The following is a 56459-nucleotide window of genomic DNA, read 5'->3' on the forward strand; positions in this document are numbered from 1 at the left end:
TCGAGCGCGTCGGCATCCACGACAACTTCTTCGAGATCGGCGGCGATTCCATCCTTCTTCTGCGGGCGTGGACGCGAATGAAGGAAATCCTTGGCGGCAGCATGCCGTTGTCGGCCTTTCTTTCGCGTCCAACGATCAGCGGGCACCAGGAAAGCACGGACATGCCCGCCAACATTCGACGCCTGAACGATGCCCCAAGCAGCGCACCCGCCTTGTTTTGTCTCCATCCCGGCTTCGGATTGTCGAATGAGTATCGAGCGCTCGCTGCGCAAGCCGGCCGGGACTTTGCAGTGTTCGGAGTAGAATCGCCGATCCATAGCGATCCCGCGTGGACGGCGTCGTCAATGCAGGCTTTGGCAGCTCACTATCTGGCGACGATCCGCAAGGTTCAGCCACAGGGGCCCTATCGACTCATTGGCTGGTCGTTTGGCGGCTGGGTCGCGTTGGAGATTGCCAAGCTCATCAAGGCTTCGGCAGATGGCCAGCTTGCTTTGGTCGGCTTGGTTGACACGGAGCCGTGCACGGATTTTCGTCCATTCGCCAAAACCGCGGCAGAATGGCGCGACGCGGTCGCAAATGAGCTCGCCCGACTGGATCTAGCCAACGACTTGGCCCTCTCCGAGAGATTGTTGTCGATTGCCACGCTTCATCAGTCGTTGCTGCTCGATTACTCGCTGAAGCCCGTTTCGTTGGGGCTGAAAACGCATGTCTGGTGGGCGGAAGCGACGACTTCATTTCATCGACGCCGCGGTCAGGCCAATTATCTCGACTGGACTGCGTTTTTGCCGTCCGGAACCGCCTCGTCGATTGTTCACGACAGTTCGCATGGCGACATAATCAAGAATCCGACGCTGCTGCGCGATCTTCATGCCTTGGTTACCAAATCTCTGTGAAGCCCGCTGCCACGATGCATCGAGAGGGTAATGGGTTCGCGTACCCGCGGCAACTATCGAGCATGACGACGCACGGAGATGCTGCCATGTTGAAAGAGTTCTCCGTCTCCAGACAGGCGGCAGTTCATTCAGGGGCTAATTGATGCGCCAGACTTCCGATGCGAATGATCCCACGTCGAGCCAATTCCGTCTTCTACCAGGGGATGAGGCGCCGAGCTTGAGAATTTCCCGCTTGTTCCGGCGTGGCGAGGCTCCGGTGGTCTCACTTTCCAGTCCGTCCGAGGGTGAAATGATCCCCCTCATCATCTTCGACCGTCTCAGTCTCGTCATTTTGTGGAATGGCGCGTGTGACGATTGCGTTCCAATCATCGAGGAGCTTTCCGAGCTGGGAGCAGAGCACGGCGTGCCATGCTACGGCGTAGCGGTGATGGTAGGCAATATCGACGCGATCGCGATGGCGGCGACCTCAAGCAGGTCAAAAGCACTGCTTGCGGCCGAAGAACGATCCGTAATCCCGTCATCGAAACGCTCGCGGGGATGGGTCACCCAGCATTGGTTCGAAGCCAGCGGGCTGGAGCAGGTTCCCGCAGGGTTCATTGTTGAGCGGACTGGCGTCATCGCTTGGATGGGGTACCCGGATGAGATGAAAGCGGCTCTGTTGCGCATATTGAAGGGCGAGCAGAACACAAAGGCGGAACGAGAGAAATGGAAAGCGAAGATCACTGACTTTCAAATCGAAAATCGGCGACTGACCAGCGATCTCGCAGACGTGCTCGGCGCAGGAAATATCGAGGCAGCCCAGCGGCTAATCGAAGTTGTCGAGAGACGGTTGCCGAAGATTGCGTCCGACAGGGATTTCAACGCCCTGAAATTTGACGCGTTGGCTTCCGATTCCAGCTCGCATGATGCTGCACTTGTCCACTATGCCAATTGCGCTCACCAGTTCCAGAATGATCGCGGCATGCAACTGCGTCTTGCGATGCGCGTGCTATCGTCGCTGTCTTCGGACAAGGCGGCTGTCGCGATTGCGATCGAGTGCCTGCATGCTTTAGAAGATGGCGGATATGCGGTGCATGGCGGCAGCCAGGAGGACGTCATTGCACGAATGCTGTGCTGCTTGACCCTGACGGAAGCCTTGGTGCGGGCTGGTCTCGTCAAGAAAGCCAAACAGCAGATTGAGCGTGCAGTGTTGCTGTCTCGTGACCCGTGGCTTCCGCAACAGATAGGATATTGGGCAGAGTCAGAAATTGAGAGGCTGAGGAATTCTCTTTAAATCGCTATTGTCGTCCGGTCGAAGGTTCTAGTCGCGTAAGGCGAGCCGGCAAGCCAATCATCCAGTCACCCTCCTGGACCTCCTTGCCGAAACCCTTCCGGAACGTTGCGATCTTGCTCGCCGCTGCGATTGCAGATCGATCCCAAGCGCTTTGGATGCAGAATCAGACTGTACCCGATGTGCAACATGGGCCCCGTGGGACGTCATAGAAAACGTGAGTATGAAACTCCACTATTGTCAATTTCGCCCTTAGCCGCTATCAGGTCAACCATCCGGGTGAGACTTAACGAGGCAAGGATGACAAGTTACGATGACGAGCTTCTCTCTGCCTTTCTCAGCACTCAGCCGCGCGTCAGACGCTATCTGAGGAGAGTGACGGGTTCCTATCAGGATGCCGAAGACATCACCCAGGAGGCATGGATCAAGCTCGCACGAAACGGCGCGAGTGCTTTGGCCGCTCCCGTTCCTTACCTGATGCGGATTGCTCGGACCTTGGCCCTTGACCACCACCGCGGCCAGAAGCGCCGATTGACCAAAGGCGAGGTTGAGGAGCTTCTGTCTGTAGCGGACGAGCAGCCTAACCCTGAACGACAGATCGACGGGCAGGACCAGCTTCGCTGGCTTACCCGCATCATGGCAGAGCTTCCCGAGCGGCAGCGCAAGATATTGGTTGCGACCCGTCTTCATCAGCGACCACACGCCGACGTGGCGGCCGAATTCGCAGTCTCCGTGCGGATGATCGAGCTGGAAATTCGCAAGGCGCTGGACTATTGCAGCGCACGTCTTGATGAAATAAACCGAATATAACGTTTCGGCTTTTTCATTTTCAATCGTTGATAGCTATAGAGGCAAGACGCGTAAGCGTCCCGCCAACGCGACGGCTATTACGGAGGACCGGTATTGGACGACGATTTCGAAGCTCTCAAACGAGAAGCAACGGCGTGGATCGTCCGTATCACCTCAGGGACTGCGACAAGGGAAGATGCCGATGCTCTGGTGAAATGGCGATCCCAAAGCGAAGCGCATGAGCGCGCGTTTCAGGACGCCGCTCGACTCTGGAAAAACCTCGCCCCCGCGTTGGGCAACAGGGGAAAATCACCCGGAGCGCTTCTGACGCGACGGGCATTCCTGGCGACCGGAAGTCTTGCTGCCGGAGCGGCTGGCATCAGCTTCGGGCTGTCCGAACTTGGCTTCCTGCCGACGCTCGATGCGTTGCTCTCGGACTATGCCACGGCCGTCGGAGAGCAGCGGACAGTGCAATTGCCGGATGGGTCCACGGCAATGCTGGATGGCGGGACGGCCCTTTCGCTCGACTTCACGCCGCAGGCTCGAAACCTTCACCTGACGACCGGGGCAGCGGTATTCGACGTGGTGACGGACGACCGCAAGCCCTTTGTCGTGACGGCAGGTGACGGCAACTCGACCGCCGCAAGCGGCTCCTTTTCGGTGACGCATGGCGTTGACAGCGTTTGGGCGGACTGTTTGAACGGCAATATCCGCGTGCAGTGTCTTGGGACAACGGATCTCGTCGAAGGGGAAAGCATTAGCTACTCATCGCGGGGACTTGGCGAAAAGATCACTTCGGACATCGAGACGGCCGCCGCATGGCGCAAGGGACTGCTGATCTTTAAGAACCGTCCGCTCGGTGATGTCGTATCGGACCTTAATCGTCACCGCAGGGGGAAGGTCATGATCGCACGACGCGACCTTCGATCGAGGCGCGTATCCGGCGTCTTCCACCTTTCGCGGCCGGAAGAAATTCTGGCTCATCTGGAAGACACTCTTCAAGTGCGGCCAATTAATCTGGTCGGCGGCGTGGTTCTGCTCCAATAGCAGGTGCGAAAAATTTCCGCTGATCGTTTCGGGTCGGCGATTTCCCATCGTTCTTATCAATAGGGCCGCGTTTTCGGTACTGCGGCCAGCTTTGACTGGGGACATGGGAATGGGGCTATTTCGTTTCAGAAAGCATTTTAGATTAAACAGGACATATCGCTGGCAGGTTGCAAGGTTATCGGCCTCGATCGCATGTGCAGCCGTTTGCTGCGGCCCCGCCATTGCGCTTGCTCAGCAATCGATCACCTACTCTATTCCGGCCGGCTCCTTGGACAGCGCGTTGGGGCGGTTCGGCGCAACAAGCGGGGTACAGGTCCTCTACGACAGTTCGGTGACGCAGGGACTGCGCACATCCGGGGTTAGCGGCGATCTCACCCCACAGGCTGCACTTGGCAAGATCCTCGCCGGGACGGGCCTTAGCTACCGCTTCACGGGGCCGAACAGCGCTACTATCGGTTCGCCGGCCCAGGCCTCCGGGGCCGCTTCTTCGGACGCTACGGCACTCGCACCGATCGTCGTTCAAGGCAACGCGCAGAGCGGCTTCGGCCCGCAGAAAGGCTTCATCGCAGCAGACTCGGTCTCGGGAACGAAAAGCGAAACGCCGATCGTCGAGACCCCGTATTCCGTTTCCGTCGTCAACCGTAAGCAGCTCGATGCCCAGAATCCGCAATCGTTGCCTGAGGCCTTGCGCTATGCGCCTGGCGTGGCGACCGGCTTCTTCGGCAATGACTCCCGCACTTTGGACTCTCAGATCTACATTCGCGGATTTGGCGACGATCCGAGCCAGCTCTTCTGGAACGGACTGAGCCTGCCTGGAGACAGCTATGTCAACTCGCCATTGATCGACCCCTATACGCTTGAACAGATCGAGGTTCTCCGGGGACCTGCCTCGGTTCTCTACGGACAGGCGGCGCCGGGGGGCATCGTCAACTTTCGATCCAAGCGGCCGACGGAAGAGCCGCTGCGTGAAGTCGTAGTCGGAACCGGGAACTTTGGCCGAGCCTATACCGGTTTCGATTTCGGCGGCCCGGTCACCGGAGACGGCGATCTTCTCTATCGTCTGACCGGGGTTGCCTATCACACCGGAACGCAGGTCGACTTCACCGCCAACGAGCGCATCGCCATCGCCCCGTCCGTGACATGGCAGCCGGATGCCGACACGGAACTGACGATTCTCGGCAGTTACCAACGCGATCCCGATGGGCTGGGCTTCAGCTCGCTTCCGCTCGTGGGGACCCTTCTGCCGAGCGTCAGTGGAAAGATTCCACGCGACCTTTACTTTGGCGAGCCGGACTACGACACGCTCGATCGCGAAACGGCGGCGATCGGTTATGAGTTTATGCATCGTTTCGACGATGTCTGGACTGTTCGCCAGAACTTCCGTTTCCTGCATGCTGGGGGTCACTACCGCGAAATCCAGCCGGACGACTGGACGGATGCAACGAACACCGAGATGAGCCGATGGAATTGGGGAACCGACGGTATCCTCAACCAGGTTGCCGTAGACAACCAGGCCCAGGCGGAGTTCGACACCGGGCCATTGAGCCATACGGTGCTCCTCGGATTGGACTACAAACACCAGTGGACAAACGTCGAGCATTACTGGAGCAGGGCCGGTGTCCCGCCGCTGAATATCTTTGACCCGGTCTATGGTTCGCCCATCTCGGATCCGCCGATGATTTCCCACACCAAGGGCGAGCTCGAACAGACCGGCATTTACGCACAGGATCAAATCGAGCTGGGGAACTGGCGGTTCCTGGCCGGCATCCGGCAGGATTGGGCCGAGACCACCTCGAAAAACCTCCGGGTTGCCGGCAGTCCGGAAACGTCGCAAGACAGCGATGATTTTACGTGGCGTGCCGGTGCGGTATACCTCTTCGATAACGGGTTGGCGCCTTATGTCAGCTACACGACGTCGTTCCTGCCGCAGTCAGGAACCGACTACGCGGGCGATATGTTCGACCCGACAACGGCTGAACAGTATGAGGTTGGCGTCAAGTACCAGCCGCAGGGCCTCGACAGCTTCGTGCAGGCCTCGCTTTTTGATCTCACCCAGCAGAATGTTCTGACGTCAGATCCCGATCCGACGCATGTCGGCTTCAGCGTCCAGAGCGGTGAAGTGCGCGTGCGCGGCGTGGAATTGAGCGCCTATCTCGCGCTCAACGACAATATCGACCTGGTTGCCTCATATGCCTACAATCACCTGGAAACCACGAAAGCCAATCCGGACGCGACGGGCTTCGACCCCGAAGGGCGTGTGCCGTGGTATTACCCCAAACAGACGGCGTCGGCATGGCTCAACTACACATTTGATAGCGGTGTCCTGGAAGGGCTGAGGCTCGGCGGGGGTATCCGTTATGTCGGTTCGGCCTATAACGGCCCGCATGAACTCTACAAGGTGCCGGACTATACCCTCTTCGACGCCGCGGTCTCCTACGATTTCGGCGCCAAAAACCCGCAACTTGAGGGCCTGGAGCTGGCCGTCAACGTTTCGAACGTGTTCGACAAAGACTATCTCGCGCGTTGCAGCGAGATCAATTGCTCCTACGGCATTCGTCGAACGATCCTCGCCAACCTCAAATACAGATGGTGAGCGGAAATGACATGAAGGAGGAGAACGGGCGACACACCCTTGGTATAACCCGGCGGCAGTTCATTGCCGCCGCCGGCGGTTCTTTGCTTGCGACGTCTCCTCTTCCGGTGCGAAGCGATGACACGGGGATGGCCGCTTCGGGTTACCCCCGTGTCGCCGTGCTCGCGCGATGGATTGCCGAAACCCTCGTCGCGCTCGGGATCCCGCCAGTCGCCTTACCGGAACTGACGACTACAGATAGCATATGGCGAGATCTGCCCCTCTTGGGGGACACGGTGGATCTCGGCCTCACTGGCGAGCCGAACCTCGAACTCCTCGACCAGCTCCACTTGGACTACATCTTCGTTGAGGGCCGTTTCCAGAGCGCGCGTTGGGAGCCATTGTTCCGGCAGATTGCGCCGGTTGTCGTCAGCACGATCTACACGGCGGCGCGCAAGCCGCTTTCTGCGGCTCGCGCCGAGACATTGCGTTTCGGCGAATTGCTTTCAGCGACCGTCGAAGCCCGCCAGCTTATTGCGGCAACCGACGAGTTTTTGGATGCCAATGACAAGCGCCTGTCGACCGTGCGGCGCCCCGTGTTCGTGATGAGAGCCCTGGATGACCGCAATGTGATGCTCTATTGCGGCGGCAGCCTTTTCGATGAGGTTCTGACAAAGTTCGGGCTCCGCAATGCCTGCCATGTCTCGACTGACTGGGGCTTCCTCACGGCAGGAATCGAAACCCTGGCGTCGGAGCCCGATGCCTGGATCATTCACTTCGACCCGGCCGAGCGCGGCACGGTCGAACGGCCCGTCGCCGGAAATCCACTTTGGCTACATCTTCCTGCCGTCAGGGCGCAGCGGACAACGTCCATTCCCGAACTTTACAGCTGGGGTGCCCTGCCGACGGCTCGCCGGTTTGCGGAGCTGCTGCTTGAGCGATTGCCCGAAGGATTGAAGGGATGAGCGATTTGGCAGCACTCGGTGGACTTCCTCGTCCGATACATATCCGGCCCATCGGACTTGTCGCGGCGCTGCTGGCAATTTCGGTTGCGATCTCGACGTGCCGGCTTTACGCGATGCTTCCACCACAAGCTTGGTGGTCCGCGGCAATGGGCGCCGATGGGTCCGATGTTACTGCCTGGGTCGTGCACTATAGTTATCTGCCGAGGGTGGCGGTTTCGATCCTCGCCGGGGCGATGCTGGCGCTCGCCGCAACGATATTCCAGCAGGTGCTGCGCAATCCGCTGGCCGAACCCGCCACGCTTGGTGTCTCCGCCGGTGCCTCGCTTGCGGTCACCGCCTCCTCACTGTGGCTGCCCGATCTTCTTGGCTTCGGCCGGGAAAGCGTCGCCATCGTAGGGGCCTCGGCAACGACGCTCGTTGTGTTCGGTCTCGCCTGGAGAAGGGGATTGGCACCGTTATCGCTTATCCTCGCCGGCTTGATCGTTGGGCTCTATTTCAGCGCCGTCAGCGCGGTCATCGCTCTTTTTCACCATCAGGCCCTGCAAAGTGTTTTCCTTTGGGGCGCTGGATCACTTCGTCAGAATGACTGGAGTTCCGCCAGGTATCTATTGCCCCGTTTTGCGGCCGGCCTGGTGTTTGCCTTCGTGATCGCGCGCCCGCTGACGATCCTCGGGCTTGACGACGAGACCGGCAAAAGCCTCGGTGTCTCCCAGCGCGGCATGCGCCTTGCCGCCCTCGCCATCGCAGTATCGCTATCGGCGTTTGTGACGAGCGCCGTGGGCATTGTCGGCTTCATCGGGCTGGCAGCTCCGGCGATCGCACGGCTGTCGGGGGCACGCACCGTGCGCCAGCAACTTGTATGGGCACCGCTCGTCGGCGGTTCATTGCTCTGGCTCACCGACCAGTGCGTGCAAATGCTTCCTTTCAGCCAGGAGGTGCCCACCGGGGTCGGGACGGCCGTTCTCGGCGCACCGATCCTGATATGGATGCTGCCGAGATTGAAGGGAACGATCGTGCCGCCGAATTCAGGCACGGTCGATATTGTTCCGCGAACAGCCATGCCGTGGACTTTCATTCTCTTCGGTATTGCTCTGCTCTGTATCATGCTCCTGTCGGTCCTCTTTTTCGGGCGAGGACCATTCGGCTGGACATGGCTCAGTTCCGAGGAAGCTCAGCGGCTCCTGCACTGGCGTTGGCCGCGTTCCATGGCTGCCTTGTCGGCAGGGGCGATGCTTGCCGTTTCCGGAACCCTCATGCAGCGACTGACGGCCAATCCCATGGCCTCGCCCGAAGCGCTCGGCGTCTCCTCGGGCGCAGCCTGCGGCGTCATTCTTCTCGCCTTTTCCGTTTCCAATCCTGACAAGCCCGTGCAGATCCTCGCGGCGACGGCGGGCGCCTCGATCTGCCTCCTTGCCATGCTGGCGATCGGTCGCAAAAGTGCCTTTTCGCCGGACCGCCTATTGCTGACCGGCATCGCGATCGGAACGGCGTTTGGGGCGCTGGTCGCCATCCTGATGGCCTCCGGTGATCCCCGCATGGGCACGCTGTTGTCCTGGATGGCGGGATCGACCTACCTTGTCACCAAGACGGATGCGGTGCTGGCGCTTTGCCTTGCAGGCGCCTTTCTCCTTCTCATGCCGCTCTTTGCCCGCTGGTTAGAAATCCTGCCGCTTGGCGAGACGTCCAGTCGCGCCCTCGGCGTCAATCTGGCGGTAAGCCGTCTCCAGCTGCTTTTTACCGCGGCGATGCTGACCGGCGCGGCGACGTTGATCGTCGGTCCGTTGTCGTTCGTGGGCCTGATGGCCCCGCACATGGCGCGGATGATCGGTCTTCAGAGGTCGATGGCACAGCTCTACGGGTCGGCCGTTATTGGCGCTCTCATCATGCTTTGCGCCGACTGGCTCGGCCGCAACCTGCTCTTTCCCTACCAGGTACCGGCCGGATTGCTGGCAACTTTCATCGGCGGGCCGTACCTCATGGGGCTCTTCTGGAGGAGCGGACGATGAGCGAGCAAGGGAAGGCGACGATATCGAACTGCGAGGCGGCGTTTCAGTCGGCGATCCGGCACCGCGGCTTATTGTCGGAGCGTATGTCGAGGGCAAGCCTCAGGAGCGATTGGTCCAAAACCGGACCTGCCGTGGATTTTTTGCGTAACCCTACTGAGGGCGATCGACGATAGGCGACCGGAATTCCGGGTGGTCTGCGAATGACAGACCGGTTCAACGACGGAGGAAGCGTGGCATGCGTGATCAAAACAGTCTGATCTCAGAGGGCATCCGACTGTTGAAGCCCTTCTGGCTGATCGCGGTTTTCGCGACCGGAATGGGCACGCTCAGCGGATTGGCCACGGCGTGGCTGCTTGCCACGATCAATCACGCGCTCTATGCCGACGGCGATATCACCGCGGCTCTCATGTGGACGTTTGCGGGGCTTGTCGTCCTGACGCTCGCCGGGGAGATTGTTTCCGACCTTGGCAATAGCTGGATCGGCCAGCAGGTCATTGCCTCACTGAGGAAGGACCTCGTCGCGAGGGTTGTCGCTGCGCCGATCGACCAGATTGAACGCTACAAGGCGCATCGTCTGCTTTCGGCGCTTGGTCAGGACGTCGATACCGTGTCGGCATTTTCCTACGGCTTTTCCGCTCTCGCCATCGCGCTCGCCGTCACAATTGCCTGCATCGCCTATCTGCTGTTCCTCTCGCCGGTTCTGTTCGTCATCGTCGCCATCGCGATCGGCGCCGGCATTACCTTCAACCGCCTCGCGCGCAGGCGTGGTTCTGCCTATTACGACGAGGCTCGCAGCGCGCAGGATGATCTCTATCGGCACTACCGTTCGATCACCGACGGAGCCAAGGAATTGCGCATCAACAGAGAGCGTCGCATGCATGTTCACGGTATCGGATTGGCGAGCACGATCGACCGGATCAGGGACACCAAGACGAAGGCTTTCCGCATATTCATGTCTGCAAATGCCGCAGACTCGGCGCTGTTCTTCGCGGCAATCGGCTTGATCGTCGGTTGGCAAGGCTGGTTCGGGGTCGAGCGTGCGACGGTGTCGGGTTTTGTGCTGGTGCTCCTCTACGTCAAGGGTCCTCTTGACCAAGCCCTGAATGCGTATGGATCCTTTGTCAACGCACAGGTCTCGTTCAAGCGGATTGCGCAACTGTCGGCTGACTTCGCCAACCCGGAGCCGCATCTGGCCGCCGCCTCTCACGTGGCTCGGCCCTCCTCGGGCTGCGCGCAGTTTCAAGAAAGCATCGAGCTGCGAGGCGCCCTCTATCGCTTTCCCGCTGCTCAGGGCGTTGAAAGCTTCACCCTGGGTCCAATCGACCTGACGGTCGGAAAAGGCGAGATTCTCTTCATCGTCGGAGAAAACGGCTCAGGCAAGACGACACTCATTAAACTGCTCCTCGGCCTTTACCAGCCCTTATCCGGTGCGCTTTATCTCGATGGATCACAAGTTACGGCAGAAAACCGCGACGACTATCGCCAGCTCTTCTCAGCCATCTTCTTCGATTATTTCCTTTTTGACGACGTCGTGGCGCCGGAAGGGGAAGTGGCGGAGCAAGCCAGAGCCTATCTCGAGCAGCTTGAAATCGGTCGGAAGGTCAGAATCGAGAATGGCAGGTTCTCGACCACCGACCTCTCGGCCGGGCAGCGCAAGCGGCTGGCGCTGGTTCAGGTGTATCTCGAAGGGCGACCGATCATCGTCTTCGACGAATGGGCGGCCGAGCAGGATCCGACGTTCCGGCGAATATTTTATACCGAAATGCTGCCGGACCTTAAGAAGCAGGGCAAGACCCTCATCGTCATTTCACACGACGACCGCTATTTCTCCGCAGCTGACAGGATCGCACGGATCGATCAGGGCAAGATCGTCGAAGACATCGCCAAGCGAGACCACGAGCCCGCCGCGCGGGATCACTCGCGAATCTTCAAACCCTTGCCGACGGACGAGGTTAAGCGACCGGCCGAAGGATCCCATCCATGATCGAGTCATCTGGATGGCAAACGAGCGCCATTCACCGGAAGCGTGAGGCACTTTTCGTGCTTGGAGAACTGTCGCGTTCGCTCGCTGGCAGGAGACTGCTGCAGCCTCCCAGGACTTCGATTGCGGCGCGTCGGATGACCGCGCTCGCTGGTCGCAATGGCTGCGCCAACTCGATGCGCCCCAAGATTTTCGCGCCACAGCGGGCGACCGCAGGCGGCGTGCCCCTGGGCGGCAGGGTTCTTTCCGATCGGCCCGACAGACAGTTTGCGCGAAGGGCCACCCGATTGCAGCGGTCTGCTGAAAAGCAAAAGGTAGGATAAGATGCGGCTTAATCGACAAACGGAAATCGCTATAAGCATTCTCATTGCCTGCGGGAAGGCAGAGGGTCACCGCCTCCAGACGGTACATCTCGCACGCACGGCGAGCGCGACGAGGGATCATGCGGCCCAGGTGATCAGCCTGCTAGTGCGAAGTGGCCATCTCCGGTCGCTTCGCGGCAGGCAGGGCGGGATCTGTCTGGCGGCCGATCCGCGCAGCCTCCCGCTGGGCGACATACTTCGCATCACGCAACCCGACCTCTTCGATGGAAAACGCAAGATCGGCGGTCCGTCCGCAGCTGTCCTTGCGCCGGTCGTTGAGGCGGCGTTTGCTCCTTTCCTAAGAGCAATGGAACAAATCACCATCGCCGATCTCCTCGGAGGCCCCAACACCTTTCATAGCCACTGTTTCAATTGCCGCCTGAGTGATCGGCTGCTTCATCCGTTGAGCCCTCCACCTTCGCCGGTTGCGCATCAGGGCTAGACGTCCCTGCGCACCGGACGGAACCTTTTCGGGAAGAAGGATCCAGGACATGCAACACTATGCGTTATCTGCCGATGTCGATCTTCTCTCGCTTGTTCAGGCATTTGGCAACGCATGCAGAGGACTAAACGAGGTGTCGCATATCCTGATCGAACTGGACAAGATCAGGGCGAGGCTCGGCATCGTGAATGTAATGTCTGCCTGGCTGCCAAGCCGCAGAGATCGGCTGGCGCAAAATATTCGTTTGCATGGTTGGAACAGCGCTTGGCTTGAATCCTACGATTTCAACGATTTCGTCCATGTGGATCCGGTGATGAAGCACCTGCGGGCGACGGCATTTCCCTTCATTTGGAGCCAAGCGCTAAACCGAGCGGAATGGAACGAAGCAGAGGAAAGGGTCATGTCCCACGCCAAGGATTTCGGCATGAACGATGGGTACACTGTCCCGTTTTGGGGTCCGCGGATGCGCATTGCCTTCGTATCCTTTGGGACGAATGGGCGTGCTTTGGCTGGATTCGAGAAAGATGCGCTCGATTTCCTTGCTCTGCGCCTCCATAATTGGCTCAGCGAAAACATAGATGAAAGATCGCCAATTCGGTCGCTGGCGGCTGATAGTACTTTATCGCCTCAGGAAATCGAAACGTTGCATCTGTTGATGAAGGGTAACAACTACAAGCAGATTGCCTACCTGTCGGGTCTGTCGACGAGGACAGTTGAGGGTTACGTGGCGACGGCCGTACGGAAGTTAAAGGCCCATAACCGCACGGAAGCAGTTATTCGTGCGCTCGAACTTGGATACATCGACTCGATCTAGTTACGAGGACACAGCTGAATCCATGGGGCGTGACTGAATGCCCTCGAAGCAACTGAGGCGTTCGTCGCCGGTGCGATCATCAAGGCAGCCGAGTCGTCTGCAGGGAATAGGCATGGATAATCTCCATGAAGTGGAGCCGCGATTAAGTGAAACCGCTCAGTTGTAGAGATTGCCCAGGAGAGTTCGAAGCGTTGCCCTATCGACTTCATCAGCTGCCGCCGAGACCGACACCCATCGCGATGGTCGGATATCCCTTTCTGGGTAGTCGGCGGCCGTGGCTTCAACATGTATCAAATGGACGCTCACGCGAAATTCCGTCGAGCTGAAGGTCTTGCAGTATGAGAAAGATCCGATAGGCTCGCTCGACGCTGTGCCTATGGCGCCAGCCTCTTCAAAGGCCTCTCGGATTGCGGCGTCGCGCGACGTCTCTTCATCCTCGATGTGGCCTTAGGGATGTCCCATCCACCGGTGCTTAGGCTTGCCACAAGCAGCACCTCAAGTTCCCCGGTGCGCCAATTTCGTCGCCAGCAAAGTGCCCCGGCCTGCGCGACCGAGAAATGCGAAGCCGTTTCCTTGCTCGCCGTTTCCTTCACAGCGATTCTTGGCATTGCGTTCCACTTTCCCGTGGTGCGTTGTCGGACAGTGACCGCCTCGTTTATGACAGTTCTATGACAGTTGTCGAGGGACAATCGGACAAAGACATTGAGGGCGAGAAGGCGAGCTCGTTTGAATGCAGAGCTTAGCCTCTCTCGACGATGTTAAAAAAATTAATAATTGAAGTGAGTTACTTTCTGATAAATGGAGTCGAAATCCGCACTGGGACGCGTTTCGATCATTGGTTATCCTGCATGAACAAAGCACTGAAGAGCCAGCCCCTTTTGCTCGACATGATCTATGAGTCGATCAATACCGCTCCGAAAGCGTTGGCTCGAATAGCGCTTTATATCGCGCAGGATCCCGAGATTATTCTGACCCAGTCCGTTACTGACGTGGCCCGCCAGACGGAGAGCGGGCAGGCCTCTGTTGTCCGGTTTTGTCGTACACTTGGCTTCTCCGGGTTTCCTGAATTCAAGATAGCCCTCAGCGGTGAAATCGAACGGGAAAGGGCAAGCCACCGGGCCCACCACGCCGACCCTGGGGACGCTTTCCTCGCACCCGAGATCGCCAGCCTGAGTGCCGCGCTCCAGAACGCCATTGCATCCTCCGCCCGGCTCTTGGATCGGGCGCAGATCGGACGCGTAATCGAGAGGCTCCGTATCGCGAGACGCGTTGAGATTTTTGGCATGGGCGCCTCGTCTGTCTGTGCTGATCTTTTGACGATACGTCTCATCTGGTTAGGGCTCCCGGTACATTCACCAGGGTCCGCAAGCATGTCTCATGGGCTCGCCCGGACGCTTGACGCATCAAGTCTGGCGATTGGCATTTCGAACAGTGGGGTTACGGAGGAAACCAAAGATTTTCTGGAGATTGCCCGTAACGCGGGTGCGCAAACGCTAGCCATCACCACGCGTGCGGATTGCCCGATTGCGCAGACTGCGGATGAGGTGCTTCTGCTCAGTTCAACTGGCTCCTGGCCGGAAGCTGGCTCCGGAATGCACGTTCCATCGTTTATTCTACTGAGCGAGTGCCTTGCCCGCGGTTTGCGAGAGATAAACAACAAACCCTAACACTTTGTCCGCCCTTCCTAAACACCGGGCATGCAACACCGACACCATCCATGCCGAGCGCACCCAAACATTAAAGTTCGTCGCCGGACCTTGGCCCTGTAAACGAGGCCACCGAAGGGGCAAGTTCACGGCGGCAGATCGCCAATCGATCTGTGCACGGTTGTTCTTTGCGCACATGCCGTTTTTCCGGCCATAGCAGGCTAACGAAGCCCAAAGCGGCGTGAGCGCTGCCAACCGAAACAGGCATCATTGAGAAACTTTTACGCGCTGCCGTGCGCGCCTCATTGCGAGCATCGCTCAGGTTGTTCTTCATTTGCTTCAAATCGGCTTCGGTCAAATGAAGCGACACAACCCAAAAGAGAATAGCAACTTGAATACGCGTTTATGGAATAAATTTCCAGATGTCACATTTCTGAAATTAAATTCCATTATCCCGCTCTCATCGATAGATGAGAGACGAGAAAGCCATGGGCGCGACACTAGCCATTAACGATGTCACCAAAGCATTCGGTTCTACCGACGTGCTTCGAGAAATTACCCTTGATGTACGCGCCGGGTCCTTCGTCTCCCTCCTTGGACCGTCGGGCTGCGGAAAGTCCACGCTCTTGCGAATTATAGCGGGTTTCGAAGCTCAGGATCAGGGCACCGTCTCGATTGGAGGGCAGGTTGTCGACCATCTTGCTCCGCGGGCGCGCAACCTTGCGATGGTGTTCCAGAATTATGCGCTTTATCCCCACATGACGGTCGCGGAGAATATCTCCTTGCCGCTTGAGATGGGACATCTCAGCACGACGCAGCGGCTTCCGCTCGTCGGTCGCTTCATGCCAGGGAGGCGTACGCAGATGGCGGAGATTGCCGCAAAAGTCCGCGAAATGGCCGCCCTGGTCGAGATTGATCATTTGCTCGATCGACGCCCGGCGCAACTCTCCGGCGGGCAGCGACAACGGGTTGCGCTCGCGCGGGCTATGGTACGCAAGCCAGGCTTGTTCCTGATGGATGAACCATTGTCGAACCTTGACGCAAAACTCAGGGTCGCGATGCGCGCCGAACTGGTCTCGCTCAACAAGCGGCTGGACGCAACTATCCTGTATGTGACACATGATCAGACAGAAGCGATGACCATGTCGGATCGGATCGCGCTGATGATGCACGGCAGCGTGCTGCAATACGGCACGCCGGAGACGCTTTATACGTCGCCGAAGCATCTCGATGTTGCGACCTTTATCGGCCAACCTGCCATCAACTGCCTTTCTGCTGAGGCAAGGGGCAACCTGCTTGTACAGGAGGCCGACAAAGTCGCGCTCCGCGTCGCACAAAACGGTAGCCGGCTCACTTTGGCCATCCGGCCTGAGACCCTCGCTTTGCGCCCGGCGCCGTCTTCTCATGCACAGTTGAGCATTCCGGTCACACTTGACCGCGTCGAGTTGTTGGGGCCGGAGGTGCTCTTGTGGTGCTCGGCCAAACGAACCGGCCGGCCGCTCGTGGCGCAGGCCCGTGCTGCCGATCATCGTGCAATGGTCGAGGCAGGTGCGTTGACCGGCGCGCTTTGGCTGGAAGCAGCCGGTAATGGTCTGCATGTCTTTGGCGCCGATGGCGGAGCCTTGCCGATTCTGAATCGGGAGGAGAGGGATCAGAAAGCGTCTCTGACGGTGGTTTCATGAGCGCGGTCAGTCAGACAGCACCATTCCGGCACGCAGCCTGGACTGCCAGGCGCCGGTCCGAGACGATGGCACTTTGGTGCGTTGGTCCGGCGGTAGTCCTGATCACGCTCACGACGCTTGCACCTTTCGCAGCCGTAGTTCTCTTCAGTTTCACCGATTACGAACTTGGCGCCTTGCACCTTGACTGGATAGGTCTTGGGAACTTCGCGAAGGCTTTGACGGATCCCGAAGCGCTCCAGGCCGTAAGGAACACGTTCCTGTTCACCGGCATGGTGGTGCCGGCAGCCGTTGTCCTGGGACTTTTCTTTGCGCTCCTGGTCAATGCCCGAAGCCGCACACGCAGGTTCTACGAAATTCTGTTCTTTCTGCCCATTACCGCCACGATGGCTGTGATGTCGCTCGTCTGGAGCTTCATCCTTCATGAGCGGATCGGACCGGTCAAAACACTTTTCCAAGCTCTTGGCCTGCCTTCGGTCGATTTCTTCTCCGACCCCGCCATTGTCCTGGCGACGCTGGCGTTCATCGCGGTGTGGCAGCACATGTCTTTCTGTTTCACCATCTTTCTGGCGGGCCTGACCACGATCCCGAAAGAACTCTATGAAGCGGCGGCTTTGGATGGTGCCGACCGTGGTTGGGACAGATTCCGTCGCATCACCTGGCCTCAGTTGGCGCCGACAACACTGGTCGCTGTGCTGCTGACCACAGTCCGCGCCTTTCAGGTCTTTGAGTTGGTCGTCGTCCTGACCGAGGGGGGCCCTGCGGGCCGATCGGATGTAATCCTCTACAAGACCTATTTGGAGGCATTCTCCTACTTCCGCGTGGGTTACGGCAGCGCTCTTACCCTGATCTTCGTCGCGATGATTGGCACCATCTCGCTCATCCAATTCCTTGTCGCAAGAAAGGAGCGCGCAGCATGAAGCACCCAAGCTCCAAACCGGCTCTTTTTGCCCATGTGTTCCTCTGGATCGGTATTATCTATTCCGCATTTCCATTTTTCTGGATGCTCCTTACGTCGTTGCGCGCCTCGGGCGATGCATTCAACACGGCATCGATGTTCTGGCCGCAACAGTGGGATGGGATCAACAATTACGCGCAAGCGCTGTCGGAAACGCCGTTGCTGCGCTTTATGGCCAACGGTGTCGTCGTTTGTGCCGGCATATTGTTTCTGCAAGTCGCAACGGCACTTCCCTGTGCCTATGCGATTGCCAAACTGCCCTTCCGCGGCAAGACATTGCTTACGGCAACAATCGTCTTTTGCCTGGCCATTCCCTTTCAGGCAGTCGCATTGCCGCTCTTCGTCGGGCTTGCCGAGTTGCAGCTCCTCAATTCCTATTTTGCGCTGATGGTGCCGTTCTTCGTTTCAGTCTTCGCCATTCTCATGCTCGCGCAGTTCCTGCGGGAATATCCCAACGAGGTGATCGAAGCTGCTCGGCTCGAGGGCCTTTCCGAGGCGGCAATCCTTTGGAGGCTGATACTGCCCGCAAGCAAGCCCGCCATCGCTGCCTTCGCGATTTTCTCGGTGTCCTACCACTGGAACGACCTCTACTGGCCGCTCATTGTGGTGACCTCACCTGAACTGGCGCCGCCGACACTCGGGGTCGTCATGTTTCGCAGTGATGAGAGCGGCGACCGGATCGGTCCGCTGATGGCTGCGGCAACGATCGTTACGCTACCGCTCGTCATCTTCTTTCTCACCGCCCAGCGCCGTTTCGTCCAGGGCATCGCGATGTCAGGGGTCAAATAGGAGCGCTGCAACAGGCCCGCACGTCGCCATTGGCAATCGGTGCCCAGATTTTTCACATTTTGCTTAAGGAGAAATAGAGATATGCCGATAATGTCCAATGTCCCAAAAACCACAATCGCCGCAATTGCCCTGAGTTTTGCCGCCATCGGAGCGAGCCTTCCGGCTGCCGCCGAGGAAATCACGCTGGATGTGATGTATCCATGGCCAGAGTTGAAAAGCTTTCAGGAGCCCCTCGCCCAGGCATTCATGCAGGCGAACCCTGAGATAAAGATCAAGTTTCGGCTGTCGCCGCCGAACTACGAAGAGGCAAACCTGGCCATCGCACGTGGCGCCATCACGGGTGACTTGCCAGACGTATATTTCTCCGGCTACAGCGTGTTGAAGCCGATGGTCGAAACGCTGTCGAAGCGCAATCAGACCGTTGCTCTCACGCCGTTCATGAATGCGGAAGGCGCGGACTGGGTCTCGGCGAACTACGATGCTTCACTCCTCAGCCTCGGGCACGTCAACGGGACCCAGTATGCCATCCCGTTCAATGCCTCCACGCCGATCATTTATTTTAACGCGGACCTGGTGAAGCAGGCGGGGCACGATCCCGAGGCCTTTCCCAAGGACTGGGGCGGCATCATCAAACTTGCCCAGGATATCAATGCTTTGGGTAAGGATATAAACGGCATGGACTTTTCGGCCGGTTCCATCGAATCCGATTGGGACTGGCAGGCCACCGTCCTGAGCCTTGGCGGACAGATTGTCAACGCGGATGGGACGGGCGTTGGTTTTGACAACGCAGTCGGCCTCGACGCTTTGAAACTCCTGCAGCGTCTCGCCAAAGAGACGTCGATGAATGTCGCGACCACCGCCGACCCGTACCGCCAGCAATTCTTTGCAGGCAAGCTCGGCTTCTTCATCTCGTCGCCCTCGAGCGTGGCCGCTTTTACCGAGGCGGTAGGAAACCGTTTCACGATGCGAACAGCGCCGTTCCCGATCAGCACGTCAGGTGGCGGTCTTCCGACGGGTGGCAACGCGGTTGCCATTATCGCGCAGGATCCAGCGCATCAACAAGCGGCTTGGAAATACGTCAAATTTCTTACCAGTCCTGAGTCGCAGGCCTATGTCGCGAAATCCACGGGCTACATGCCCACCAACAAGCAGGCCGGCGTGACCCTGCGCGACTTCTACGCAACCAATCCCACATACGCGACAGCGTTCAAACAGGTCGAATATTCGCGTCCCTGGTACAGCTACGCGGGAGGAAACAGCAAGGAAATTTGGCGCGCCCAACGCGCGATCATCGATCAGGTCCAGCGTGGCAACACGACGCCGGAGGAGGGTCTGAAAGAGCTCGTCAAGGCAACGAACGCGCGCCTTAACTAGAAGTCTCATATCCCTTCATTCCCCGACCCTGAAAAATGGGTCGGGCCAAAAAGCGACCTTCCTATCATGCAGAAAATCATCCACCTGACAGACCCTCATATCGTTGCCCCCGGCCGCACACTTTACGGGATGGACCCGGCTCAAAGGTTGCGCGAGACCCTGGCCCACATTTCCCGGGCGCATCCCGATGCCGTGGCGATCGTGATAACTGGCGATCTGGCGGACACCGGCGATCCGGCAGCTTACAGGCTGCTGCGGGATATCCTTGCAGATGTCCGCTTGCCTGTTCACCTGACCATTGGCAACCACGATCGACGCGCCGCGTTCCGTGATGTGTTTGGCGGCGAGGGCTTCGTGCAGTCAGCGATCGATATTGACCAATGGCGAATCTTGTTGCTCGACACGAATGACGAGACGAGCGACAGCGGCTGCCTGGATGGCGGTCGGATCGAATGGCTCGATGCACAGCTTGCAGATGCGGCCGACCGACCGGTGCTGCTCGCCATGCATCACACGCCCAGCAACTTGCACGCGCCCTTTTTTGCGCCGGAGGACGATATGATCGAACCTGAGCGCTTCCTCGACATTGTCAGCAAACACAAAGCCGTGCGTCATATGCTCTTCGGCCACCGACATCTCACCGCGGCCGGCAGCTTTGCGGGAATACCGTTCACCGCCAGCCGCGGTACGGCTCACCATATCGCCCTGGACTTCGGCCAACGGGGTCGATCCGATCTTGTGGCGGCTCCTCCGTCTTATGAGGTCGTCTTCCTGGAAGATGCCAGCGTGGTCGTCCATTGCCACCACGGTCTAGAAACGCAGCCCCTCGTTCGTCCTGGTGATCCGAAATGACAGTCGTCGATCTGCAGTCGTATGCCGCCGTCGCTCGGCCTAAACTCATCATCTTCGACTTTGACGGCACGTTGGCTGAAACCGAGGCAATGGCTGCTGAAATCATATCGAACAAGCTTGCCGCGCAGGGACTGAATCTCGAGCCCGATGAAATCGCGAGAACGTTATCCGGGGTCCCCAAGGAGAAGGATCAGCCGCTGCTTGAACAACTTCTCGGCGTACGTCTGCACGAGAGCTTTATGGACGAGGTCAGGGCGGAATGGCGCGCGGGTGTCTCAGCGGGACTTGCACCGACGAACGGAGCACTGGAAACCCTCAAATGGCTCCCCATTCCATTCTGCGTAGCGTCAAACGCCTCGCGTGCGGACCTGATCCAGCGAATGCGGGCGACCAGGCTGTTCGGGCTTATTGGTTCACGTTTCTTTTCCTCCGATGATGTCGGCTTGCGCAAGCCTGATCCTGCCGTTTTCCTGCTCGCCGCAGAGGCAATGGGCGTTGAGCCACATGAGTGCCTCGTCATTGAAGACAGCGTCGCAGGCTGCGAAGCAGCGCGCAGAGCACAGATGCGTTACTGTGCCTTTGTCGGCGCGCGCCATCAATCGACGCGGATGCGTGCTGAATTGGAGGGCTATGAACCAGAAGCCCTCTTCTTCGATCTCAGGGAGCTTGGTCACTTTCTGGATCTTGCCACCGTTAGTCGTGGCTAACGATCTTTCCGGTTTTGGCAGCTGTTGTCAGGAACAGGGACCTCACCGAAAGAACTTGGGTTTGCTTCTGCGACACAGCTCTCACAGCTGTCTGATGATCATGGCTGCGGTCTGCTGATCAATGGTAGTGCCGCTTGTCATCAACAAATGTCTGATGCGAACATCAGCCTCGGAAAGACGGTTCTTGTCGCAAGATATGCCAGCTTTGTCAGCGACGTACTGGATCGTTTCGATGGGATGTTTGCCGGTGAGCACGACCGATACGCTCTGTCCAACCTCGCCTGGGTCAAACGGCAGATAGACCTGCTGGTTGAAAAGTGGATTAGGCTGCTCGAAAGCGAAGCATTTCTCGCCGATAACGCGCTGTGACGAGAGGAAGCTCATTCCCAGCGCATCGGCCAGTTTTCTGGAAATATGCCCAATGTTCTGCAGATTTCTCTGGCTCTGCCCACACAGAAATTTCGAAACAGCCAAGGCGTCGATCGTATTGATGTTACCTCCACGCTCACCTGCTCCCAAGAACGTTCCGGAAATCCAGGTGGCTCCGGCTTGAACCCCAGCCACACCGTTTGCCAGTCCCAAACCGAACATGTCGTGGCAATGCATCTCGATCTGCGCATCAGGAACGGCTTCGAGCAATTCCTTTACGCGTTGATATGTGTCGACTGGCAGGCTCTTCGATATCGACTCGGCATATCGGAACTTCTGCGCGCCTGCGCAATGCACGATGCTCAGATACTCCTTCAGGTATGTGATCTCAGCCGACGGAGAATCTTCTCCTGTCGCTACCGCGTAGAGTCCGATTTCATCACTTATTTCCAGCGCTCTGCTGACAAGTTCAAATCGATAGCTCCAGTCCACGACGGGAAGTTTGATTTTGGCGAACTGATCGGAGGCGGGTATTGAGATCACGATGCCGTCGACCCCAAGCGATTTGACCCATTCCAGGTCGGCTCGAAGAGTCGATACCTGCTTGGGCCCATAAAAGGTTGCGACCGGAACATGCGTACGAAGGCTCTTCAAGAGAGCCACGTCCTGCTCATACGAAAAAGGATCTCCGATTTCCAATTCATCGATATCCAGTTCAGAGAGCATGCCGGCAATCGCCAGGCAATCCAGCGACGATGCGTTTACCAATGCGGACCCCAGATAGTCGCGCAGCGTGCAATCACTGACTTTCATCGTTCATCTCCTCAGACGTGGATAGAAGCAGAATATGCTCATGAATCTGTTGCACCTGCGCGGACGAGGGTCCGCGCGGCAGACTGAAGCTCCGACGGGGGCGGATGCTGTCTTGAGGCGCGCGACAGCGAGCGGCCGGATGATGGTCATGACGAATGCCTGTAGTTCGAAATCGAGCCAAGCGGGGCACCCGACGGTTTCCGGCCGCTTGTTCGCTGCCAGATATAGAGACCGGAAGCGATGATGATCGCCCCGCCCGCAAGCGTGGAAATCGTCGGCCAGCTGCCGAAGACCAGGATGCCGGAAACCGTTGCGAAGAAGACCTGAATATAGACAATGGGAGCAAGGATCGATGCATCGGCAAGGCGGTGAGCAGCCGCGACAATCGTGTGAGCAGCCGCTCCGAAGAAGCCCACGAAGCAGAGTATGACCCAGGTATGGATGCTGACCGGCCATGTCCATTCAGAAAGCGCTAACGGCAGAAGCGCAACCGTACCCATACCGCTTGACCATAGTTGCATCGTGGCATTGCCATCGATACCGGACAGCATGCGCGTCACGATGTAGTAGATGGAACCGCACAAAAGGACGCTGAGGCTCAAGAGCATCGCGGGATGAAAGCTGGCGTCCCACGGCTGAACCACGACAAGGACGCCGACAAAGGCGACGCAAACGGCGCTGAACCTGTGAATGCCGACCTTTTCGCCGAGCAGCGGGATGGCAAGCAGCGTAACCAGCATCGGGCCTGCAAAGGATATTGTAGTCGTGACGCTGATCGGAAGGTATTTCAGCGCTAAAAAATTGAAGATTGTCGCGCCGAGCAGGCATGTCGAGCGCAAGAACTGCTTTAACGGACTATTCGATTTGAGTGCCGGCAAACCCTCTCTTGGCAAATAAACAAGGATCGCGAGCAGGAAATGGATGAAATAACGGACAAAGGCGATTTGGAGGGCTGGAAGTCCCGCAAGAGAGAGCCACTTGGCCGACGTGTCCGTGCCGGTGAAGAACATCTGGGCGATGACCATTATGATCAGTCCGGCGGCTAATTTTTCTTCCCTGGGCTGTACGCTTCCCATCATGAAACCTCAGTTGTGTCGACGTGCTGATCGGTGTTCAAGGGTTCGCGGCGTGCCTATCGCGGCCAGCGTTCCTCGCGCCATAAGGTCGGATACATCAGGCATCTCGCATGGTCCCCTTGATGTACTGTGCCGCACGCAGCGCCAGCGCACTGATCGTGAGCGTCGGGTTCGCAGCTGCTCCGGTCGGGAAAACAGAGCTCCCGACGATGAAAAGGTTGTGGTGGTCGTGTGTACGGCAATTCGGATCGACGACCGACGTGGCCGGATCTTTTCCCATGATCGTCGTTCCCATGATATGGCTGCCGGCAGCGTCCGGTTCGGTTGCTTTTTCTTGGAGATCGATAAAGATGTCGCCAGATCGACAGCCAAGAGCATCGAATATTCGGGCGTGCAGCCGCGCCGCTGCGGCAATGCCGTCACGTTCGTAACTGCCGATCCGGAACCGGATGACAGGTCTCGGCGAGCCGAGTTCATCGGTGAGGCTCGGCGACAGCGACACTCGGTTTTCCGCATTCGGCAGCATCTCGACGACACTCTGCAACGCGAATTGGCGCGGCCCGAGATATTCCAGCGCGGATCTAAGCGCTCTTCCGAAAAGTCCTCTCTGCTCCACCAGCTCAATGAGCGTGCCATGTAACGCTTTGCCTGATTGGCCGGATGGAGCGCCGTTTGCGATACGCCAACCGTCGTTGCGAAGTGCCGTCCGAAACGCAGCTCTGTGCTTGCGAAAGGGACCGTCACGCAGTGTCTCGATACTCGAGGTCGATTGTGGTCCCCGATAGGAAAAAATAGGATCCGGAAGGATGGCACAGGAGTGCTTTTCAGGATGATCCATGAGATTACGCCCGACCTGTCCACTTTCGTTGGCCAGACCGGCAGAGCGCTTCTGGTTGGACAAGAGCAGCAATCGGGGTGTCTCAATCCCATTTGCCGCAAGGACGAAAGTGCGAGCATATACGGTTCCGGTTGAGCCATCGGCCCTTCTGAACACTGCAGAAGTCACGCGTCCCTCGTCCGAGATGTCGAGTTGGGTGACGATGGCTTCCGGCAACAATTCGGCGCCTGAGAGAAGAGCCCGCCGCAAGTGAATCAAGGGATCATATTTCGCACCGACTGGACAAAGTGGCACACATGATGCGTATCCTTCGCAGAGCGGTCGCCCGTTATAGCCGTCAATGGAATTGCGAGCCTGCGCGGTGGCAACGACGTGGAGCGGACTTGTCTCGAAGGAAAGCGTCATTGTCCGATCGGCGACCTGGCGATCTGCATAGCTCTGGGCTATCGCAGGCATTGGGAATGGCTGGCTGCGATAGGATCCCAGGCTGGTATCGGCATCGGGTTCCCCCGCCACACCGAGCTCTTGCTCTGCCTTGCAATACCACGGCTCGAGATCAGGATAGGAAATCGGCCAGTCAACCCCGCGACCAAAGGCTGATTGCATGCGGAAGTCGTTCGGGCACATGCGCAAGGCTGTCCCAAGCCAAGCGAGGCCGCTGCCACCGACAAGACGGAGAAATTCGCCACCAAACTGGCTGGGTTCCGGATCATTATTGTGAACGTAGTATGCAGCCTTATGCCCGCGCGGCTGCGGGGCAACGAGCCCGGCATACGGTGCAAAAAGTTCGTCCTCGTCGGAGCTGGTGAACGCTTCCCGCAGCGTCTGCCTTACATGCCGTTCATCCTCAAATGCTCCGCCGGCCTCGACGATCACGACATTCAGTCCTTCTTCGGCCAGGGCGTGTGCGATGAGGGATCCAGCGAATCCCGAGCCGATGATCGCAACATCGTGGACGCCGTCAGTCATTCGCGGGATCCTTCCGGCAAGGCGGCCAAAGCGATTGCGTCTGGATGCTTGGCCCAATCGCCATATTCACCGCCTCCGCGGGTCATGGGTGGGTGAACGCCAATCGCCTTCCATACCAGGGCGTCGGTATGTTGCTGCCATCCACACCGCTTCCAACCTCCGTCGACGCGTATGGCGCCAAGGTAAAAGAGATAAATAAGCTGGGCGATCGTCTGTGATAGGTGCTCGTTCCGGAGGAGCTTTTGGCATCTCTGGAACGGTTTGGTGTCCTGCTCCTGCTCCCGCAGTTGGCGAAAGGCATCAAGCAGGTTGCTGATATCCCCGACGTTGCTTCTTTCACATTCGAGGACGGACAGGTTGCGTTCAATGACCTCTGCCGGGAGAGAATCAAAGCCGGTGAGCTCTTTGGCGAGGACGCTGAACAATGTTTGTTCCTGCGCTGAAAATCGGCGGGCCTGTACAAGCGGGGCCGCCACGAAACCCAGCGCCGTAAGCTCCTGTTCGAGCCTGACGGGATCAAGTTCAGCGGCGATGGCAGTTGGGTGGCGCAGGAGCGCAACCAAATCGCCTCTGTGTTTTGCAAGATGATCTTGCTTATACATTTCGATCTTTCGCGCGACGACGTCGGCCAGGCTGGCACGCATGCCGATCACGGGATCAGCGATAAGAGACGCTGGCCGGTGCGGCTCGAGGACCCAATTTATCCCGATCGCCCCGTCGCGACCGGTGAAGGTTATCTCCAATTCCGAATTTGATTCCTCACGAGCGCCTACGATGAACCCGTTGCGCGCAAGCACCCTGGTGTCGTCTTCGATGGCTCGGTCGAACGCACCCGGGTTGACGTGGTGGATGTCTATGTCGTTCGGCGCTCGATCGATCAGATGAGCAATCACGGTGCTGCCGGCTATCCAGCTTTCTTCAGAGCGATTGGGAGCTATCGCAGCCAAGGCAGTCTGGAGGAGACCCGAAATCATGAGCCTGCTCCGGATCGCAACGCGGGTACCGGACGTATAAGTGGACCCCAAACAGGCATCGCGAACAAGCCTGCTTCGAGGATCAGGCGATCCCAGGCCGAAACCCGACCCGCGTGCTTGAGGAGATTGCCAAGGCTATCAGGATCGCCAGCCAGATAGCCCTGCACGATAGGCAGCACTCCCTTCCTGGAGGCGAGGACCTGAGCCTGCTCGAAAGCCGCTCGAGCATGCTTCAACGCATTGTCATTGCCTTCGCGAGCTCCAGTTTCACACGCTCCGGAGCTATCAAGGATCGAAAGCAGTACGCGAAACGAAGAATGCGATACGCGACCCGAATCCAATGCGTGCCAGCCCGCTCCGTCAGTCCCGGTCGACTGACTGCGAAGGATCTGCAACTCGGCATCCATCACACTGTCACTGTCGCTGACATGCAGCAAATTGGTAACTGGGTTATCGCAATAAAAGCAGCTGCGGACGCTGCCATTCGCGGCCTGCGCAGGTTGGGTTTTGCCTTTCACATTCTGGAGCACCGCAAGAGCGTTGGGGCCGGTCCAAAGCGTGGCAAAGACAGGACGCATGTCGAACAAGTCCAGCACGAGCGGCCAGTGCCTTCCTCCGGTGGAACCGGTCAGGGTATAGAATGCTTCGATTGATGCGCGGCTATGAACCGCAAAGAACCGTTCCGCGATTTCAAGTCCTGTCTTTCGGCGAATGAAATCGTCAAGTGCTGCGGTCAGGCCGGATTTTGCGACCTCGGGGCCGTAAACCGTTAGTCCCAATGAAGACATCTACGCGGCCCCCAATGCAATTTGCTGCAACGGAGAAATCGTGTGAGGTATGGACGTGATACGCGTGCCTGTAACACGTCTTTCCTCAAGCCAATCACGCAGACGATAGGGATGGGTGCCGTTGAGGACCACGCCAGAAATCCCTCGCTGTGACATGAAGTGAGCGGCACAGGCATCGATAGAGGTGTGACCGAGGCGGGCCAATTCATCGGAGCGTATTTCCGTGATCAGAGCCGTGGGATCATCTGTCGCCGCGTTGCGATAGACGCCATCGACATCCGTCAAGATTGCGAGCTTCGGCGTATCGGTGAGCCAAGCGATCCAGGCAGCAATCGCATCCGAAGTAATATCCCAGCTCCACTCCACCGGATCCAGGGCGAACAGAATCTTTGAAGGCAGCAGTACCGGAAGCTTGCCTTCTCTCAGGCGGAGCCGGCATTCGCCCAATGTCGAGCACGCCACAAGATTGGATGATAGGGCGGGGTCAGACAACATGTAGGCGGTCTGATCCTGGGCAAGAGCACATGCGTGGTGAGCTGTGAACGGGGCAAGCGGATGTGTCGCGTCAACCGCCTCGATCGCTTTGTCCGGTATGCCGCCTCCTGGGACGATCAAGATGCGGTGACCGCTGCGCCCCAGCTCTTCCAGTTCAGCCAACGCCGCGCGACACGCTTCAAGGTTGCGCATCAGGCTTCCACCGAATTTCACCACAACGGAAATGCCGTAAGGTGTAAATCCCCTTATCGCTGATTGCATGTTTCGATCCTCGTCAAATAAAAGCTCAAGCGGCGCTTGCAACTTCTGGTATATTGGTGACCAGTTTTGGCAGGACGTCCCAGACCTTATGAAAGGCGTCGGCATAGAGCTTCATCACCTCCGCATCGTTCGGCGGAGCGATCTCGGAGACGTAAAACATCGTATCCAGGAGCTTCATCGTGTTCGGGAAATCCGCCGCACGCCATTTTTCGCGAATGCCCGGCAAATACTCAAAGACCGGCTTTGTCAGCCAAACCCAAACCGGTACGCCCTCGGCCTGCAGCAACTTCACGACAAAATCCCGCGCTGCCGGGCCGGGAGGAAAGCCGAGCCGTTCCAATTCGATGCGCAAGGGAAAGTTGAGCATCGACTGATGGTGATCATTCGGATCGAAAAGCGGCATCACGCCCGGAAGATGCTTGATCATATGCCAGAGCAGCGTCGCGTTACTTCTCCGCTTCTGGAGCTGTTGATCGAGACTCTTCATGCGAGACCTGGCTATCGCGGCAGAGAATACGTTGGGTCGGTAATTGTATCCCTGCGAGTTTGGAGAAAAGATCCGTGCCCCGTTCCTGGACGAACTGGTCAGGGACACATGATCAACATGCTGGATGAGATTTGGGTCATTCGTGACGACAAATCCCAACTCTCCCGCTCCAAGATGCTTTGCGCCGTTTCCCGATAGCGCGAGGGCATCGCTGTCGATATAGACGCCATTGACAATTTTCTTGATGGCACCAATGGACTGGCACACATCATCGATGATCACCACTCCCCTCGTTCGGGCAGCGGCCCTCAGTTTCGGTGTCAATATGTTGTTTCCGAAAAGATGCGTGATGAGGACGACCGCGACATCAGGCTCAAAGCGACTGGTCGCGGCACCCTGATCAATGCCGCCCAGGTGCAGATCGACGTCGACGAATACTGGTTCGAGGCCACTGATCGAAATTGGGCCGACGGCCCCTGGCCAGTTGAGCGCGGCAGTGACAACGCGGGTCCCTCGATCCTTGAAGTAATCGAGTTCCACATGAATTGCTGCGGTACCGCTTCCCACGGAACGAACTGACCAGTTCCCGGCCCAGTCCGAAAGGCGCCGCTCAAGGTCCGATACAATCGGGTGGTTGACGCGGTGGTATTTTCCACTCTCCACGACCGTGCCAAGTGCCTTGAGATGTTTTTTCTTTGCTGCCGGCCATGGCGTTACACGTCCCGGAGAGACAACGGGATCTCCGCCAAAGAGTGCGAGTGATGCCTCGGGCCGCCGAACAGTCCTGGCGCCAGCTTCCAAATTCAAGTTGACATGCTTGTTCATCAAGACCTCCGGCCAATGATTGAGTCTAAGCGCGAAAAAACTGTTTGTTCTTGAGTTCGGTGAAAGAAAGAAACGTCGCATTCCTCGTTGTCATGCCTCCTTCACAAAAGTCAGGTTGGATGTATTTCTTAAGAAACACAATAGGATTCGGGAATATATTCTTAATATAATCGACAGTTTGCGGATGAAATTTGATGATGTTGCTGAATTAACAAGGAATTTTCGAGATATATTAGGAGTATATTGCAAATATATCTTATTGCGACCCCTATTTTTACTAAGGGTACCTGCCTTGCGGTTCACAGGGTGACCACTGCCGGGGCATGGGAAAATTAACGAAGGGACACAAGCGACTGGTCTGCGTGTTTGCGCGCGCTACGTCGGTGTTGCATTTCGGTGGCGTCTGCTGGTTATAAGGATTCTAAAAAGGAATAGTCCTTGAAACCCCGCGAGGATGGGGGACATAAGACGCTGGACATCTCGACTGAATCGAAGGGGACACGTCAGTTCGAATTTTCCGACTGGGGGTTTTGGAATGGATCTGCCGAAAGAGTGCCGTTCGCTGGAAGCTTTGAGGGCTTTGAACGAGGACTTCAATTTCGCTTTCGCCATCCTGAAGCACGCTGTCCGGAAAGATCTGTCTTCCTTTACGTTTTCGGATCTGCGTCCGCCGGCGATCCTTCAAAGCAGGGTACCAGGAGCGCCCGTGCCGCATGGTGACGCACTGGCGACCGAAGTGACGATCTTTGAAGACCACCTTCATGACCGCACCACGCTATTGGCGCAAAATGTTAAAATGCTCAGGGAGATCTGGGCGTTCAACGTACGCACGCGTGGCTTTCGCCAATGGGAGCTGAAATCGCCGGAAACCGCGCGGCCGGCCGTCGACCGGATCGCCGACCTGGTTAGCGCCCTCAATTCGAAGGAAGAGAGCCGGGTCCTGGCTGCCCTTGATCAATGGCTCGAACGGCGCGTGCTGCTAATCGAGGCCCTCCAGCGCAGCACCTCGACTGAGGCATCGAATGAGAGCTAACTGTTGGATCTTACTCGCAGAGCCGAAACTTTTCTCAATTGCAACAGAATTGTGACTTCTCAGCGCCTTGAACGTGCAGTATGTTCGCGCCAACGTCTCTAGGTGGCGCTTTTAAGGGACTCGGAATACATCGGATATCACAGCGCAAGCTGTCTGCGAAGGCAATGTTGTGTGCCATGGGCATGCGAGTGCAGTTTGACTCCTTGGGGGTACGATGTTTGACGTTCAGTATCAGACGAATTCTGCGGATGAGCGGCCCTGGGCAGATCGGTTCAAGACAGCCCAGACCTATGGCCGCCTCAAGCATCTCCTGGTCTTTCAGAAAATTCCTCCGCGCACCAGGCTCGACATCGGAGTGCTCGCGCGTCGGCTCAACGTCAGCAAGACGCCTGTTCGCGAAGCTTTGATCATGCTGGCGGAAGAAAGAATCATTCAAGCAGTGCCGGGAAGCGGCTATTTCTCGAAGCCGCTGAATGCGACCGAAATAGCCGAAGACTACGAAGTTGCCTTCGCGATGCTCAAGCATACTATCGAAGCCAGCGTGCAGAGCTTCTCGAAGTCCGGCTTGACGATGCCGAAAACTGGGCCGCTTGTGGCACTTGGCCAGGAACTCACGCACAATGTTCGACCCTACGCCGATTTCATCGAGGCTCTTTTCGAGCGCGTTGCAGCGATGAAGGGCAATCAACTGTCGTTGCAGATGGTCCACGCCTTCAATGGCCGTACCACTTTCATCAGGCAACTGGACCTCGAGCAGCCTGGCCATTTCGAAGAGATCGCAACCGCAATGAGCGAATTCGTCGAATGCCTGGAGCGGTGGGACGCTCCTGGAGCCGTTGCCAATCTCGAGCGGCAGTACAAGCGCAAGATCGACCTTCTTCACCATCTGGTGGCGCAAGGAAATCTGCGCGCGATGAATGTCAGCGAGCACTGGTAGAATCTCCTCCAACGAAGGTCGAGCCTTCACAAGAAGCAGCGTGGTGCGATCAGGTCGATTGTTCCCCGCCTTGACGTTCATCTCCGTTGGGAAGGCGGACGTCGCAGCGATACATTCGTCCCGGTAAACGCGACAGGCCGGTAACCCGCACCCGCCCAACCTCCGCGGTCTTTCGCACATGCAAACCATCGCAGGGCTGCAGGTCGATATCGTCGATTTTCATGGCGCGCAGCTGTCCATTTGATGCCGGCCAGATGAACGAACGGAGATTGATTCTTCGGTCTCGCATCGGCGGGAGCACCCAGACGGCTTCGACGGGCAGATCCTGATCGACGAGTTCCTGTACGAGTTTCTCGAGTTCATCGGGCTGGATTCCCGTATTGTCGACCTCAAATGTGACGCTGCCCCAGCCGGGATGGACGGCTCCATGGATCACCGGGTAGGGAAACGCAATGGAAACGAGATGGAGCGCGGTGTGGGTGCGCATTGCCGCATATCGCGGCGGCCACTCGATCCTCGCGATAACCTTCTCGCCCGGCAACAGGTCGTCCGGCACCTGCCCGCACAGGTGCTGTAGTACGTCAGGCTTTGTTTTGTCCCATTCACTCCTGCTGACACCAACGCGGCGTCCGTCTTCGAGAATGATCTCGCCGCTGTCGGAAGGCGAGATTCCCACGCCGGGATAAAACACGGTGCGATCGAGAACCATGCGATTGCCGTCCCGCCATTGCACAAAGGCTTCGGTTTCGACCCGGTACGGATCGTCTAGAAAATCCAAAACTGTTGGCATGATCGCTCCGAAAACGCGCTCTCTAGGCGGGAGGTCATATGCGTAAGAACCTCAATTCAATCCACTGAGTTGCTGAAAAACCTGTCACAATCAAACGAAAGTTGCAGGCTCGCAAAAATAGAATTCCTATTAGGCGGCTAAATGTCTCTCCCTAAATTTTGCCCGCCGCGTGGGCGAAATCCAAAGGCCATCAGGCTTATTTCATTGTCTCACTGAGCAGGGCCGCCAGTCGCGTGCTCGCCAGTGCAACGCGTCTGTTGGCGACTTGCTCGGCATGGTCGACATAAGCCTGATCCAATGCGAACGGTCCCTCGCCATCCAAAATGGCGGGTCGATAGACGTCGTTCTGTGCAATCGTGAAGCTCTCGATCAGCCACAAAGCCGGATCGTCGACACTTGCGGCAGCCCGATGGGTTTCAGGAAAGACCTTGGCGGCAGCAATCGCATCCGCCGGCGTTCCGGCCGCTCCCGGTAACCGGTCCCAGAAAAGGTGAAGCGCGATCGGCTCCGCCTCGCCGGGGACAAGCACTTTCTCGTCATTGCCGGCCTTGGCGGCAATTTCCATGTGACCCATGTCCCACCAAGCGCTTGCGTGCCCGGCAAAATCCAGGAAAAGCAGGACTGCAATGCAGTGTCGCCCTACTATCCGCATGTTCAATCTCTCCGCCTTGCTCATCCACGATGAAACTACCATTAAGTGCATGTCAGGCATGCGACAATTTCGTCCCCGCGGCGGCGCGAGGGAAAATTTCGAGCTGGTCACCCGATGCGTCATCGAAGACTTTCATGAAATGAGGTGCATAAGACGGAGTGCGGCAAGCACAGAGCTATCGGAGGGCGGGTAGGCGCGTCCATCATGCCTGCCATGCGAGGTGCCGATTTGCGTGCGTGCGAGTGTCGCAATACCGCCTATGACCTATTGTCGATTTTACTACCTTAAATTCGTCACCTTAAACCTATTCCTCATTCGCTTTCAAAAGCTCTCAACCTGTCCAGGAGTTCCTTCGAAATCTCGAACTGCCGTGCGATTCCCCGGCCCATGGAGTTCTTGACCATTGTCTCCTTCAGCATTCCCCGCTTTACGAGAAGGTCGACTGACTCCTTCACGCCGCCCCGCGTCAGTTTGGTGATTTCCATTATGTTGGTGAGAGTTAACGCCTGGTGGGTCTGACTCATCGTATAAAGGACCGTCATCATGCCGATCTCTTTCAACCTTGCCTGGGGCGTTTCGTCGTTGAGCGGGTGATCAAGGATTTCCTGGAGAACGAGACCCGAGAAAGCGAGATTTTGCCAGTGCGTCTTTAGCGCTCTTGTCATGTCATTTAACTGTGTTATATAAATCAGTATGAGGATGTACATTCGGGGCCCATGCCCCTGTCTGCAATAGCAACATTTTGCCGTTTCGGAGGGTCCTGTCCATGAAAAGCCTTCTGTTTAATTCACTGCTTGGCATCTGCTGCACATTATCAGTCTATCTCATTTCCGGCAGTAAAGCGCGGGCCGACGACTGGGGGTGCCAGGTTATCCTGTGCCTTTCCAATCCAGGCGGGCCAACCGAATATGCTGAGTGCCGGCCTCCAATTCAGAAACTTTGGCGTGAGCTGGCAAAGGGGCATTCGTTCCCGACCTGCAGTGGCGTCGGTTTTCGCAGCTCGCGGCCGGGCTATGAACCCTACTACTGCGAAGCGGGGTATAGCTTGATAGGGGACTACGGTTCCCATGGACAGGAAGCGACCTGCGCGTCGATCTCTCTGGAGCGGGTGAGCAGGACACTCTGCTCGTATGGCCGAAACAATGACAACAGCAATTCCGGCTCTGTACTGTCTGCTCGTTGGCAGCGAATAGGTGGTCGCCTCCAGTGCATGGGCTATCCGACAGCCCGCCCGAACATGCGATCGCAACCGCACTATGTCGACGTCACCATCGACGGCTCCGGCACGCACAGAGTCTGGTACTGAGTGATGGCCGTCGCGTTCGTCGAACTTGCGCAAAGCTGCGCACCGATGGTGCAAGTAGAAATGCTTGCCGGCGTCGTCAGCCTTGAGAGTCGCTTTCAGCCGTTTGCGATCCGCATCAGCAATGGACCGCCCCTTCGCGCGCAGCCAGCTTCAAAGGTGGAGGCCATCGAAGTCGCCACATCTCTGATTTCTGACCGTCAGGATATCCGCATCGGTCTCGGCGGCCTCGGCGTCGAGGAGCTTCGGAAGCTGAAGCTGTCCGTCTCCGACGCCTTCGATCCTTGCCTGAACCTCCAGGCAACCGGGACCCTTCTCGACGGTTATTACCGCCTCGCCTCGCGCGAAGGCGCGGGCGCCGTCCAGGCCGAGAAAGTGATGCTTCGCTCCTATTACGGTCGCAACGACCCTTCCGTCGGCTCCATGCTCAAATATGAGGAGCAAGTGCGCCGGGAAACAAAACGCCTGTTGGCGGAGCTTGGCTCGCTCACTATTGCGGGATCGCACGATCAAACGAACGATGACGCGCAGCGGCAAGACCAAGCGGCGCGCGTATTTCCTAGTCAATTCTCCCGAACCGCCGAACCGTCCTGGGATGTTTTCAGCTCGGAGCGGCGATCCTCGGTTCTCGTTTTTCAGAATGATCGATCGGAGCCTAATGAATGATCTCCAAGGCCAGCCTTCGCCCGCTTGCAGCGTCCACTCTCATGGCGGTCGCGATCGTCGCCTGCCTGGTTGAACCGGCTTTCGCCCAGGCCGCCGGAATCGAAACCGTCCTGCAGAACATCGTCGATATGCTGACGGGCAACATCGCCCGCCTTTTGGCAGTGATTGCGGTGATCATCATCTGCATCGCCTGGATGTTCGGATACATGGACCTGCGCCGTGCCGGCTTCTGGATTATCGGCATCGGCGGAATTTTCGGCGCTACCGAACTGGTCAATACCATCGTCGGAGGTTGATCTTCATGGCAAGCCCCGGCGGTATTGAAGAAGATACGCTCTTTCTCGCCTGTACCCGCCCGGCCATGGTCGCCGGGGTGACGATGGAGGCGATGGGCATGAACATCATGCTGACCACCATCCTCTATATCGCCGCAGGTTCGATAGCCTACGCGCTGGTCGGCCTCGTCATCCATTTCGTATTCCGGGCGCTGGTCAAGCACGACCACAACATGTTCCGGATCCTGATGGCGTGGCTGGAGACCCGCGGGCGTTCGCGAAATGCCGCTTACTGGGGCGGCGCGTCTCTCTCGCCCCTGAAACTGGTGAGACGTTACGACGAAAGGGATCTCAGCCTTGCCTAGTGTTGCGACGCTTCGGTCTCGCGAACTGGGACCGGAGACATTTATTCCCTATGTTCGCCACGTAGACGATACCATCATCGCTCTCGACTCAAGGGCGATCATGGCGACCCTCGCTATCGAGGGAGTTTCCTTCGAGACCGCTGATGTCCTCGACCTCAATGGCCTGCACCGCAGTCTGAACACGCTCTATCGAAACATCGCCGACGAGCGGCTCGCGCTGTTCACGCACGTCATCCGTCGCCGCGACAACGCTTATCCGGAAGGCCAATTTGCCAATCCCTTCTCGGATCGCCTGAATGCAAGGTATCGCGAGCGTATGGTGCGGGAGGAACTGTTCCGCAACGATCTCTACGTGACATTGGTCTGGCATCCTGGTCGCGATCCCGTGGACAAGGCAGCGAATCTTCTCAATCGGCTGCGAAAAGCTCGCCGGTCTGGCACGGAGGTCAATGAGGCCGCGCTGAAGCACTTGCGCGACAAGGTCATAGATTTGACCGCCGGCCTGAAGCGCTTCGAACCGCGCGTTCTGTCCCTCTACGAGCAGGATGGTATCATTTTTTCGGAGCCGAACGAGGTACTCCATCAGATCGTTGGCGGGCGGCGCGAGCCGGTCCCGTTGACGGATGGCAGGATTTCCTCGGCGATCTATTCGGATCGCGTGATCTTTGGTCGCGAGACGGTGGAAATCCGTCATGAGGCCGAAAGCCGCTACGCTGGCATGTTCGGCTTCAAGGAATATCCGGCGACGACACGCTCCGGCATGCTCGATGGTATCCTGACCGCGCCGTTCGAGCTCATCTTGACCCAGTCCTTCGCATTCACCTCCAAGGCCGATGCCCGCGTCATCATGGGCCGCAAGCAGAACCAGATGGTCAGCGCCGGTGACAAGGCGGCTTCGCAGATCGAAGAACTCAGCGAAGCGATGGACGATCTGGAGTCGAACCGCTTCGTCCTCGGCGAGCATCATCTCTCGCTTTCCGTCTTCGCTCCGTCCGTCAACGAGCTGACCGACAATCTCGCGAAGGCACGCGCATATCTGACCAGTGGCGGTGCCGTCGTCGCCCGCGAGGATCTCGGACTGGAAGCGGCCTGGTGGGCGCAACTGCCCGGCAATCTGCGCTATCGCGCCCGGTCGGGCGCCATCACATCGCGGAACTTTGCCGCCTTGTCGCCCTATCACTCCTATCCGACCGGCCAGAAAGACGGCAATGAGTGGGGGCCGGCGGTTGCCATGCTCAAGGCGGCGTCAGGCTCGCCGTTCTATTTCAATTTCCACCATGGCGACCTCGGCAACACGTTCGTGTGCGGCCCCTCCGGTTCAGGCAAGACGGTGTTCTTGAACTTCATGCTCTCGCAGCTCGAGAAGCACGATCCGCACATGGTGTTCTTCGACAAGGATCGCGGCGCCGACCTGTTCGTCCGCGCCGCGGGCGGCACTTACCTGCCGCTCAGCAATGGTGTTGCCACTGGCTGTGCGCCACTGAAGGCGCTCGAGCTCACTCCTGAAAACAAGGTCTTTCTCACCCGTTGGATCGGAAAGCTCGTCGGATCTGCAACGCGGGAGCTGACGGTCACGGAGCTGCACGACATCGCTTCGGCCGTCGATGCCCTGGCGGACCTGCCTGTCGAGCACCGTTCGATCGGAGCGCTGCGTACCTTTCTCAACAACACCGATCCTGAAGGTATCGCCGCCAGATTGCGGCGCTGGGAAAGAGGAGGCCCGCTTGGCGGGGTCTTCGACAATGAAGCCGATGATATCGGGATCGGCGCGAAAATCATCGGCTACGACATGAGCGATTTCCTCGACAATGGGGAGATCCGCACGCCGTTGATGGGCTATCTCTTCTATCGTATCGAGCAATTGATCGACGGGCGCCGCATCATCATTGTCATCGACGAATTCTGGAAAGCCCTGCAGGACGAAGGCTTCCGCGACCTCGCCCAAAACAAGCTCAAGACGATCCGCAAACAGAACGGGCTGATGCTGTTTGCCACACAGAGCCCGCGCGACGCCATCGTCTCGCCGATCGCGCACACGATCATCGAGCAGTGCCCGACGCAGATTTTCCTGCCGAACCCGCGGGGCGACCGTGCCGACTATGTCGAAGGTTTCAAGCTGACGGAGCGCGAATTCGAGCTCATTTCACGCGAGCTCCCGATCGAGAGCCGACGTTTCATCATCAAGCAGGGCCATAACAGCGTTGTTGCGGAATTGAACCTCAACGGCTTCGACGAGGAGCTCGCCGTCCTGTCCGGCCGCACCGCGAATGTTGAGCTCGCCGACGCCATTCGGTCGGAGGTTGGCGACCGGCCCGAGGATTGGCTTTCCGTATTTCAGCGAAGAAGGAGCGCAGGTTGATGCGGGCAAACCGAACGCGGAGCAGTTTAGCGGTGATCGCTCTGCTCCTGTCGTCTGAGCTGGCACGGGCACAAGGAATCCCAGTCGTCGATGAGACAGCGATTGCCAAGCAGATCGAGAGCATCACGCAGCTGAAGTCTCAGCTCGATACGCTTAATCAGCAGCTTCAGCAGGCGCAGCAGCTTTACGGATCGCTGAACAAGATCACCAACATGGCGGACGTCGCAAACCTGCTGAACGATCCGTCGATCCGCAAGGCCCTGCCGGCCGATTTCAGTGCGATCGAGAGTCTCTTCAAGGGATCGGGTACCGGCGTCTTCGCCACCTCCGCCTCGAAGTTCCTGCAGGACAATTCCACCTACCGCACGGATGCGGACGATTTCTACGCGCAGGAGCTTTCGCGCATCCAGAACCAGAATGCAGGACAGATGAGCCTCGGTCAGCAGATCTATGATGCCGCCACCAAACGCATCGACGGCATCGATCAGCTGCGCCGGCAGATTTCGAGCGCGGCCGACGCCAAGGACATTGCCGACCTGCAGGCGCGTCTCCAGGCTGAGACCGCCTTCCTGCAAACTGACGTTCTTCGCATGCAGGGCCTGCAGATGGTGCAGCAGGCGCAGGTCCAAGTCGGTGGACAGCGCGCAGCCGAGGATTGGCGCAAGCGCATGGACGCCATGGGGGCGGCGCTCAAATGAACCGAGCCTTCTTCGCCACGATGGTGTTAGCGCTATCGGCCTGCTCCGGACAGATGGAGAAACCCTACACGGTCGACGAGCTGGCGGGTGACGAGGCCTTGCTTGCCAGGATCATCGGCGAATGCCGCAGCAATCCGGGCGAGCTTCGCGATACGCCCAACTGCCGCAACGCCGAAGCGGCCGACGGCAAGCTGCGGCTCGAGCGCATGCGCAAGCCGTTAGGAGGCTGACGCATGTATCAGGTTTTCAGCTTCGTCGACGGGCAGTTCAAAACGCCGCTGGAGAATTTCCTTTCCTCCGGCACCTCCAACATCGCCAACTGGATCAGTGGACCGCTGACGGCAGCGCTGACGCTCTACGTCGTGCTCTACGGCTACCTCGTTCTTCGCGGCTCGGTTCAGGAGCCTATTCTCGAATTCGCGTTTCGAGCGATCAAGCTTGCGATCATCGTCATGCTGGTGCGCAATGCCAGCGACTACCAGACCTATGTCACCGATATATTCTTTGAGACACTGCCGAGGGAAATCTCGCAGGCGCTGAACTCAGGCACGGCGCCAAGCGCTTCCACCTTCGACAGTCTGCTCGACAAGGGCCAGACGTGCGCCATCGAAATCTGGTCCCGTGCGTCCTGGCCGGTCGACATCGTCACCGGTATCGGCGGCATGATGGTGATCGGCGCAAGCTTCATCGTCGCGGCGATCGGTTATATCGTCTCACTATACGCCCGTTTGGCGCTTGCCATCGTGCTCGCGATCGGCCCGATCTTCGTGGCACTCGCGATGTTCCAATCGACCCGGCGCTTTACCGAATCCTGGATCGGCCAGCTCGCGAACTTCGTCATTCTGCAGGTTCTGGTCGTCGCCATAGGCTCGCTGCTGATTACATGCATCGACACGACATTTACGGCCATTGAAGGCTATAGCGATGTCCTGATGCGTCCGATTGCGCTCTGCGCCATCTGCCTTGCCGCCCTTTACGTCTTCTATCAACTGCCCGGTATCGCCTCGGCGCTCGCGGCAGGCGGAGCATCGCTGACCTACGGATATGGCGCCGCTCGCGACGCGCACGAAAGCACACTCGCCTGGGCCGCTTCCCACACCGTCCGCATGGTTGGTCGAGGAGCCCGGTCCATGGGGCGCCGGTTAAGGCCCGGAGAGGTCGAATAGCGGCCGCTTCACCAGAGAAAGTTCATAGGTTAGCCCACATGATGCGCATCACTTTATTGCTTTTCATTTCCGGTTGCCTCGGCGGCTGCACTTCGATCTCCCACCCGCTTCCCAAATGTGACGGCTATTCCCGCCGGCAGCTGAACCGCTCCATGTGGCAGTGGGAGGACGTCGGCGCCGTGAGGCAATCCTCTTCTGAGATAGCCTCGGCAACCTCGAACCCGGTTGCGTCCTATGCCGAGGAGCCGGTGTCGGACACGCCCGCCGCCTTCAAGCGCTTCGATGTCGAGAACTCGTATCGGAACTGCGGAGGACAATGACGTGGTCGGCTCGGATCACCTCAAGAGTTACTTCGAGAAGGCGCGCCGGTTCGATCAGGACCGTCTCATCCAGGTGGAGCGCTCCGCGCGCATTGCATGGTTCATCGCGATTGCGGCCGGTGTGCTTGCCGCGGCTTCGGTCTTTGCCATCGCCGGTCTCACGCCACTGAAGACGGTCGAGCCGTTCGTCGTGCGGGTCGACAATTCGACCGGCATCGTCGATGTCGTCTCGGCATTGACGTCGACGGCCGGCACCTATGACGAGGCCGTCACCAAATACTTTGCCGCTAAATATGTGCGCGCCCGCGAAGGCTATGTCTGGAGCGAGGCCGAGGAGAATTTTCAGACGGTCGCATTGCTGTCGACGCAGCCGGAGCAGTCGCGTTTCGCTGCCATCTATCGCGGCAGTAATCCCGATTCGCCGCAGAATATCTACGGTCGTGGCGCCACGTCCCGCGTCGACATCGTTTCCATCTCGCTGATCAACGCCAACGTAGCGTCCGTCCGCTACATGCGAACCGTTACACGCGGTGACGACGTACGGACGACGCACTGGGTGGCAACACTCACCTTCTCCTATGCAAACGCTCCGATGTCCTCGACCGATCGGCTGGTCAACCCCCTGGGCTTCGTCGTCAGCGAATATCGTGCCGATCCGGAGGCCATCAATTGAGACGGGGTTTCCTGCTTGCTCTTATGGTGGCCGCCAATCTATCTGCCTCGGCGCTCGCTCTCGAGACCCCACGCAGCGCGCCCCAGGACAGCCGCATCCGTTTCGTCGATTATCAGCCCTATGACATCACCAGGATCGTAGGGACGCTCAGATCGTCGGTGCAGATCGAGTTTGCGGCCGACGAGGAAATCGCTCACGTGGCGCTCGGCAATAGTGTGGCGTGGGAAGTGGCACCCGCCGGCAATATCCTGTTCCTGAAGCCGCGGGAAAACCAGCCGCTTACGAATATCTCGGTCGTGACGACGCGGCGGGACGGTTCGACCCGCAGTTATCAGATGGAGTTGACCGTCCGTGATGGAACCGTTGAGGCCGGGCAGAACACCTACTTTTACGTGAAATATCGCTATCCGGCCGATGAGGCGGAACGCCGGCGGCAGGAGGCGGCCGCACGCGCCCTGGCCGCCCAGGCCGGCGAGGCGGATCGGGTGCTTGCTCTTCACCAAGCCTATGGACCGCGGAACTGGCGCTACTCCGCGCAAGGCTCCGCCGCACTCGAACCGCAGGCCGTCTACGACAATGGCAAGGTCACCACCTTCGCCTTTGTCGGCAACCAGGAAATGCCGGCGATCTACATGGAAAATTCTGACGGCACCGAAAGCCTGGTGCCGAAATCCGCCGACGGCAATCTCGTGCTCGTCCACGCAATCAGCCGCAAGTTCATTCTGCGCAGGGGAGGCGATGTCCTCTGCGTGTTCAACGAAGCCTACGATCGCGTCGGCATCAATCCCGGGACCAATACGACGTCGCCGTCGGTCGAGCGCGTCGTCAGGCCGCAACCCGCAGCCCAATAGGACATCTCATGAGCGAGGAACCGATCACCCAGATCCCTGGCGAACGCGCCGAGACATCGACTGGCCGTCGGCTCGACACCAATCCGATCCTGAAGCGCGGCGCGGTTGCTTTCGCCATTGTCGCCTTCGTCGCCTTTGCACTGTGGTCGATGCATGGCCAGAACGAGGCGACGGAGGGTGCCCAGCCGGAACGCGTCGTGATCCGTCAGACAACGGATTTTGAGCCGGCGAAAGAACCCGCGCCGCCGGTAACGACCCCGGCGGACGTCCAGCTTCCGACGCCTGTCGTGACGGAGCAGGAGTCCACCGAAGACGACAAGCTGCTCGATGCGGCGCGGCGCGCACCCGTGATGGCCTATGGCGGCGAGAAGTCACCGGCTACGTCTCGGCAGGAGGAAGAAGCAACCGTTGACGCCACATCGAACTATCTCCCGCTTGGCAACGGTGTAGGCAGCCTTGGCGCGCAGGGAGAAGACGAGGACCAGCGCTTCAATCGCATGCTGACGCCGACGCAATTGCAGGGATCACGCGCGGGCACACTCGGCAATCGCGATTTCATCATTGCGATGGGAACTTCCATCCCCTGTGTCCTGGAAACGGCGCTCTCTTCCGATCAGCCCGGTTTCACGAGCTGCATCATCAACCGGGACGTCCTGTCGGACAATGGCCGTGTGGTGCTGATGGAGAAGGGCACGCAGGTCGTCGGAGAATATCGCGGCGGTCTTCGCCGTGGTCAGAAACGCCTGTTTGTCCTCTGGAACCGAGCCAAGACGCCGACGGGCGTGATCATCACGCTCGCGTCACCGGCAACCGATGCTCTCGGGCGCGCCGGTGTGGACGGCTACGTCGATACCCATTGGTGGGAGCGCTTCGGGAGCGCGATCCTCTTGTCGATCGTCGGCGACGCGACCTCCTACGCCAACAGCAGACTTCAGGATAGCGATGTCGAGGCCCAGAGCACGACGAGCGCCGGTCAACAGGCCGCGGCCATCGCCGTCGAACAGTCGATCAACATTCCGCCGACGCTTATGAAACATCAGGGCGAGCTTGTTTCGATCTTCGTGGCGCGTGATCTCGATTTCTCCAGCGTCTATCGGCTTCGCCTGAGGGAACCTCGCAATCGTATCTACGACCGAGCCGTGCTCGGGAACTTCGGTCCAGCTTCAACGCGCGTCACGAAATAGGTCCGTGGATGGCAGATGATGCCGACTCGGGCGTCGTGCGTGAGCTACTGACGCCTTTCTCGCCCTTCCTTCGCGACAAGACACTCTATGAGGTCATTGTCAATCGACCTGGGCAGGTTCTCACGGAAGGTACAAAGGGATGGCAGGCTTACGAACTGCCAGAGCTGTCGTTCGAGAAACTGATGCGTCTTGCCAGAGCCGTTGCGAGTTATTCCGGTCAATCGATCGACGAGACGCGACCAATCCTCTCGGCGAGCTTGCCCGATGATGAGCGGATCCAGATCGTGATCCCGCCCGCAACGACAAAGGGAACCGTCAGCGTCACGATCAGAAAACCGTCATCGGTATCGCTGAGCCTGGACGATCTTGATCAAGGGGGGCTGTTTGCAGAAGTGGCAAAAACGGAGGCCGCATCCTCTCCTGCAGACCGGACGCTCCTGGAATTCTATCGACGTGGAGCTTACCAATCCTTTCTTCGGGAAGCGGTGCATGCGCGCAAGAACATCATCATCTCCGGCGCGACCGGGTCCGGCAAGACAACCCTCTCAAAGGCGTTGATCCGTCATATTCCGTCGAGCGAGCGTATCATCTCCATCGAAGATACGGCTGAGCTGGTCATCCCGCACTCGAATCATGTTCGGCTGTTCTATTCCAAGGGCGGTCAGGGCAAGGCGAGAATTGGCGCCAAAGACCTGCTTGAATCCTGCCTGCGGATGCGTCCGGACCGAATCCTGCTGCAGGAGCTGCGCGACGGGAGCGCATTCTACTACATCCGTAACGTAAACTCCGGCCACCCTGGTTCGATAACAACCGTTCACGCCGATTCTGCGCGCCTCGCATTCGAACAGCTGACGCTGCTGGTGAAGGAATCGGACGGCGGCAGGGATCTTGAGCGACGTGATATCCGCGAGATGCTGAAAATCGCAATCGACATTGTCGTCCAATGCAAGCGTGTCGATGGACGGTTTCGGGTGACGGAGATCTACTATCGGGCCGCTGACGGAACCGACGCTGGCGGTCTCAAACGCTGAGATTGCGGTAACCCCACGCCGTTCGAGCCCGCGAATCGTGCGCAATCTTGTCAGCGCATACGACTGGCCCACCTGTCTTGCTACCGCGCATGTTACGCAGCTCGGTTCCGAGCGGGAGCATGAGCTGAAGATTCGGAAGGTTGCTACCGGAAACGTCATCGTGGCGTCTAAACCTCCGCGACGCTTCAGGAGCTCCGCTGCGGACTAAGACGTGCGGCCATCTCGCAAATTGGTTGCGGGAATAACGACAGCACGCCGTCGAACCGAAATCGCTGAACCAAAGAAGCGGAACTGACCGCGCAGCATTGCGTTTTAGGGTTGGTTCCGACCAATCAGGAGATTCCCATGGTCTCGTTTCGAAAGCAGAACACCGATCCTGCGCTTCAGGCTGAAGCAGAAAGAATTCACCATGCCTGGAACGCCGCGCTCGAAGCGCATGATGTTGAGGGATTGGCGCGGCTCTATGCCGAGGACGCCGTGCTCGAGAGCCCCCTGGTCGCCTATCTGCTGCGTACCGAGCGGGGCGTGCTCGAAGGCCGCGACGCGCTTCGCCGCTTTCTCCCGCTCGTTTTTGCCCACCAGCCGGCCGAGCGCAGGACATTCCGCCACGACGTTTTCTTCGATGGCCGCACCATGATGTGGGAGTATCCACGGGCGACGCCGGATGGAGACCAGATGGATTTCACCGAAGTGATGGAGATCGCCGACGGCAAGATCCTTCGCCACCGCGTCTATTGGGGCTGGTTTGGCGTCGACACGCTGATGAGTGGAAGTCATACCCGCTGACGCTTGCGGCCATAGCGCAGGCTCTCGCGCGTTCGACAGGAGAGCGGCATGATGTTGCTCACGCCCAACGTGCGCGCTCGGAGGAAGAGAGTGAGAGGGAGGATGCGATTTCCGTCACGGTTGGAGGTCGAGAGCGAGGTTCTCGGCCGGCCGTCGCGGCAGTTCAGAAGATCATCCTGTCGTCCTCGCGCGATGTCCGTTTCAACAAGTTGGTGCTGAGTCAGTCCGACGTCAGATGCAGTCAGGTTCGTCAGGGCAGTTCCGGCATGTCTCCCTCGGCGACGCGCCAGATCCAGGGAATCATTTCCGGGCGCGATTGGATCATCTCCGCCAAGGCGGCCTCGTATCTTTCATCGGACGCCGGCGGCACGACAAACATGGCGACGGGCGCCGGCCGCTGTTCCGGCAAGCTCACCGAAACGATCGGCTGCTCGCGCGAGAGATTGAAGCGCAGGCCTTTTACGCTCTTGCGTCTCAAGCCGGACATTCTTTCCAGAATGCGCTGCTCGTGAACATCCTCGAAGGGGATCCAGTTTTCGTTGACCGCCATCATCGCAAGCTCTTCGATGGAGGCAATGCCAGCACCCGAAATCCCGAATGTCGCGATCAGGATCAAGTGGAGTTCTTCGCTCGATCGCCATAGCGCGAGCTCGGTTTCGTGTCTGGCGTTCAGCCGTTTCCACGTTGCCTCGGCGAGCATGAAGGGAAAGGGAAGGTGACGAACCATGATTTTCTGTCCGTCGCGCGCAGCCGCGAACTCCTTTACCTCCGCCACGATCATCATGAGTTTCCGAGGCCCGGGGCCGGATGGCTGCGCTCTCGTCAATGCCGCGGCGCGCCGTGCTGCTATCTTCTCCTTTTCGTCCTGATGAAACACCTCCGGCACGAACAAGATGTCACTTAGCGGCTCGCCGCGGACTGTCATCTGCCGCGCGGCATTCATCAGGCTGCTGCGAACCCTTCCCCAGCCGCGTTTGCCGGCCCAAAGCGACGTCCATTCCGTCAGCTCCCCTACATCCCAGAGATAGTGCAGCACTGCTCGTAGCGAGAGTCTCCTCGTCTCGTTGCGCAAGGTCGTGGGCGGCTCCGACGGCGCTGCGGCGCCTGTACGGCTGCCACGCTTCGAAAGCGAAAAGTCGAGCTTAAGGTCAGAGGAGCCGGACGCCTCATCGATCTGGATCGCAGTGCCGATTAACGGACCGAGCCCGGACAGCTCGTAAGGCGGTTCATATGATGGGCATCCGGCATCGTGCTTTCGTCCGGAAAGCGGCATCCGCTTGATCAGATATTGGCCATCCAGCCGCGCTATGTACATCGGTACCGCCGGCTCACGACATCTGCATTGCGGCCGGAGCTTGCGCTCATAAGCCTGCTGCAGGATCGATTGGAGATCCGGAATGTTTTCATCGAATATCTGATCGCCTATCGCGAACTGCCGCATTTGGGGGCCTCTCTGGCTAAGTCGGGAATCCGGCCCAAGCAGAACCGACTGTGGTCGCGGATATGCTCAAGCGCTAGTTATACTATTCCAAATAAAGCAGTATGGCGAGAGCGGGGCTGGGATGGTTTGGCCTGTGATCGACCCGGAGGAACGCCCGCGCCCGGCCGGTCCACCGCGTGCGAGACGGTTTCAATGGATGCGGCCTCAGCAAAGCCTTTTCTTGAAAAGATGGAAAACATGGATATTATGATCGACGATCAGGAGTATAGCCATGCGGCAGTTCACGACAGCTGATCTCAACAAGCAGGTGGGCGACGTTACGGACGCTGCCAGCCGCGAACCGGTAATCCTCACCCGGCACAACAAACCGCGTTTCGTGCTCATGAGCTACGAGCACTACGAACGGATGCGCACTGGCGCCGATCCTCGCCGCGCTTACCGCAGCTCGGAAATGCCCGAAGCACATGCCGCTCTATTCAGTGATGCCATTGAGCGGCTGACCCGCGGCGAGGGCTATGACGATGAGTCATGAGTTCCGTTCAGGTGCGGTCATCGTTTATCCATATCTGTGGGCTTGGCAACATGAACGCGGCGAAACTGAAGGGCTCATCTGTCGCCAATCATAAGACAGGTGACGCGCTGCGTTTCAATATGAATGGGCCAATCAATGCGCCGGGCCTGACCGAGCGACTTCTCCTAGTGCGCGGCTGAAAGCTGGGCGTTGGATACGCGTGACTTGTCAGTCGTCCATTACGGGAGAGGGTCGTAATTTGGATGCACGGCGCGAAGTAGGTGCTGCTCCTTCTTGCCCCGCGGCCGCATCGGCTGGCCATGGATGTGACTATCTCCACCGCTTGCATCAGAGCCATTCCCTTTTCCTGTGTCGCCTTTCTAAGGGACCGGCCGCCATCAGCGTCAACCCGCGAGGGGTTCCCCTGCGCTTGCGCTCAGGTGACGCCTGCGGCTCGGCCCCTTCATCGGGCGCCATCGGGAATGGTCCCGAGCAACCGAAGGAGAAAGTCACATGGCCACCACCATCGCAACCCTGACGCAGAAGACCGACGGCAGCTTCGAAGGCGTCTTCGCGACCATCCGGGTCAATGCCCAAATCGCCATCATCCCTAACGCCCATAAGGCAAGCGAGGAAGCCCCCGACTATCGCATCATCAACCGCAAGACCGGCTTCGAGATCGGCGCAGGCTGGAACCGCATCGCCCGCCAGACCGGCGAAGAATATCTCTCCGTCAAGCTGGAGGCACCCGAGATCGGCGTTATCTTCGGCAATCTCGCACCCGCTCCCGGCGGGGAGCCGAACCGCAAGGTCATCCTCTGGAACAATCCGGCCTGAGCACGTCCGCCGGCCTCGATCAATCGGGGCCGGCATCCCTAGAGCCGCAGCCGATCAGGACTTCTCATGAGCGGCTACATGACCCCCAGACTCAGCAACCGTGCCACCGATCCCGCAGCCTTCATCGGTTGCGGTCGCCCGCTACGCGCTGCACCAGAGTGCACACCGATCGGCGCACAATTCTGCCGGCCCTCTTGCAGGACCGGCAGCGGCACTGAGCCCGATCGGGACCAGGATTATTTGTTCAGCGCATCCTTCAGTGCCTTCGCCGGCGTGAAGGTCAGTTTTTTCGCGGCTGCTACCGTGATCGTCGCGCCGGTCGCCGGGTTCCGCGCCTGGCGTGTTGGCGTGTCCTTTACCTTGAACTTGCCAAAGCCGGGAATGGAGGTTTCCGCGCCCGAGGTTGCGGCAGACGTGATCGAGGCAAATACTGCCTCGACGATTGCCTTGCCCTGGGCCTTGGTGAGCTGATGGTCCGCCGCGATTTTGTCTGCGATTTCGTTGGTCGTGGTCATGATTACTCCTTGATGAAAAGGCGAAAACCCTTTCATCAAGTGCGGGCGCTGTCACTACTGAGATGACCCGGCAGTAGGCCGGGTCGGCGCATTTCCACAGGTTCCGACCGGTTTATAGCCTCTCCGACGCTTTTTGCGCGCCAGCCGCAGGAAATGCGATACGGCTTCGCGCTCGGTCGCAAACACCTCGCTCTTTTCTCCGCCGCGCTTGCCGATCCTGCCCCAGGCGCGTACGACCGCCGTTTCTCCGAAGAGCGTCGGTTGAAGTGAGAGCGCATAATAACGTGCCATGTTCCTGGCCTGGTCGGTGCGCTGGCAATAGAGCTGGAAAGGGTAAAGGGCCATGTCCGTAAGATCGTCTGGCGGCCGGCTTACGTCCAACGAGAGTTTTGAATCGATTATTGCGGACTGATTCACGCCGCTGATGGATGAGAAGCTCCGGGATTTATCGACGGGAAAGTCGCCACGAACTGCGGCGGCGGCGCAACGTAGCGAAACCTGCTGCCGGAAACTCGACAGGCACTGCTGGAGGCGTTGATTGTGGTTTTCTGCATTTTCTGTATAATGCAGAAAACCTGTGAAGGAGTCTGTGATGGATACCAAAATCGTCAGTACAGCGGAATTCATCCGTCATTTCGGACGTTATCACGACGAAGCCCGGCGCGCACCGATTACCCTGACTAAACACGGCAGGCAATCGCTGGTCGTCCTCTCGAGCGAGCTTTTCGAGCGCCTGAAGGGCAACGACGATCCGCGCCGTGTCTATGCCGCCGGCGAGACGCCGACCGAACTAGCCGCGCTACTGCTCGGCGAACTCGACCGGCAGTCGGTGGAATACAAGGCGGGGGATCATGACGACTGACGCTTTCCGAATGGAACCATCGTCAGCTATCCCTATCTCTGGCGCTGGCAGGCTGATGAGGGACGCGAGCATGGCGAAAAGGATCGGCCTGTCTGCCTCGCGCTGACTGTGCCCGATCCTCGCCAGAACATTACCCATCTGGTCATCCTGCCCATCTCCGGCACGCCGCCGCGCTCCGACCAGACCGCGTTGGAAATTCCCGATCTCGAACTGCGTCGAGCCGGCCTCGCGGTCTTCAAGCGCGGCTGGATCACCGTCAGTGAATATAATTACGACATCGCGGAGCGGTCCTGGTACTTCGATGCCGGTCAATCTCCGCGCGGGCGGTTCGGCCCGCGTTTCCTCGAAGACATTCGCCAGGCATTGCGACCGATCCTCGCAGCCCATGCCGGCCGTATCGATCGCACCCGATAACGACGCGGGGATGACTCCGCCTCGTGGCGACGTCAGAGGCCAATCGGGCGTCGCGGAGGCGGTGCCTGAAGAGGCGGTCGCCGGCCGTTCGGGCGACAGGAACTGGTGGATTTGGAGCAAGCAGCGACGTCACGCCTGATGAGAGGCTTGCCTGCTCTGATGGAGACGGGTCAGCCGGAGGCGATCGGAGCGCACGCTCCGAAGTGCGCAGCGTCGAAAAGGCGTCGACGGGACGGGGCAGGACGCACAAGACTGTCGCGGTGAATCGGAGCCGTGTCCCGAATGACGTCGCGGTTGGTGGCGGGCAAAATGCCAATGTGCTCAGGCCCTGAACGATTCCCCCCCTCTGTGAATGATGACGCTCCACCGCAGACCTCGATGAACCGTTGTGGCCGGAGGACGACTGCGTCTCATCTTTAGGGTGCCATACGGAGAGGAAATGTCTGCTCAGTCCGTCCGAGGATGCCATGGTCCCATGCCGGCCTCAAGGACGAGCGGTGCCCCCAATTTTGCCTCCGCTCCGGTTCCCTGTGCTCCGACAAAATCGGCACCCCCACTCGCCGCCGCTGGCGGTCGCTTCGCGATCCTTGACCCCGCCACGCCCCATGACCGCAGTCGTCGTCTTTCACAAACGTCAAGGAGATGACGATGCTGCTGGAACAACACGTTGAAGAGCTTCTGGCCGAATTGCGCGAAACGGTCGAGCCGGCCAAACGCCGCGAGATCGAAATCGAGCTGGAGCTGGCGCGCGCTGAGCTGGCCGTGATCTTGGCCGAACAGGAGGGCGTGATTGACGCCGAGCCTCCCTTCTGAGGGAGGTTTTGCCGCATCCGTGAGCCGACCGGCCGGATCGACCGGCCTGCCGGCTGTCAGGGACTTCACCCCCGACACTCCCCGCCGGCTCGCGCCGGAAACGGTCGCGTCCCCTTCGGGTCCGCGGGTCTCTTCTCTCTCTGACGTCCTATTGTACTCCAGCAAATCCGGCGTCAAGGACGGCGCGGTCTCCCCCAATTTTTCCGCCGCTGCGTTGCACTCCCGCTCTGGAAAAATCGGTTCCCCCGCTTGCAAGCCGCGTTCCGCGGTCCTTGACCCCTCTTTGCAACAGAGTGGCCGATCTCCGTCAAAGATGAAGGAGATCACACTATGACAACCGATCATGACCTCATGCTCTACACCAAGCTTGCCGGCTTCCGGCTCGTCGTCCTCGCAAACCGCTTCGGCTGCGCCAGCGACTTCTCGCAAGCGCTTCATGATCGCCTGATTGAAGGGCTTGAGGCGGCAATCGCTCGCATCCAGGTCATCATGGACTTGGAACGAAGCGTTCTCGCCGGCGATGACGAATGCGCCGTCTATCAGTTGGAGGGCGAAACCGAGATTTTCGGAGGCTTCACCATCTGCTTGTTGGATGACCTCGAAATTGATTTCGACACGCATGAATACCACATCAACGGCGGCGACTGGATCAACGCTGTAAGTGCGGACGATAGCGGCGTCGATATCGACTATCCGCGACTGGTCGCGTTAAGGGAAGACGAGCTCGGATCGCTGGCGCAAGTCATAAAGGATATCACACGGGAAACCGGAATCCCCGTCCGTGCGGCCCGCGCGGTCTGAGGCAGCTTGCATCGCCGGGATTCGGATTAGCCGTTGCACTTAAGCAGTCTTAGACGTGGAGAGGCGGCGAGGGCTGGCTCTCTTTTGAACGCTATCGCAAGCGTTATGGATGTTCCAAAATCGCAGCGGTCCGGCAAACATCAGTTGCAGAGATTGCAGCAATATTGAAAGTGCTGTATTTTACAGCACACATTTCATTGGAGATGAGCATGTCCCGATCCCGTGGATCCTATTCGACGAGCGACCTGTCCCGGAAGTCCGGCGACATCATCGCCGAGGCGCTTCGCCATCCGGTGACGATCACCCAGCGCAACAAGCCACGCCTCGTGCTCCTCAACATCGAGGACTACCAGCGGCTGATGAAACAATCCGACCGCCGGTCCACCGGCACAATCGAGACGATGTCGGACGAACTCTTCGCGCAGTTCGAGAATGCCGTCGAGACCTATGCCGGCGAGGACGAGGTAGGCCAGTGAGCTACGACCTGATCCAGACCGCAAGCGTCATACGCTACCCTTACCTGTGGGCGCGAGAGGCCGGGCGCGGAGAGACGGAAGGGCGCAAGGAGCGGCCGGTCGCCGTCGGCGTGAGAATGCCCGCGGCCGGACGGTGATCTGGTACTCTTTGCCAGCATCCAACGGCGATGAATCACCGCAGACAGCGTGGTTGCTCAGAGTCGCACGAAACGATTTGCCTTTGCCGCTTTATCCATCTCCGTGCGGCGGAAGTAGATCGCGCGGCCGCAGCGGATCGGACTGTGACCCTGCACGATGATGATCTGCTCGTCCTTGCGCATCGATTGCGTGATCTCGTGTGGCATGATCAAAGGCCGCCGCTGAAAATTGACGCTTTCGGATTTGCGCGTCCCGCCATTTCTGTCGTTCCAACCGATATTGCGAGAACGGCCCTGAACCTCGACCGTCATTTCCCCGCACTGCGCCGAAACGTTGCGCGCCGTGTCGAGCGCCTTGATTGCCGCATAGGAGGCGAAGGCGCAGCCATCGATCCACGACGTCGCACCATCTTTCCCAAAATGCCGCTCCAGTTGTCCGACCGATTGATACATCATCATCATGGTGATGCCGTACTTCCGGCCGCGGTCGCGGGCTTCTTCCAGCACCCGCATGTAACCGAGCAGGTCGACTTCATCCAACAGGAAGAGCGCTCGGCGCTTGAAGGCGCCATCGGCCTGCACCATGGCGTTGATCAGCGAGCCGATGATGACGCGGCCGATGCCCGGGTAAGACCGCAGGATGGACGCCGGGATATTCAGGAACACGTCCTTCTCGCCGCTGGCGATATCGCTCGATTTGAAAGCCTTGCCGCAGACAAGCGCGGCATAGCTCTCCAGTGAGAGCCACTGCGTGTCCTTGGATGCGGTCGAATAGACGCCGGAGAATGTCTGCTCGGTCATGTTGGTAAAGACACCAAGTGTTTCCCGGATAAAGGCCGATTGCGAATTTTCCTGGATGTCGCGCAACATTGCGAGCACCGATGGTTCAGGCTCGGACACGATCTGTCGCAGGCTGCGCAGGTTCCGCCGCCCGGCATATTCCGGCGACAGCATAACATGCGCCAAGAGGCCAGTCAGGAGATTGTGCGCCTGGTTCTGGAAGTAGGAGCCGGTGGAGGATTCGAAGCGCAGGCTCTCCGACAGCAGCATATGCGCGATGCCGACGATGTCTTCCTCCTTTTGCCTTGACGTTTCGATACCGTCGAGGACGTCGAAGCCCATGAAAGGGTTCTTCGGATCGAGCACCATGACCTCGCGTCCGAGCGTGCGCGTGCGATGCTCCACCACCATCGGCGCGACCTCGGTCGAAGGATCGAGGCAGATCAGCGGCCCGGTATAGCGCAGTGCCGTCGGCACGACGTTGCTGGTCGTCTTGTATCCGCCCGATCCGGCGAAGAAGAGCATATGGGTGGAATCGAAATCCTGCTTATAGGTGAGCAGAGGGGCCTTGCCGCCTTGCCCCCAGGTGCTGCGATCGTTCGGGTCGAACGGCAGCGCGTGAACGATTTCCTTGTCGACGCGATAACGTTCGCCGATGACGATCTCTCCGTCCGGCGGGAACAATTTCGCAGCGGTCGACAAGGGCAGCCAGTTGGCGTCACCGAAGGCTCCGCGTCTGGCGCGCTTGACCGGTTCGGGCACGACCACCGAGATACGGGCAGTGACCGCCACTGCCATAAATCCGATGAGGGTGGCAATCACGACAACCATGTCCAGATAGGAGAGGGCATGGTCCCACGTGACGACCCCTCGCGTCACGGACGGAGCGAGGCGGCCATATTCCCGCAACGCGTAGAAGCCGACGACGCAGAGGAAACACAGAAGGCTTACCATGGCGACCGGCCTTCGACGGTGCAGCGGCAAGGCCCAGACGGTCAGAAGCCCGGCGAGCGGTCCGAACAGAAGCACCGGCACGGGTGCCGCCCGCAGGAACCAATATCCCGTTTTTCCTGACAAGCCGACGGCCAGTCCCTGCCATCGCCAACCTGCGACGTAGATGGTGATCAGTGTCACCCCGATTGGCACGAGAACCAGCAAAAGGCTCAGATGCAATCTGCCCTTCAGCGCCATTCCGCCTTCTCTTCGATGCGCGACACAAGCACATCCGATGAAGGAGCTTTGAACGCTTCTTCGCCGATATCTCGCAGCCGCCGATGTTCGGGCGAACCTGCTGTCACTCTCGCCAATTCGAGCAGACCACCGAGCAGAAACGCCCGGTCGGCTTTCGACAGGCCAGCTTTGACGACGATTCCGCCGAGCAGAAACTTTTCCCGCGCCTCGCGCTTGCGGTCAGCCGTCATGTGAAGCCTCCGTCGACGCTCCAGCGCCAGCATCTGGCGGTCGACGCGCTTGAGCAGGTGTGCCGCCAGCCCCTTTGTCTTCCCCTTTGCGAAATCGAGCGGCGATCTCGTCGAAGATCCGCTCGAGGTCTTCGTCAGCGATCTCCATTTCCGCCAGCCCCGATTTCACGGCACCGCGGGCAAAACGTTCTGCGGATTTAACTATCAAAAGTCTTCTACGTTCACGAAGCTTCTCGATCTGCATGTCGAGATCTGAGATCGATGATTTTGCTGCCATATGCGGTTCCTTCCCGTATCTGATCGATCGAACACAATCGATTATACTAACTAGAATAAGATAGTAAAATAGGCTATTTTACGGTCACTTGAAAACAGCGCTCCCGAAATCCCACCGTTGGTCGTCTTCCGGGAAAGGCGGCATCGGCCCTTCGGTCCGATCGATTTGAGGGCGCAATATACGTCGCTTGCGCGACGTGCTCGGAAGAGGTGCGGAGACGTCGATGGCGATCATGTTCGTCAGAGCGCAGGTGATCACCAGGGGTGCGGGGCGCAGCATCGTCTCGGCCGCCGCCTACCGTCATCGCGCCCGGATGATGGACGAACAGGCCGGAACGTCCTTCAGCTATAGAGGCGGCGTCTCAGAGCTGGTGCATGAAGAACTGGCACTGCCGGACCAGATACCGACGTGGCTGCGGACGACAATCGACGGACGCTCCGTCGCCGGCGCCAGCGAGGCGCTCTGGAATGCCGTCGATGCTTTCGAGACCCGGGCCGATGCGCAGCTCGCGCGCGAACTGATTATCGCACTGCCGGAGGAACTGACGCGGGCCGAAAACATTGCCCTGGTTCGCGAATTCGTCCGTGAGAATTTCACCTCCAAGGGGATGGTTGCGGACTGGGTCTATCACGACAAGGACGGCAACCCGCACATTCATCTGATGACGACGCTGAGGCCTCTGACGGAGGAGGGGTTCGGGCCGAAGAAAATGGCGGTGATGGGCGAAAATGGCGAACCGCTCAGGGTGGTTACGCCAGACCGGCCGAAGGGCGCGACCTCCGTGGAGATCAAGCCGGTGTTGAGCCCTACCATTCCGAATTCCAGGGCCTCGCCGACCCGCCATGCGCGCTTCAGGCTCTCGGTATAGAAGTAGGCCGCAAGCCCGTAGGGTGTGCCGTTGGCAATGGCGATGGCCTCGTCCTCCGTTTCGAAACGGAAGAGCGGTGCGACCGGCCCAAATGTCTCCTCGGCCGCAAGCTGCATGGCGGTGGTGGCTCCGGTCAGGACAATCGGTGCCGTATACTGTGGGCCGGCCGGCAGATTCCTCCTGGCCGTCACGATGGTTGCGCCCTTCGAGAGCGCGTCTTCGACGTGGCGGTTGATCTTGGCGATCGCCGCTTCGTTGATCATCGGGCCGATCGCGACGCCGGCTTCGGTACCCGGCCCGACCTTCATGGCGTCCACGCGCGCGGCGAGCTTCTTGGCGAAAGCCTCATAGACGCCGTCCTGGACCAGGATGCGGTTGGCGCAGACGCAGGTCTGACCGCCATTGCGGAACTTGGAGATGATCGCTCCCTCCACGGCGAGGTCGAGATCCGCGTCGTCGAAGACGATGAAGGGAGCATTGCCGCCGAGTTCGAGGGAAAGCCGCTTGATGCTGTCCGCCGCTCCGCGCATCAGCAACGAGCCGACGGGCGTGGAGCCGGTAAAGGAAATCTTGCGCACCGTCGGGTTTGCAAGGATCTCGCCGCCGATCTCGGCCGGCATGCCGGTGACGATATTGACGACGCCTGCAGGGATACCGGCCATCTCGGCAAGTACGCCGAGCGCCAGCGCCGAGTAAGGGGTGAATTCAGACGGTTTCACGACGACCGTGCAGCCGGCCGCAAGCGCGGGCGCAAGCTTGCGCGTGATCATCGCATTCGGAAAGTTCCAGGGGGTAATGATGCCACACACCCCGACTGGCTCCTTCAGCACGAGGATGCGGCGGTCGGGCATCGGTGAGGGAATGGTCTGGCCGCCGATGCGCCGCGCTTCTTCCGCGAACCATTTGACGAAGGACGCACCGTAGCGGATTTCGCCGCGGGCTTCGTCGAGCGGTTTGCCCTGTTCGATCGTCAGGATGAGCGCCAGATCCTCGATATGCTCGAGCATCAGATCATGCCAGGCCTCCAGCAGTGCGGCGCGTTCGGCATGCGTGCGCTTCTTCCAGGGGACATAGGCTGCTTCGGCGGCCTCGATCGCTGCCCGCGTCTCATCGCCGCCCATGTCCGGCACGGTTCCGATGACGGCCTGCGTTGCCGGGTCGGCAACCGCAACGGTCTTGCCCGAGCGGGCCTGTCGCCAATCGCCACCGATCAGCGCCTGCTGGCGGAAGAGAGATGGCATTTTCAGGTTCTGCATGTTCAGGTCCTCGATGAGACGTCAGATTGCGGTGAGCAGTGCGGTCGTGATCGCGTCGGTCCGGTCCTTGCCCGGAATCGTGCCGACGCCGCTCGCCGTCGTTGCTTCGATTGCGGCCATGACGGCATTTGCCGCATTCCGCTCGCCCAGATGTTCGAGAATCATGGCGCCGGACCACACGGTCGCGATCGGATTGGCGATGCCCAGATGGGCGATATCGGGTGCAGACCCGTGCACGGGTTCGAACATCGACGGAGCGTCCCGCTCAGGGTTGATATTCGCCGAGGCCGCAAAACCGAGACCGCCCTGGATTGCCGCACCGAGATCCGTGAGGATGTCGCCGAACAGGTTGGACGCGACGACCACGTCGAGCGTTTCCGGCGCCATCACCATACGGGCAGCCATGGCATCGATGTGATAGCTGGTCACCTCGACATCCGGATAATCTCGTGCGAGCTGCCGGGTGATCTCGTCCCAGAAGACCATCGAATGCTTCTGGGCATTGGACTTCGTGACCGAAGCAAGCTTGCCCCGACGGATTCTTGCCTGCTCGAAGGCGAAACGCAGGATGCGTTCGACGCCTTTGCGGGTGAAGATCGACGTCTCGACCGCGACCTCGTCGTCGGTGCCCTGATGAATGCGGCCACCGGCGCCGGAATATTCGCCCTCGGTGTTTTCGCGGATGCAGAGGATGTCGAAAGCAGATGCCTTGAGTGGCCCGTGAACGCCCGGCAACAGGCGGTGTGGGCGAATATTAGCATATTGCACGAAGTTCTTTCGAATCGGCAGCAGCAGGCCATGCAGGGATACCGCGTCCGGCACTTCGGCCGGCCAGCCGACAGCTCCCAGCAGGATGGCATCGAAGCCGCGAAGCGTCTCGATACCATCGGCGGGCATCATGGCGCCGGTCTCTTTGTAGA

61 protein-coding genes and 1 pseudogene (1 of these 62 running past the window's edge) are annotated in these 56459 nt (G+C 58.9%); 43 read left to right on the top strand and 19 right to left on the bottom strand.

From position 1 onward, the window contains the following. The first annotated feature begins 14 nt into the window (after window positions 1-14). The 10 genes from AAE029_RS07120 (at window position 15) to AAE029_RS07165 (ending at window position 13141) form a co-directional block, all read left to right on the top strand. Window positions 15-893, top strand: coding sequence for a thioesterase domain-containing protein (locus tag AAE029_RS07120; RefSeq protein WP_371072491.1), 879 nt, complete (start codon window positions 15-17; stop codon window positions 891-893). Between the two features lie 289 nt (window positions 894-1182). Next, the gene (locus tag AAE029_RS07125) at window positions 1183-2166 is read left to right on the top strand and encodes a hypothetical protein (RefSeq protein WP_371072131.1); all 984 of its coding nucleotides are present in this window, start codon (window positions 1183-1185) and stop codon (window positions 2164-2166) included. A 297-nt stretch (window positions 2167-2463) separates the two neighbouring features. Then, window positions 2464-2973 (top strand): RNA polymerase sigma factor, encoded by a 510-nt coding sequence (locus tag AAE029_RS07130; RefSeq protein WP_371072132.1) that lies wholly within the window; start codon window positions 2464-2466, stop codon window positions 2971-2973. Window positions 2974-3066: 93 nt separating this feature from the next. Then, window positions 3067-3999, top strand: coding sequence for a FecR domain-containing protein (locus tag AAE029_RS07135; protein WP_371072133.1), 933 nt, complete (start codon window positions 3067-3069; stop codon window positions 3997-3999). 280 nt (window positions 4000-4279) lie between these two features. Continuing rightward, window positions 4280-6592, top strand: a complete 2313-nt coding sequence (locus tag AAE029_RS07140) for a TonB-dependent siderophore receptor (RefSeq protein ID WP_371072134.1) — start codon at window positions 4280-4282, stop codon at window positions 6590-6592. 11 nt (window positions 6593-6603) lie between these two features. Further along, window positions 6604-7536 carry an ABC transporter substrate-binding protein gene (locus AAE029_RS07145; protein ID WP_371072135.1) on the top strand — a complete coding sequence of 311 codons (933 nt, stop codon included), beginning with the start codon at window positions 6604-6606 and terminating at the stop codon, window positions 7534-7536. Next, the gene (fhuB, locus tag AAE029_RS07150) at window positions 7533-9542 is read left to right on the top strand and encodes a Fe(3+)-hydroxamate ABC transporter permease FhuB (RefSeq protein ID WP_371072136.1); all 2010 of its coding nucleotides are present in this window, start codon (window positions 7533-7535) and stop codon (window positions 9540-9542) included. The genes AAE029_RS07145 and fhuB overlap by 4 nt, the downstream gene beginning before the upstream one ends. 235 nt (window positions 9543-9777) lie before the next feature. Next, window positions 9778-11526 carry a cyclic peptide export ABC transporter gene (locus AAE029_RS07155; protein WP_371072137.1) on the top strand — a complete coding sequence of 583 codons (1749 nt, stop codon included), beginning with the start codon at window positions 9778-9780 and terminating at the stop codon, window positions 11524-11526. Window positions 11527-11847: 321 nt separating this feature from the next. Continuing rightward, window positions 11848-12327, top strand: coding sequence for an Rrf2 family transcriptional regulator (locus AAE029_RS07160; RefSeq protein WP_371072138.1), 480 nt, complete (start codon window positions 11848-11850; stop codon window positions 12325-12327). 49 nt (window positions 12328-12376) lie between these two features. After that, window positions 12377-13141 carry an autoinducer binding domain-containing protein gene (locus AAE029_RS07165; protein WP_371072139.1) on the top strand — a complete coding sequence of 255 codons (765 nt, stop codon included), beginning with the start codon at window positions 12377-12379 and terminating at the stop codon, window positions 13139-13141. Window positions 13142-13297: 156 nt separating this feature from the next. Here AAE029_RS07165 and AAE029_RS07170 read toward each other — a convergent pair whose 3' ends face one another. Next, entirely contained in the window at window positions 13298-13582 is a 285-nt protein-coding gene (locus AAE029_RS07170; RefSeq protein WP_371072492.1) for an NUDIX hydrolase, read from the bottom strand. Window positions 13583-13989: 407 nt separating this feature from the next. Here AAE029_RS07170 and AAE029_RS07175 point away from each other — a divergent pair, with 407 nt between their 5' ends. The 7 genes from AAE029_RS07175 to AAE029_RS07205 all read left to right on the top strand — a co-directional run bounded on the left by AAE029_RS07175 (window position 13990) and on the right by AAE029_RS07205 (window position 21146). Continuing rightward, complete coding sequence (locus AAE029_RS07175) at window positions 13990-14808, top strand: MurR/RpiR family transcriptional regulator (RefSeq protein WP_371072140.1); 819 nt, start codon at window positions 13990-13992, stop codon at window positions 14806-14808. A gap of 467 nt (window positions 14809-15275) precedes the next feature. After that, entirely contained in the window at window positions 15276-16469 is a 1194-nt protein-coding gene (locus AAE029_RS07180) for an ABC transporter ATP-binding protein (protein ID WP_371072141.1), read from the top strand. After that, entirely contained in the window at window positions 16466-17386 is a 921-nt protein-coding gene (locus AAE029_RS07185; RefSeq protein ID WP_371072142.1) for a carbohydrate ABC transporter permease, read from the top strand. Before AAE029_RS07180 ends, AAE029_RS07185 begins: the two co-directional genes overlap by 4 nt. Continuing rightward, a complete protein-coding gene (locus AAE029_RS07190) occupies window positions 17383-18213 on the top strand; it encodes a carbohydrate ABC transporter permease (protein WP_371072143.1) in 831 nt (276 codons plus the stop codon). Before AAE029_RS07185 ends, AAE029_RS07190 begins: the two co-directional genes overlap by 4 nt. Window positions 18214-18294: 81 nt before the next feature. Continuing rightward, the gene (locus AAE029_RS07195) at window positions 18295-19587 is read left to right on the top strand and encodes an ABC transporter substrate-binding protein (RefSeq protein ID WP_371072144.1); all 1293 of its coding nucleotides are present in this window, start codon (window positions 18295-18297) and stop codon (window positions 19585-19587) included. Between the two features lie 66 nt (window positions 19588-19653). Beyond that, a complete protein-coding gene (locus AAE029_RS07200; protein WP_371072145.1) occupies window positions 19654-20439 on the top strand; it encodes a phosphodiesterase in 786 nt (261 codons plus the stop codon). Further along, window positions 20436-21146, top strand: coding sequence for an HAD family hydrolase (locus AAE029_RS07205; RefSeq protein ID WP_371072146.1), 711 nt, complete (start codon window positions 20436-20438; stop codon window positions 21144-21146). Before AAE029_RS07200 ends, AAE029_RS07205 begins: the two co-directional genes overlap by 4 nt. A gap of 81 nt (window positions 21147-21227) precedes the next feature. On the opposite strand, the gene AAE029_RS07210 is transcribed toward AAE029_RS07205, so the two are convergent. The 7 genes from AAE029_RS07210 to AAE029_RS07240 form a co-directional block, all read right to left on the bottom strand. After that, a complete protein-coding gene (locus tag AAE029_RS07210) occupies window positions 21228-22328 on the bottom strand; it encodes a hypothetical protein (protein ID WP_371072147.1) in 1101 nt (366 codons plus the stop codon). A 146-nt stretch (window positions 22329-22474) separates the two neighbouring features. Then, entirely contained in the window at window positions 22475-23407 is a 933-nt protein-coding gene (locus AAE029_RS07215) for a DMT family transporter (protein WP_371072148.1), read from the bottom strand. Window positions 23408-23501: 94 nt separating this feature from the next. Beyond that, window positions 23502-25211 carry a GMC family oxidoreductase gene (locus AAE029_RS07220; RefSeq protein ID WP_371072149.1) on the bottom strand — a complete coding sequence of 570 codons (1710 nt, stop codon included), beginning with the start codon at window positions 25209-25211 and terminating at the stop codon, window positions 23502-23504. Further along, window positions 25208-26185, bottom strand: a complete 978-nt coding sequence (locus AAE029_RS07225) for a hypothetical protein (RefSeq protein ID WP_371072150.1) — start codon at window positions 26183-26185, stop codon at window positions 25208-25210. Before AAE029_RS07225 ends, AAE029_RS07220 begins: the two co-directional genes overlap by 4 nt. Next, the gene (locus AAE029_RS07230; protein ID WP_371072151.1) at window positions 26182-26973 is read right to left on the bottom strand and encodes a nucleoside-diphosphate kinase; all 792 of its coding nucleotides are present in this window, start codon (window positions 26971-26973) and stop codon (window positions 26182-26184) included. The genes AAE029_RS07225 and AAE029_RS07230 overlap by 4 nt, the downstream gene beginning before the upstream one ends. Next, window positions 26974-27771, bottom strand: a complete 798-nt coding sequence (locus AAE029_RS07235; RefSeq protein ID WP_371072152.1) for an aspartate kinase — start codon at window positions 27769-27771, stop codon at window positions 26974-26976. Then, on the bottom strand, window positions 27755-29041 hold the full coding sequence (locus tag AAE029_RS07240) for a DegT/DnrJ/EryC1/StrS family aminotransferase (protein WP_371072153.1): 1287 nt from the start codon (window positions 29039-29041) through the stop codon (window positions 27755-27757). Before AAE029_RS07240 ends, AAE029_RS07235 begins: the two co-directional genes overlap by 17 nt. Window positions 29042-29576: 535 nt before the next feature. On the opposite strand from AAE029_RS07240, the gene AAE029_RS07245 reads away from it, so the two are divergent. Together AAE029_RS07245 and AAE029_RS07250 are read left to right on the top strand one after the other, a co-directional pair. Further along, complete coding sequence (locus tag AAE029_RS07245) at window positions 29577-30074, top strand: hypothetical protein (protein WP_371072154.1); 498 nt, start codon at window positions 29577-29579, stop codon at window positions 30072-30074. Window positions 30075-30288: 214 nt separating this feature from the next. Beyond that, window positions 30289-31011, top strand: coding sequence for a GntR family transcriptional regulator (locus AAE029_RS07250; RefSeq protein ID WP_371072155.1), 723 nt, complete (start codon window positions 30289-30291; stop codon window positions 31009-31011). 49 nt (window positions 31012-31060) lie between these two features. Here AAE029_RS07250 and AAE029_RS07255 read toward each other — a convergent pair whose 3' ends face one another. The 3 genes from AAE029_RS07255 to AAE029_RS07265 form a co-directional block, all read right to left on the bottom strand. Continuing rightward, a complete protein-coding gene (locus tag AAE029_RS07255; RefSeq protein WP_371072156.1) occupies window positions 31061-31801 on the bottom strand; it encodes a hypothetical protein in 741 nt (246 codons plus the stop codon). A 196-nt stretch (window positions 31802-31997) separates the two neighbouring features. Next, window positions 31998-32453 (bottom strand): S1/P1 nuclease, encoded by a 456-nt coding sequence (locus AAE029_RS07260; protein ID WP_371072157.1) that lies wholly within the window; start codon window positions 32451-32453, stop codon window positions 31998-32000. A gap of 311 nt (window positions 32454-32764) precedes the next feature. Next, window positions 32765-33118: a MarR family transcriptional regulator gene (locus AAE029_RS07265; RefSeq protein ID WP_371072493.1), complete on the bottom strand. Its 354-nt coding sequence runs from the start codon at window positions 33116-33118 to the stop codon at window positions 32765-32767. A gap of 101 nt (window positions 33119-33219) precedes the next feature. On the opposite strand from AAE029_RS07265, the gene AAE029_RS07270 reads away from it, so the two are divergent. The 14 genes from AAE029_RS07270 (at window position 33220) to AAE029_RS07335 (ending at window position 44130) form a co-directional block, all read left to right on the top strand. Further along, window positions 33220-33759, top strand: coding sequence for a hypothetical protein (locus AAE029_RS07270; protein WP_371072158.1), 540 nt, complete (start codon window positions 33220-33222; stop codon window positions 33757-33759). Window positions 33760-33762: 3 nt separating this feature from the next. Next, a complete protein-coding gene (locus AAE029_RS07275) occupies window positions 33763-34422 on the top strand; it encodes a type IV secretion system protein VirB1 (protein ID WP_371072159.1) in 660 nt (219 codons plus the stop codon). Further along, window positions 34419-34718, top strand: a complete 300-nt coding sequence (locus AAE029_RS07280; protein WP_371072160.1) for a TrbC/VirB2 family protein — start codon at window positions 34419-34421, stop codon at window positions 34716-34718. The genes AAE029_RS07275 and AAE029_RS07280 overlap by 4 nt, the downstream gene beginning before the upstream one ends. Before the next feature lie 5 nt (window positions 34719-34723). Continuing rightward, window positions 34724-35062, top strand: coding sequence for a type IV secretion system protein VirB3 (locus AAE029_RS07285; protein ID WP_371072161.1), 339 nt, complete (start codon window positions 34724-34726; stop codon window positions 35060-35062). Beyond that, the gene (locus AAE029_RS07290) at window positions 35055-37421 is read left to right on the top strand and encodes a VirB4 family type IV secretion/conjugal transfer ATPase (RefSeq protein ID WP_371072162.1); all 2367 of its coding nucleotides are present in this window, start codon (window positions 35055-35057) and stop codon (window positions 37419-37421) included. Before AAE029_RS07285 ends, AAE029_RS07290 begins: the two co-directional genes overlap by 8 nt. Next, window positions 37421-38119 (top strand): P-type DNA transfer protein VirB5, encoded by a 699-nt coding sequence (gene virB5 / locus AAE029_RS07295; RefSeq protein WP_371072163.1) that lies wholly within the window; start codon window positions 37421-37423, stop codon window positions 38117-38119. The genes AAE029_RS07290 and virB5 overlap by 1 nt, the downstream gene beginning before the upstream one ends. After that, a complete protein-coding gene (locus AAE029_RS07300; protein ID WP_371072164.1) occupies window positions 38116-38349 on the top strand; it encodes an EexN family lipoprotein in 234 nt (77 codons plus the stop codon). The genes virB5 and AAE029_RS07300 overlap by 4 nt, the downstream gene beginning before the upstream one ends. Before the next feature lie 3 nt (window positions 38350-38352). Next, complete coding sequence (locus AAE029_RS07305) at window positions 38353-39285, top strand: type IV secretion system protein (protein ID WP_371072165.1); 933 nt, start codon at window positions 38353-38355, stop codon at window positions 39283-39285. 38 nt (window positions 39286-39323) lie between these two features. Continuing rightward, window positions 39324-39605: a hypothetical protein gene (locus AAE029_RS07310; RefSeq protein ID WP_371072166.1), complete on the top strand. Its 282-nt coding sequence runs from the start codon at window positions 39324-39326 to the stop codon at window positions 39603-39605. Between the two features lies 1 nt (window position 39606). Continuing rightward, a complete protein-coding gene (locus AAE029_RS07315) occupies window positions 39607-40278 on the top strand; it encodes a virB8 family protein (protein ID WP_371072494.1) in 672 nt (223 codons plus the stop codon). Further along, window positions 40275-41129 (top strand): P-type conjugative transfer protein VirB9, encoded by an 855-nt coding sequence (gene virB9, locus AAE029_RS07320; protein WP_371072167.1) that lies wholly within the window; start codon window positions 40275-40277, stop codon window positions 41127-41129. The genes AAE029_RS07315 and virB9 overlap by 4 nt, the downstream gene beginning before the upstream one ends. Window positions 41130-41137: 8 nt before the next feature. After that, on the top strand, window positions 41138-42313 hold the full coding sequence (gene virB10, locus AAE029_RS07325; RefSeq protein ID WP_371072168.1) for a type IV secretion system protein VirB10: 1176 nt from the start codon (window positions 41138-41140) through the stop codon (window positions 42311-42313). A gap of 8 nt (window positions 42314-42321) precedes the next feature. Continuing rightward, window positions 42322-43344: a P-type DNA transfer ATPase VirB11 gene (virB11, locus tag AAE029_RS07330; protein WP_371072169.1), complete on the top strand. Its 1023-nt coding sequence runs from the start codon at window positions 42322-42324 to the stop codon at window positions 43342-43344. A 345-nt stretch (window positions 43345-43689) separates the two neighbouring features. Beyond that, window positions 43690-44130, top strand: a complete 441-nt coding sequence (locus AAE029_RS07335) for a nuclear transport factor 2 family protein (protein ID WP_371072170.1) — start codon at window positions 43690-43692, stop codon at window positions 44128-44130. Window positions 44131-44380: 250 nt separating this feature from the next. Here the strand turns inward: AAE029_RS07335 and AAE029_RS07340 are convergent, their stop codons facing one another. Next, window positions 44381-45571, bottom strand: coding sequence for a DUF1173 domain-containing protein (locus AAE029_RS07340; RefSeq protein ID WP_371072171.1), 1191 nt, complete (start codon window positions 45569-45571; stop codon window positions 44381-44383). 271 nt (window positions 45572-45842) lie between these two features. On the opposite strand from AAE029_RS07340, the gene AAE029_RS07345 reads away from it, so the two are divergent. Continuing rightward, window positions 45843-46103 (top strand): type II toxin-antitoxin system Phd/YefM family antitoxin, encoded by a 261-nt coding sequence (locus tag AAE029_RS07345; RefSeq protein WP_371072172.1) that lies wholly within the window; start codon window positions 45843-45845, stop codon window positions 46101-46103. Window positions 46104-46595: 492 nt separating this feature from the next. After that, complete coding sequence (locus AAE029_RS07350) at window positions 46596-46919, top strand: DUF736 domain-containing protein (protein ID WP_371072173.1); 324 nt, start codon at window positions 46596-46598, stop codon at window positions 46917-46919. 236 nt (window positions 46920-47155) lie between these two features. On the opposite strand, the gene AAE029_RS07355 is transcribed toward AAE029_RS07350, so the two are convergent. Together AAE029_RS07355 and AAE029_RS07360 are read right to left on the bottom strand one after the other, a co-directional pair. Continuing rightward, window positions 47156-47434: an HU family DNA-binding protein gene (locus AAE029_RS07355; RefSeq protein WP_371072174.1), complete on the bottom strand. Its 279-nt coding sequence runs from the start codon at window positions 47432-47434 to the stop codon at window positions 47156-47158. A gap of 54 nt (window positions 47435-47488) precedes the next feature. Then, window positions 47489-47779, bottom strand: coding sequence for a WGR domain-containing protein (locus AAE029_RS07360; RefSeq protein ID WP_371072175.1), 291 nt, complete (start codon window positions 47777-47779; stop codon window positions 47489-47491). 247 nt (window positions 47780-48026) lie between these two features. Between AAE029_RS07360 and AAE029_RS07365 the strand changes: the two genes are divergently transcribed. The 7 genes from AAE029_RS07365 to AAE029_RS07395 all read left to right on the top strand — a co-directional run bounded on the left by AAE029_RS07365 (window position 48027) and on the right by AAE029_RS07395 (window position 50937). Continuing rightward, a complete protein-coding gene (locus AAE029_RS07365) occupies window positions 48027-48296 on the top strand; it encodes a type II toxin-antitoxin system prevent-host-death family antitoxin (protein ID WP_371072176.1) in 270 nt (89 codons plus the stop codon). 108 nt (window positions 48297-48404) lie between these two features. After that, complete coding sequence (locus AAE029_RS07370; protein WP_371072177.1) at window positions 48405-48710, top strand: hypothetical protein; 306 nt, start codon at window positions 48405-48407, stop codon at window positions 48708-48710. 10 nt (window positions 48711-48720) lie between these two features. Next, window positions 48721-48849: a hypothetical protein gene (locus AAE029_RS07375; RefSeq protein WP_371072178.1), complete on the top strand. Its 129-nt coding sequence runs from the start codon at window positions 48721-48723 to the stop codon at window positions 48847-48849. A gap of 509 nt (window positions 48850-49358) precedes the next feature. After that, window positions 49359-49523 carry a hypothetical protein gene (locus AAE029_RS07380; RefSeq protein WP_371072179.1) on the top strand — a complete coding sequence of 55 codons (165 nt, stop codon included), beginning with the start codon at window positions 49359-49361 and terminating at the stop codon, window positions 49521-49523. A 330-nt stretch (window positions 49524-49853) separates the two neighbouring features. Next, on the top strand, window positions 49854-50324 hold the full coding sequence (locus AAE029_RS07385; RefSeq protein ID WP_371072180.1) for a hypothetical protein: 471 nt from the start codon (window positions 49854-49856) through the stop codon (window positions 50322-50324). 209 nt (window positions 50325-50533) lie between these two features. Beyond that, entirely contained in the window at window positions 50534-50800 is a 267-nt protein-coding gene (locus tag AAE029_RS07390) for a type II toxin-antitoxin system prevent-host-death family antitoxin (protein ID WP_371072181.1), read from the top strand. Beyond that, window positions 50797-50937, top strand: coding sequence for a hypothetical protein (locus AAE029_RS07395; protein ID WP_371072507.1), 141 nt, complete (start codon window positions 50797-50799; stop codon window positions 50935-50937). The genes AAE029_RS07390 and AAE029_RS07395 overlap by 4 nt, the downstream gene beginning before the upstream one ends. Window positions 50938-50994: 57 nt before the next feature. Here the strand turns inward: AAE029_RS07395 and traG are convergent, their stop codons facing one another. From traG to AAE029_RS07410, 3 genes are read right to left on the bottom strand one after another with little or no spacing between them, the layout of a single operon-like run. Continuing rightward, complete coding sequence (gene traG / locus AAE029_RS07400) at window positions 50995-52908, bottom strand: Ti-type conjugative transfer system protein TraG (protein ID WP_371072182.1); 1914 nt, start codon at window positions 52906-52908, stop codon at window positions 50995-50997. After that, the gene (locus AAE029_RS07405) at window positions 52899-53138 is read right to left on the bottom strand and encodes a conjugal transfer protein TraD (protein ID WP_371072183.1); all 240 of its coding nucleotides are present in this window, start codon (window positions 53136-53138) and stop codon (window positions 52899-52901) included. Before AAE029_RS07405 ends, traG begins: the two co-directional genes overlap by 10 nt. Then, entirely contained in the window at window positions 53128-53415 is a 288-nt protein-coding gene (locus tag AAE029_RS07410) for a TraC family protein (RefSeq protein ID WP_371072184.1), read from the bottom strand. The genes AAE029_RS07405 and AAE029_RS07410 overlap by 11 nt, the downstream gene beginning before the upstream one ends. Before the next feature lie 223 nt (window positions 53416-53638). Between AAE029_RS07410 and AAE029_RS07415 the strand changes: the two are divergent. Next, window positions 53639-54187, top strand: a pseudogene (locus AAE029_RS07415) (MobA/MobL family protein); the annotation flags it as partial. On the opposite strand, the gene AAE029_RS07420 reads toward AAE029_RS07415, so the two are convergent. Together AAE029_RS07420 and AAE029_RS07425 are read right to left on the bottom strand one after the other, a co-directional pair. Then, on the bottom strand, window positions 54070-55539 hold the full coding sequence (locus AAE029_RS07420; RefSeq protein ID WP_371072185.1) for an NAD-dependent succinate-semialdehyde dehydrogenase: 1470 nt from the start codon (window positions 55537-55539) through the stop codon (window positions 54070-54072). The pseudogene AAE029_RS07415 and the gene AAE029_RS07420 overlap by 118 nt on opposite strands. A gap of 21 nt (window positions 55540-55560) precedes the next feature. Beyond that, window positions 55561-56459, bottom strand: the 3' portion of a protein-coding gene (locus tag AAE029_RS07425) for a tartrate dehydrogenase (protein WP_371072186.1). It continues 142 nt past the right edge of the window; the window shows 899 of its 1041 coding nt (coding positions 143-1041); its start codon lies off the right edge, out of view; its stop codon occupies window positions 55561-55563.

The sequence above is a fragment of the Sinorhizobium sp. CB7 genome (assembly GCF_041357635.1).
Taxonomy (GTDB): Bacteria; Pseudomonadota; Alphaproteobacteria; order Rhizobiales; family Rhizobiaceae; genus Rhizobium.

Coding starts and splice junctions, on each gene's coding strand:
- AAE029_RS07125 (WP_371072131.1), top strand. CDS start 1,183: ATGATCCCCCTCATCATCTTCGACCGTCTCAGTCTCGTCATTTTGTGG.
- AAE029_RS07130 (WP_371072132.1), top strand. CDS start 2,464: ATGACAAGTTACGATGACGAGCTTCTCTCTGCCTTTCTCAGCACTCAG.
- AAE029_RS07145 (WP_371072135.1), top strand. CDS start 6,604: ATGAAGGAGGAGAACGGGCGACACACCCTTGGTATAACCCGGCGGCAG.
- fhuB (WP_371072136.1), top strand. CDS start 7,533: ATGAGCGATTTGGCAGCACTCGGTGGACTTCCTCGTCCGATACATATC.
- AAE029_RS07155 (WP_371072137.1), top strand. CDS start 9,778: ATGCGTGATCAAAACAGTCTGATCTCAGAGGGCATCCGACTGTTGAAG.
- AAE029_RS07160 (WP_371072138.1), top strand. CDS start 11,848: ATGCGGCTTAATCGACAAACGGAAATCGCTATAAGCATTCTCATTGCC.
- AAE029_RS07165 (WP_371072139.1), top strand. CDS start 12,377: ATGCAACACTATGCGTTATCTGCCGATGTCGATCTTCTCTCGCTTGTT.
- AAE029_RS07175 (WP_371072140.1), top strand. CDS start 13,990: ATGAACAAAGCACTGAAGAGCCAGCCCCTTTTGCTCGACATGATCTAT.
- AAE029_RS07180 (WP_371072141.1), top strand. CDS start 15,276: ATGGGCGCGACACTAGCCATTAACGATGTCACCAAAGCATTCGGTTCT.
- AAE029_RS07185 (WP_371072142.1), top strand. CDS start 16,466: ATGAGCGCGGTCAGTCAGACAGCACCATTCCGGCACGCAGCCTGGACT.
- AAE029_RS07190 (WP_371072143.1), top strand. CDS start 17,383: ATGAAGCACCCAAGCTCCAAACCGGCTCTTTTTGCCCATGTGTTCCTC.
- AAE029_RS07195 (WP_371072144.1), top strand. CDS start 18,295: ATGCCGATAATGTCCAATGTCCCAAAAACCACAATCGCCGCAATTGCC.
- AAE029_RS07200 (WP_371072145.1), top strand. CDS start 19,654: ATGCAGAAAATCATCCACCTGACAGACCCTCATATCGTTGCCCCCGGC.
- AAE029_RS07205 (WP_371072146.1), top strand. CDS start 20,436: ATGACAGTCGTCGATCTGCAGTCGTATGCCGCCGTCGCTCGGCCTAAA.
- AAE029_RS07210 (WP_371072147.1), bottom strand. CDS start 22,328: ATGAAAGTCAGTGATTGCACGCTGCGCGACTATCTGGGGTCCGCATTG.
- AAE029_RS07215 (WP_371072148.1), bottom strand. CDS start 23,407: ATGATGGGAAGCGTACAGCCCAGGGAAGAAAAATTAGCCGCCGGACTG.
- AAE029_RS07220 (WP_371072149.1), bottom strand. CDS start 25,211: ATGACTGACGGCGTCCACGATGTTGCGATCATCGGCTCGGGATTCGCT.
- AAE029_RS07225 (WP_371072150.1), bottom strand. CDS start 26,185: ATGATTTCGGGTCTCCTCCAGACTGCCTTGGCTGCGATAGCTCCCAAT.
- AAE029_RS07230 (WP_371072151.1), bottom strand. CDS start 26,973: ATGTCTTCATTGGGACTAACGGTTTACGGCCCCGAGGTCGCAAAATCC.
- AAE029_RS07240 (WP_371072153.1), bottom strand. CDS start 29,041: ATGAACAAGCATGTCAACTTGAATTTGGAAGCTGGCGCCAGGACTGTT.
- AAE029_RS07245 (WP_371072154.1), top strand. CDS start 29,577: ATGGATCTGCCGAAAGAGTGCCGTTCGCTGGAAGCTTTGAGGGCTTTG.
- AAE029_RS07250 (WP_371072155.1), top strand. CDS start 30,289: ATGTTTGACGTTCAGTATCAGACGAATTCTGCGGATGAGCGGCCCTGG.
- AAE029_RS07255 (WP_371072156.1), bottom strand. CDS start 31,801: ATGCCAACAGTTTTGGATTTTCTAGACGATCCGTACCGGGTCGAAACC.
- AAE029_RS07260 (WP_371072157.1), bottom strand. CDS start 32,453: ATGCGGATAGTAGGGCGACACTGCATTGCAGTCCTGCTTTTCCTGGAT.
- AAE029_RS07265 (WP_371072493.1), bottom strand. CDS start 33,118: ATGACAAGAGCGCTAAAGACGCACTGGCAAAATCTCGCTTTCTCGGGT.
- AAE029_RS07270 (WP_371072158.1), top strand. CDS start 33,220: ATGAAAAGCCTTCTGTTTAATTCACTGCTTGGCATCTGCTGCACATTA.
- AAE029_RS07275 (WP_371072159.1), top strand. CDS start 33,763: ATGGCCGTCGCGTTCGTCGAACTTGCGCAAAGCTGCGCACCGATGGTG.
- AAE029_RS07280 (WP_371072160.1), top strand. CDS start 34,419: ATGATCTCCAAGGCCAGCCTTCGCCCGCTTGCAGCGTCCACTCTCATG.
- AAE029_RS07285 (WP_371072161.1), top strand. CDS start 34,724: ATGGCAAGCCCCGGCGGTATTGAAGAAGATACGCTCTTTCTCGCCTGT.
- virB5 (WP_371072163.1), top strand. CDS start 37,421: ATGCGGGCAAACCGAACGCGGAGCAGTTTAGCGGTGATCGCTCTGCTC.
- AAE029_RS07300 (WP_371072164.1), top strand. CDS start 38,116: ATGAACCGAGCCTTCTTCGCCACGATGGTGTTAGCGCTATCGGCCTGC.
- AAE029_RS07305 (WP_371072165.1), top strand. CDS start 38,353: ATGTATCAGGTTTTCAGCTTCGTCGACGGGCAGTTCAAAACGCCGCTG.
- AAE029_RS07310 (WP_371072166.1), top strand. CDS start 39,324: ATGATGCGCATCACTTTATTGCTTTTCATTTCCGGTTGCCTCGGCGGC.
- virB10 (WP_371072168.1), top strand. CDS start 41,138: ATGAGCGAGGAACCGATCACCCAGATCCCTGGCGAACGCGCCGAGACA.
- virB11 (WP_371072169.1), top strand. CDS start 42,322: ATGGCAGATGATGCCGACTCGGGCGTCGTGCGTGAGCTACTGACGCCT.
- AAE029_RS07335 (WP_371072170.1), top strand. CDS start 43,690: ATGGTCTCGTTTCGAAAGCAGAACACCGATCCTGCGCTTCAGGCTGAA.
- AAE029_RS07340 (WP_371072171.1), bottom strand. CDS start 45,571: ATGCGGCAGTTCGCGATAGGCGATCAGATATTCGATGAAAACATTCCG.
- AAE029_RS07345 (WP_371072172.1), top strand. CDS start 45,843: ATGCGGCAGTTCACGACAGCTGATCTCAACAAGCAGGTGGGCGACGTT.
- AAE029_RS07350 (WP_371072173.1), top strand. CDS start 46,596: ATGGCCACCACCATCGCAACCCTGACGCAGAAGACCGACGGCAGCTTC.
- AAE029_RS07355 (WP_371072174.1), bottom strand. CDS start 47,434: ATGACCACGACCAACGAAATCGCAGACAAAATCGCGGCGGACCATCAG.
- AAE029_RS07360 (WP_371072175.1), bottom strand. CDS start 47,779: ATGGCCCTTTACCCTTTCCAGCTCTATTGCCAGCGCACCGACCAGGCC.
- AAE029_RS07365 (WP_371072176.1), top strand. CDS start 48,027: ATGGATACCAAAATCGTCAGTACAGCGGAATTCATCCGTCATTTCGGA.
- AAE029_RS07375 (WP_371072178.1), top strand. CDS start 48,721: ATGACTCCGCCTCGTGGCGACGTCAGAGGCCAATCGGGCGTCGCGGAG.
- AAE029_RS07380 (WP_371072179.1), top strand. CDS start 49,359: ATGCTGCTGGAACAACACGTTGAAGAGCTTCTGGCCGAATTGCGCGAA.
- AAE029_RS07385 (WP_371072180.1), top strand. CDS start 49,854: ATGACAACCGATCATGACCTCATGCTCTACACCAAGCTTGCCGGCTTC.
- AAE029_RS07390 (WP_371072181.1), top strand. CDS start 50,534: ATGTCCCGATCCCGTGGATCCTATTCGACGAGCGACCTGTCCCGGAAG.
- traG (WP_371072182.1), bottom strand. CDS start 52,908: ATGGCGCTGAAGGGCAGATTGCATCTGAGCCTTTTGCTGGTTCTCGTG.
- AAE029_RS07405 (WP_371072183.1), bottom strand. CDS start 53,138: ATGACGGCTGACCGCAAGCGCGAGGCGCGGGAAAAGTTTCTGCTCGGC.
- AAE029_RS07410 (WP_371072184.1), bottom strand. CDS start 53,415: ATGGCAGCAAAATCATCGATCTCAGATCTCGACATGCAGATCGAGAAG.
- AAE029_RS07420 (WP_371072185.1), bottom strand. CDS start 55,539: ATGCAGAACCTGAAAATGCCATCTCTCTTCCGCCAGCAGGCGCTGATC.